Raw genomic sequence first — 57,671 nt, forward strand, 5'->3', positions numbered from 1 at the left:
CCATTACGCGAAAGACACGTTGGCTAGTCGCCTGATTGAATTCTTCTTCGCCCTGAAGCGCTTCCTCAAGTTCCAATAAGATTTTGCGAATTACCGGCGCTAATGAACGAGCACGTTCAGTTGGCGCCATACCGTCTGATGTGCGCACTAAAATGGGGTCATTGAACAATGTACGAAGACGCTTAAGGCCATTACTCATAGCAGGCTGAGTAATATTTAATTGGCTAGCGGCACGGGTCACATTCTTTTCTCTTAAAAGCACGTCTAAGTAAATCAAAAGATTCAAATCTATTTTGGATATATTCATTTTTCTAATTTATGTATTTTGGCTGTGAATGGTCGTAATAATAAATATAAATTTAGTAAATGCAAATAACTTTTTTAGACTGTTTGGCGTCGAGTATGAAAGTTTTCATTCATGTTTCAGCATGACAAAGCTTAAAAAATGAGAGAGGGACGCTATGTCTAACTACACAGATACAATTTCACAAGCAGCCAACACAATTAGTGCTAATGGCGACACATGGTCAACAATTAACCCAGAAAACGTAGCTAGAATGCGTTTGCAAAACCGTTTCCAAACAGGTTTAGAAATAGCCAAGTACAATGCAGCTATCATGCGTAATGACATGGAAGCTTACGACAAAGATCCCGCAAACTACACACAATCGCTAGGTTGCTGGCATGGATTCATTGGTCAACAAAAAATGATCTCTATCAAGAAACATTTTAATGAGACCAAAGGCAAATACTTATATCTTTCAGGTTGGATGATTGCAGCACTTCGCAGTGAGTTTGGTCCGCTTCCTGATCAGTCTATGCATGAAAAAACATCGGTACCGGCACTTATCGAAGAGCTTTACACTTTCTTGCGTCAAGCAGATGCTCGTGAATTAGGTGGTCTTTTCCGTCAGTTAGACGACGCACGTGAGCAAGGTGATGAAGTTAAAGCAAAGGCGATTCAAAACGAAATCGACAACTATCAAACACACATTGTGCCTATCATTGCTGATATCGATGCTGGTTTTGGTAATGCAGAAGCAACTTACTTGTTAGCGAAGAAAATGATTGAAGCAGGTGCATGTTGTATTCAACTTGAAAACCAAGTATCTGATGAAAAACAATGTGGTCACCAAGACGGTAAAGTTACTGTGCCGCATGCTGATTTCTTGGCGAAAATAAACGCTGTTCGCTATGCGTTTCTAGAGCTAGGTGTTGATGACGGCGTTATCGTAGCGCGCACGGATTCTTTGGGTGCTGGCTTAACTAAGCAAATTGCTGTAACTAACGAGCCTGGCGATTTAGGTGACCAATACAATGCGTTCCTAGATTGTGAAGAAATTTCTGCTGATCAACTTACAAACGGCGACGTTATTATCAACCGCGAAGGCAAGTTACTTCGTCCAAAACGTCTAGCAAGTAACTTGTTCCAGTTTAAGAAAGGTACGGGTGAAGCACGTTGTGTACTTGATTGTATTACTTCTCTTCAACACGGCGCAGACTTACTATGGATTGAAACTGAAAAACCGCATATCGGTCAGATAGGTGCGATGGTAAATGAAATTCGCAAAGTAGTGCCAAATGCTAAGTTAGTGTACAACAACTCACCATCATTCAACTGGACATTAAACTTCCGCCAACAAGCATACGATGCAATGGTAGAAGCAGGTGAAGACGTATCAAGTTACGAGCGTGAAAACTTAATGGATGCTAAATATGATGATTCTGAATTATCGGCTCGCGCTGACGAGAAGATCAGAACATTCCAAGCTGACGCTGCACGTGAAGCGGGTATCTTCCATCACTTGATTACTCTGCCAACATACCACACAGCGGCATTGTCGACAGACAACTTAGCGAAAGAGTACTTTGGTGACCAAGGCATGTTAGGTTACGTTCAAGGTGTTCAACGTAAAGAGATTCGCCAAGGCATTGCCTGTGTTAAGCATCAAAACATGGCAGGTTCTGACATGGGTGATGATCACAAAGAATACTTTGCTGGTGATGCTGCACTAAAAGCTGGCGGTAAAGACAATACTATGAATCAATTTGGTTAAAAGGTATTTACAAGCCAAACAAAAAGCCGCTAATTAGCGGCTTTTTTCTTGGTAGTTGTTTGAATAATTGCATCACGCAATTAAATTCAAATCTAGAAGTTATATAACAAAGACACTTGTGTTTGTGAGTCTAAGTTTTCTATGCCATCGGCAACTTCAGTATTGTAGTCAAACACCAAACTAAACTTCAGTTGTAAGCTTGATACCAAGGTACTCACAATGTCAGTTTGTGCTTTGAAAATGCTGTTCTCGCCTTTTTTAACCGCGATTTTGGCATTGACGACTTGTTGAAACTCTACATAGTCGCTTAGCTTTCTAATGTAGGTTGCTTGCGTTTGAACAATAAAGTTCTCAGCAGTATAGGCTTCTTCAACAACAACGCCGTTGTCGTCTACTACCGCTTTTACTTCATCTATTTTGTAACCCGGTCCAATATCTGCATATAGTGACGAGTTCTCGGTTTCATACCAATGACGACCCCAACAAATAGAAGCCGAAGATTGATGTTCGAAACCGTTGAATCTATCTTGTTCATACCAAACGTTACCATACACATAGTTTTTCTTTTCAGAATTTAGTGTGTAGTTAGTTTGAGAGTTAATGGTAAATTTCTGATCACTTGTAGTGAAACTTTCTACGCCAGTATCTTTGTCTGGAATAGTGCTTCGCTTAATCAGAAGATCCACGTCAAGCACGCTTAACCAACGATCCTTGTCATACTTAATATCAACACCTGAAAGTAAATCGGCACTATGTGTGTTACCTGATTTATATAAGAAACCAAGTTGTACGTTACCTGTAAATGCTGGTTTTTCTTCTTCTGGTGGTGGTGGTGGTGCATCTTCAGCGAACGCTGCGGCTGAAGACGCCGTTATCAACGCTAATAATACTGCCTTTAGCTTCATTCTAATCCTCTTTGTTCATATGTACTGACAATTGTGGAAATGGTATTTCTATGTCGTTTTCGTCTAATGCTATTTTAATGTTTTCTAGTAGTTCAAACCTTACTGGCCAATAGTCATCTGACTTAACCCAAGGGCGCACTACAAAGTTAACTGAGCTGTCTGCAAGTTCTGATACTGCTATCATAATCTCTTCATTCGGTAATACAAGAGGGTGCTTGGATGCAACGTCCATTAACACTTCTTTTGTTTTCTTTAGATCTGCGTCATAACCAACACCAATCACAAGGTCGATACGACGAATTGGCTTGGTTGAATAGTTGGTAATAGTGCCACTGGTAATGGCGCCATTAGGAATAATAACGGTTTTGTTGTCAGGCGTTCTGCACTTGGTTGAGAACACCAAAATTTCTTCAACAATGCCACTTACGCCAGCGACTTCAACAAAGTCTCCACTTTTGAACGGTTTGAATAAAATAATCAAAACGCCAGAGGCAAAATTTGATAGAGAACCTTGGAGTGCTAAACCAACAGCTAAACCGGCAGCACCAATAATGGCAACGAGTGACGAGGTGTTAAAGCCTAAGTGAGAGATAGCGGCAATCAGTGCTACTGTCACTAAAACGCCGTAGATAATACTTGAGACAAAGCTTGTTACCGCGGCATCAACGCTGCGGTGTGACATGACTTTTTCAACCGCCTTGGTAATTATTTTGGCGACAAATTTACCTACCACAAAGATAACGATTGCGATGACAAAATGAATCGCATAGTTGATCAGAAGTTCTTGATTGTTTTTCAACCAATTTAAAACCGCTTCCATAATGTTGCCTTTTTTGCTGAGAACGATAAAAGCGATTATAACGGAGAAATTAAAAAATTGTTAAGTAATTGTAACCGGTGATAAAAAAAAGGAGCCATTGGCTCCTTTTCTATCATAACTGCCGTTTACTTGATGAGTGCGTCAAGTTCACCAGTTAGGTATTTTTGATACATATTTTCTAACGAAATTGGTTTGATTTTGCTTGCTTGACCAGCCGCGTTAAAGGCTTCGTATCGCGCTCGGCAAATATCTGCCATTGCATCGACTGTCTTCGACAAGTATTTACGAGGGTCGAACTCCGCTTGATTTTCCGCCATAAAGCGACGGATAGCACCTGTTGAAGCAAGGCGTAAATCAGTATCGATGTTTACTTTACGAACACCATTTTTAATGCCTTCTTGAATTTGTTCTACCGGTACACCGTAAGTTTCAGGAATTGCACCACCAAATTCATTGATCACCGCTAACCAGTCTTGTGGTACTGACGATGAACCATGCATAACTAAATGCGTGTTAGGAATTCTTCTGTTAATTTCTTTAATGCGATCAATCGCTAAAATATCGCCTGTTGGTGGGCGAGTAAATTTGTATGCGCCGTGCGATGTACCACAGGCAATGGCTAAAGCATCTACTTGTGTTTTTTTAACAAAATCTGCTGCTTCTTCAGGATCTGTTAGCATTTGGTCATGCGTTAAAATAACGTCAGCGCCGATACCATCTTCTTCACCCGCTTCGCCTGTTTCTAAAGAACCTAAACAGCCAAGTTCACCTTCAACTGAAACACCACAAGCATGAGCCATTTCTACCGTGCGTCTAGTTACATCAACGTTGTACTCGTAGCTCGATGGTGTTTTACCATCTTCCATCAATGAACCATCCATCATCACAGATGAAAAGCCTAGTTGAATAGAGCGTTGGCATACCGCAGGTGAGGTACCGTGGTCTTGATGCATAGCAATCGGTAAATGAGGAAACTCTTCTACCGCAGCCAATATTAAATGCCTTAAAAAAGGTGCACCTGCGTATTTTCTCGCACCAGCAGATGCTTGCAAAATAACAGGACTGTCGGTGTCAGAAGCGGCAGTCATAATTGCACGTACTTGTTCGAGATTGTTTACATTGAATGCTGGAATGCCGTAGTCATTTTCTGCTGCATGATCCAACATTTGACGCATTGATACTAACGCCATTGAGATGCTCCTCTACTTTTTGAAAGTGGTATTGAAAGTTTTCAGAAATTTTACGGCGCGATCATAACAGCATGAAAAACTAAATGTTAGTTTTTATTGGCTATTTTGCACTATTTTTATTGCTTAATTGGTTGATTTATAAGGCTTGTAGTAAAGTTACAACAAATAAGCGGAATTTGGCTGAATTTGTTGGTTTATCGTGTAAGTTTTTAACGTGGTTTTTATGAAAATTTAGAGCAGATTCAAAAAAAGCGGCCTCGGCCGCTTTTTATAATCTTTATAAAGTAGACACTTTGTCGACTTTACTCAGCTGCACGTTGCTCGAGAATCGCAACCGCTGGTAGCTTTTTACCTTCAAGAAACTCTAGGAAAGCACCACCACCTGTTGAAATATAAGAGACCTTATCAGCAATGTTGTACTTGTCTACTGCTGCAAGTGTATCGCCGCCACCCGCTATAGAAAACGCGTTGCTGTTAGCGATTGCATGTGAAATCACTTCTGTACCTTTTGCAAATGCGTCCATTTCGAATACGCCAACTGGGCCATTCCAAACAATTGTGCCTGCATTAGCGATGATTTCTGCAACTTTGGCTGACGTTTGTGGGCCATAGTCGATAATGTCGTCGTCGCTAGTAACTTCTGAGAGTGCTTTAACTTGTGCGCTACTTTGATGATTCCATTGGTCAAACGGTTCTTGCGTTACGGTAACATCTTCAGCAAACACAACTTCCGTTTCGTTCCTTAAGCGTTGCGCTTCAGCAATGAGGTCCTTTTCATATAACGAGTTACCCACTTCATTGCCCGCAGAAGCAACAAAGGTATTTGAAATACCACCACCGACCACAAGCTGGTCAACGACTTTAGCTAATGAATCTAGCACCGTTAGTTTAGTTGAAACTTTTGAACCACCTACAATAGCCACTAAAGGACGAGCAGGATTGTCTAGGGCTTTGCCAAGTGCGTCGAGTTCACCTGACAACAATGGGCCAGCACATGCAACAGGAGCAAATTGTGCAACGCCGTATGTTGACGCTTGTGCTCTATGGGCTGTACCAAATGCGTCCATAACAAACACATCACAAAGTGCTGCAAGCTGTTTAGCTAACGCTTCGTCATTTTTCTTTTCGCCTTTGTTAAAACGAACATTTTCAAAAATAACGAGTTCACCACTATTAACTTCAACGCCGTCTAAATAATCAGTAACAAGGCGAACTGGATAGTTTAATGCCGCGGCTAGATAGTCAACCACAGGTTGCAAAGAATATTGTGCGTCATACTCGCCCTCAGTTGGGCGACCTAAATGCGACATTACCATCACTTTTGCACCCGCTTCTAAGGCTTGGGTAATAGTAGGTAAAGCAGCTTTTAATCGTGCATCTGACGTAATTGCGCCATCTTGAATCGGTACGTTAAGATCTTCACGGATCAAAACACGTTTTTCAGCTAATGCTAAATCAGTCATTTTGATGACAGACATTTTATTCTCCATTTTTACTTCGCGACATACATGGCGCGAGTGGTATCTAACATTCTATTGGCAAATCCCCATTCGTTGTCGCACCAAACTAGCAACTTTACGAGTCGCTTGTGGCTAACACGCGTTTGACTACCATCAACAATGGCAGAATGAGGGTCGTGGTTAAAATCTACGGATACAAGCGGCTCTTCAGTATAGGCTAAGATGCCATGAAGACCATTTAATTGAGCGGCTTGAATCGCTTCGTTGATATCATTGACGGTGACGTCTGAATTCACCGTGACACTTAAATCCATCGCAGTAACATTGATGGTGGGTACACGTACCGCTATTGCTTCAAAACGGCCAGCAAATTTCGGTAAGATTCGTTCAATGCCTGCGGCCAGTTTGGTATCAACGGGAATAATTGACTGACTCGCTGCTCTGGTTAAGCGCAGATCGCTAGTGTATGCGTCAATCACCTGTTGGTCATGCATCGACGAATGAATTGTGGTTATAGTGCCACTTTCTACGCCAAATTTTTCATCTATGGCTTTGATAACCGGTACGATACAGTTAGTTGTGCAACTACCATTTGACACAATTTTATCATTCGCTGTTAACAGCTGATGGTTAACACCATAGATAATGGTTTTATCAACCTGTGCATCTGCCGGCTGACTAAATAGCACCTTTTTCGCACCTTGTTGTATATGCGCTTTGGCTTGTTCGGCAGTATTTATAACACCTGTGCATTCCAACACAATATCGATATTCAGCGCTGCCCAATCAATATCGTTAATATCTTGATGGTGTAGTAGGGTGATTCTATGGTCGTCTATAAATAAGTCGTCATCTTGACAAAAGACGGCTTTTGAAAACTTTCCGTGAGTCGAGTCGTACTTGAGTAGATGCGCAATACCGCTTGCGTCAGCTACTTCATTAATCGCAACTAGCTCAAATTCATCACTGCGGTCACTTTCAAAAAGTGCGCGTGCGATGTTACGACCAATGCGACCAAACCCGTTGATTGCAATTTTTATTGCCATGTTCTCAAACGATTAGTGTAAAAGGGCGGGTAGGATAACACGCCCTTAACGTTTTCGCTAAGGGCGGTGTATAGATTAAAGGCTAGCTACGGTGTCAACAACGTTGTCCACTGTAAAACCAAAGTGTTCAAGTAACACGCCACCTGGTGCCGATTCACCAAAGGTCGTCATGCCTACGACTTTGCCTGCAAAACCAACATACTTGTACCAAAAATCAGTATGTGCCGCTTCAATGGCTACGCGTCGTGTTACCGCCGCAGGTAATACTGACTCTTTGTATGCTGCATCTTGCGCATCGAACACGTTAGTTGATGGCATTGAAACCACGCGAACATTGTCGCCAAGCTTTTCAGCCGCTGCCATAGCAAGAGATACTTCAGAGCCGGTCGCAATTAAGATAGTGTCAGGTTGACCAACGCTATCTTTAAGTACATAACCACCGCGAGCGATATCGCTAACTTGCTTAGCATCACGTGACATCGCCGGTAAGCCCTGACGAGAGAATACTAGCGCTGAAGGCGCTTTTTGATTTTCAATCGATAACTTCCATGCAACAGCAGATTCTGTCGCATCTGCCGGACGCCATGTTGTTAAGTTTGGCGTTGTTCTTAAGTTTGTTAATTGCTCAATCGGTTGATGGGTTGGTCCATCTTCACCTTGACCAATTGAATCGTGCGTATACACAAAGATGTTTTGAATACCCATTAGCGCTGACATGCGCACAGCATTACGGGCGTATTCCATAAACATTAAGAAGGTTGCACCGTAGTTGATAAAACCACCATGTAGCGAAATACCGTTCATTACACCACTCATACCAAACTCACGTACACCATAGAAAATATAGTTGCCGTCAGCTTCGTCTTGAATACCTCTTGAACCAGACCATAAGGTTAAGTTTGAACCCGCTAAGTCGGCACTACCACCAAGCAATTCTGGTAGATGTGGCGCAAAAGCTTCTATCGCATTTTGAGAAGCCTTACGAGATGCGATGTTTTCGCCTTTCTCTTGGCACTGAGCAATATAGTCATTCGCTAGTTTTTCAAAATCAGCTGGTAATTTACCTTCAATAACACGGCGTGAGAATTCAGCCGCTAGTTCAGGATGCGCTGCTTGGTAAGCAGCAAATTTTTCAGACCAAGATGATTGACTTGCTTCACCTTTGGCTTTTTGATCCCATTCACTGTATATGTCAGCAGGAATATCAAAAGGACCTTCTTGCCAGCCTAAGAATTCACGAGCTGCTGCGATTTCTTCTTCACCTAACGGCGCACCATGACAGTCGTGAGAACCCGATTTGTTTGGAGAACCAAAACCAATGATGGTTTTACAACAAATCATCGTTGGCTTGTCAGTAATAGACTGAGCTTCTTTAATTGCTGCAGCAATGGCCTCTGGATCGTGACCATCAACGCCGGCGATAACATGCCAACCATAAGAGGCAAAGCGACCTGGTACGTCTTCGGTAAACCAACCTTCAACTTCACCATCGATAGAAATACCGTTGTCATCCCAAAACGCAATCAGTTTACCAAGCTTCAATGTACCTGCTAATGAACACGCTTCATGTGAAATACCTTCCATTAAACAACCGTCGCCTAAGAAGCAGTATGTGTAATGGTCTACGATATTGTGGTTGTCGCGATTAAACTGTGCAGCAAGTGTTTTTTCAGCAATCGCCATACCTACGGCGTTAGAAATACCTGCGCCCAGCGGACCTGTAGTTGTTTCTACACCCGGCGTATAACCGTATTCTGGGTGACCAGGAGTTTTAGAATGTAGTTGACGGAAATTAGCCAACTCTTCAATAGGCAGGTCGTAACCTGTTAGATGCAACAATGAATAAATGAGCATTGAACCGTGACCGTTTGATAGAACAAATCTATCTCTGTCTGCCCATGCTGGGTCTTGTGGGTTATGTTTGAGGAAGTCGCGCCATAGTACTTCTGCGATGTCAGCCATCCCCATTGGGGCACCAGGGTGACCAGATTTTGCTTTTTGAACTGCGTCCATACTTAGTACGCGGATAGCATTGGCCAGTTGTTTACGCGTTGGCATAATTGCTCCAGTTATTTTTCATTGTTCTCAAAGGGTCGTTATTGTGACTCTTTTTCGTTCTATAAATCAAATGTTATTGGGTTATGTTTTATAACAATTGTTATCAATATGTATAGCAAATTGAATTTACTTGGTTTGACACAAAATGTTAGCGTTATCATATGGTATTTACTGCGCTATAACAAGATTGATTTATTAAAGACAAGAATCAAATATGATTGAGCAAGTATCTGTATCTACGAACTTTTTCATAATATATGTATTTCGGCACTTAGAGATAGATTCAGGCCAAAGGCAACAAAAATGAAATTTATTCATGCATACCCCAGTAAATAAGCTATACTGAGTACTTGAAAAGCAAATTTAATTGCGGTAACTTTGGTTAACCTTATTGGTACAAGAACAAAAATTACAAACCAAATTAAGCGGGAAAACACATGCACAAATCATCTAAGAAAGGCATCAAATTTACTACAGTGGTATTCGCTGTTGTGATTTTGGCGGTTTCAGCAATTTTAAGTAATCCATCGATTGCGGGTTAATTGCTAACGCACCCCTAAAAAACAAAGTTTACGTAAAAAAAGCCTCTGATTTAGAGGCTTTTTTTATTTCATATTAACTAATTTTTAACATTTGATGGCTAGTTTGAAACAGCCGCTTTTAGGATATTGAAAAAATAACTCACCGGAATGGCGGTTTCGCCACCTTTCGAAATAAACACTAATCCAGAAAACAAACTTTCTATCGACACAGCGAATGCTTCTACCGATAAATTTGCCCGTGATAGATTAACTTGTTGCTTAGCAATGCCTTGTTCAATGAGGTAAGCAATAACATCCCTTAATGCCGCTTGCTTTTTTTCCACCACATCTTGGCAAAGCGTTGTACCAGCGTGCAATAGATCCGAACGAATGATGTCATTGGGGATCTCTTCAAAGGCAGGTTGGCACCACGTAAGCAGCAGCTGCTCTAGTGTTAACCAAAAGTCATCGCATGGTTTTCTAAACTGTTTTGCTTGCGCAATACGGTTGTCCATATAGCGTGTCACTACGGCCTTAAAAAGCTGTTCTTTAGAGCCAAACTGCTTATGAATGGTGACGCGAGAAACACCGATATTACGGCTGATCAAAGCAATGTTGCTATGCGTATAACCATGTTGAAAGAACACGTCTTGGCTTGCGGATAGTATTTTTTCTGCGCTGTTTTGCAATGCGATTAACTATTAGTGGATGATTTCCTGTGAGAATAAGTGAATCGAAAATTAAAATCAATAACACCTTTACACTTTTAGTAAATGTGTTAACCTTTGCCGTGACTATTTGTAACTATAATAGAAGTAGTACGAACAAAATCAGTAATAAGTAAATGCTCGCAACGTTAGGCTTGTTATTGCTCAAAACTGTTCAGTTACCCTAGTCGTGATGTCGTTAATCTGTGTTCGCTGTTGGATTAGCTTATTTTGTTAGCGTTTTTTTATGGGATTTAACATGTTTCGCGTTTTCTTAATTTTAGCGCCGTTAATTGTGCTTGCCGGTTGTAAAGAGGAAGTCTCGCAAGTACAACAAACAACCAAAGCGGTGGTTGTGCAGACGGCTGAAGTTGGCGTTTATGCCGATGAGTCTGATTTTAATTTTCCAGCAGTTGTTTCAGCGGTCAATACCATCGACTTATCATTTGAAGTCACTGGCCGATTAAAGCAAGTCAATTTGCCGGAAGGCACGACTGTTAAGCAGGGGCAATTACTTGCTGCTATTGATGACGCGCCGTATTTACGTCGTGTAGAACAAGCAACAACACGACTGACCAAAGCTAAAAGAGATTTAAAGCGTATCGAAAGTCTATTCGATAAAGGCCTTGCATCACGTGCGCAACTCGACAATTCAACAACAGAGCGAGAGCTTGCTGAAATTGATTTAAAGCAATCTAAACAAGATCTCGCTTATACAAAACTTTACGCACCCTTTGACGCCCAAATAGCGCAGCGTATGGTAGACAATAAAAACTTTGTGCAGGCCGGACAAATTGTTGCCAAGCTGCAAGATGTATCAAAAATTTATTTTAAGATAAATGTGCCTGAACGACTCTTTACCGCCAACAGAGACGGTAAAATAAGCGCTGCTACAGCAACGATAATTAGCTCGCCTGACAAGCAATATGCTGTTGAGTATGTTGAACACTCCACACAACTTGAGCCTTATACGCAAACTTACCAAGCGGTATTTGCTATGGACCCGCCAAAAGATACAACACTAACGCCAGGTGCACGCGCTATGGTTAAAGTACATATCTCTAATTTATCTAACACGCTGGGCAAAGTGGTGCCACTTTCAGCACTTGTCGGTACACAAGAAGCGGGTTTTTATGTATGGCAATTTGTCGGCGACAACGAAGCATTAGTCAAAGTCCCAGTTACCGTGGTGAACATGTCGGGTAATTTTGTACTCGTGCAAAGTGCACTAAAAGACGGCGACAGTGTGGTGTCGGCTGGTGCCAGCAAAATGTATGAAGGTGTTATTGCGAAAGCGTATGTAATGGAGTAGCACGTGGATTTTGCTCGCTATAGTATAAAAACGCCAGTTAACATCTGGCTCATGGTCATTATTTGCCTTATCGGTGGATGGATTGGCTTACAAAATATTGGTCGTTTAGAAGATCCTGCTTTTACCATAAAACTGGCGCAGGTGATTACTCACCACCCTGGCGCAAGTGCTGCTAAGGTGGAAAAAGAAGTCACCGAACCGCTAGAAATTGCCTTGCAGCAAATGTCGCAGGTCTATCGACTCATTTCTAAATCAAAGCCGGGTTACTCTGAAATTACGGTTGAAATCAAGCATCACTACGACGGTAAAGATCTTCCTCAAATTTGGGATGAAATGCGTAAAAAACTGCGCGATGCAACCGCAACCTTACCAGCGGGGGCGTCTCAGCCCTACGTGTATGACGAATTTGGTGAAGTGTTTGGTCTTTATTACGCACTAACCGCACCCGATTTTACGCCAAGGCAGATGCGTGAAATTTCGCGCATTATTCGTCGTGAGCTTCTGACTACCGAAGGCGTAGCCAAAGTGCAAGTTAACGGAGTATTGGAAGAGCAGCTAGTTGCTTATATGGACCCATATCGCATCGCGGGCTTGGGCATTTCTTTTCCTGATGTTGTGCGATTATTGCAAGACAACTTAAGGCCATTTAACGGTGGTCGAATCAAGGTTGAAGACAAACAGATACGCCTTTTGGTTGAAGACGCCTCGAGCCAACTTGAAGAAATTAACAACCTTGCCATTGTCTTGCCTGGCAGCAATGCATCGGTGCGCGTCAAAGATTTAGCAGAGCTAAAAATAGAGCCCGTTGATATCCAAAGTAATTTGATTCGTTATCAAGGTAATCCTGCGATTACGTTGTCGGTGGCAGCGGTGAGTGATGTAAACATTGTTGCCGTGGGTAAACGCGTTAATGACAAGGTTGATGCGTTACTGCAATCTTTGCCTGCAGGTATCACCTTAGAGCCGATATACGATCAGGCGGCGGTTGTTGACGAGTCGGTTGCTGGTTTTATTAACAACTTGTTTTTGTCAGTTGTGGTTGTGGTCATTACGCTGTGTCTTTTCATGGGGTGGCGCTCTGGCATCGTTGTTGGTTCCATACTTCTTATCACGGTATTGGGCACTATATTGATCATGTGGCTATCCGATTTGCAGCTGCAGCGTATTTCACTAGGCGCCATGGTTATCGCCATGGGTATGCTGGTTGACAACGCTATCGTGGTGGCAGAAGGCATGATGATGCGAATGCAACAGGGCAGAAGTGCGATGGAGTCTGCTAGTTTCATCGTGAAACGAACACAATGGCCATTGCTTGGTGCCACGGTAATTGGTATTGCGGCTTTCTCAGGAATTGGCTTGTCAGATGACCAAACCGGTGAGTTCTTATTTTCACTGTTCGCGGTTGTATTAATTTCATTAATGCTCAGTTGGATACTAGCGGTATCGGTTACACCACTATTTGGTTCTTATTTTTATAAAGTGGGTGACAGTGAAGGCGCTGGCGAAGTGCATAAAGGTTTCTTGTATAGCGGTTATACCAAAAGCTTGCTGTTTGCCCTTAGAAATCGTTGGCTTACCATGTTGGCGTTGTTAGCACTTACTATTGGTGCCTACGCGAGTTTTGCTTACGTTAAACAAGGCTTCTTCCCACCGTCTAATGCGCCGCTATTTTTTGTTCATTATTGGGGGCCACAAGATAGAGATATTCGATCAACAGAGCAGCGCGTTATAGCCGCTGAGAAGGTGATAGCAGAATTTGAACAAGTGGATTCTATTTCAACTTTTATTGGTCGTGGCGCTGATAGATTTACCCTGACCTACAATCCCGAGTTGCCAAACGAAAGTTATGCGCTGTTTATTGTCCGTACCGCTGATGTTGAGCAAATTGATGCGTTAGCGCCTAAGGTTATGGCCGCGTTAAAACCGGTTGATCAAGATGCAAACTTTTATATGGAACGAATGCAGTTTGGCCCCGGTGGCGGCGCTAAATTGGTTGCACGCTTTTCAGGTCGAGATATCGAGGTATTAAGAGATTTAGGTGAACAAGCCAAAACAATCTATCGCGAGGATGGTTTGATCATCGATATTCGCGATGATTGGCGCGAAAAAGGTTTGGTACTTAATACCCATTTTGATGAATTTAATGCCGGTATCTCTGGCGTATCTCGCACAGATTTTACTGATGCTGTGCAGTTTGCAAGCACAGGGATGCCGCTCGGCCGATTGCGTGATGGTGACTATACTTATCCCATCGTAGCCAAGATGTCGGTTAATTCTAGTGACCCTGTGCAAAATATTCTAAACAGCCAAGTGTGGAGTTCGCAGCAGCGTAAATATATTCCCTTTAGACAGCTAACTACGGGCGTTGCACTAGAAAGCGAAGATGTGATTATTCATCGTAGAGATCGGGTTAGAACTATTTCTGTGATGGCAGATCCTGCTGTTTTTGAAACAGCTACTGAAGCGCGTGCACGGATACTTGAAAAGATAGAAAGTATTCCTTTACCCGACGGCTACAAATTAGAGTGGGGCGGCGAATATGAAAACTCTTCTGATGCGCAAAAAGCGCTAGGTAAGGGTTTACCTGCGGGCTTTCTTGTCATGCTGCTTTGTACCGTTGTGTTGTTTGGCCGTGTTAGACAGCCACTGATTGTTTGGTCTGTTGTTCCTATGGCTGTTGTTGGGGTTGTGGCCGGGCTACTTGGTACCGATATGCCATTTGGTTTTATGTCGTTACTTGGTTTCCTCAGTTTGTTTGGTATGTTAATTAAAAATGCGATTGTATTGCTTGAAGAAATTGACCTACAAATCGATGAAGGCAAAGAAAAGCAAAAAGCGATTGTTGAGGCAAGCGTTTCAAGGCTACGACCGGTCTCTTTGGCGGCAGTTACCACGATACTGGGGATGGCACCATTACTGGCTGATGCATTTTTCTCGTCAATGGCAATTACTATTATGGGCGGTTTAGCGTTTGCAACCGTATTAACGCTAATCGCAGTGCCGGTACTTTATAGTTTGATGTACCGAATTAAATTTAATAGGGCTTAATATGGCAACATCAACGGACTTTAATATGGACTTTAGCAAGCAGGTTGTCATTGATAGCAACTTGCTTGAATGGCAATCTAGCCCTGCATCAGGCGTTGAGCGAAAACTCCTAGCACGTGAACATGCAGAATCTGGACATGCTACTTCCATTGTCCGTTACATGCCCGGTGCTAGCTTTTCTCGCCACGAGCATCCGTTTGGAGAAGAAATTTTTGTACTAGACGGCGTCTTTTCCGATGAAACTGGCGACTATGGCGCAGGCACTTATATTAGAAATCCGCCGGGCACAGGTCATGCACCTTTTAGTGAGCATGGCTGTACTTTGTTTGTGAAACTTCATCAGTTCAATCCTCATGATACTCAAACGGTTAGAGTTGATACGCGCAATACGCCGTGGTTACCGGGTCAAGGTAACTTGCAGGTTATGCCTTTGCATGACTTTGAAACGGAACATACCGCATTAGTAAAGTGGCCAGTGGGCGAAGTATTTCAGCCACACCGTCATTTTGGTGGTGAAGAGATCTTGGTGTTATCCGGTTGCTTTAAAGATGAACACGGCAGTTATCCTGCAGGGTCTTGGATGAGAAGCCCGCACATGAGTCAGCATCATCCTTTTGTGGAAGAGGAAACTGTTATTTTGGTGAAAGTTGGCCATCTACCACTGACCATGTAAAAAAAAGGAGCCCAAGGCTCCTTTTTTAATTACGCTTGTTGTGATTCGGAAAATTTAATTTTCTCGAACATGGTTGCGATAACTTTGTTAATTTCTTCTTCGCGCTCTTGCGCCGAATCTAGCTGCTTAAGTTTTTTACTTAAGGTACTGCGCATTACTGACTGTTTAGTCTTACTGTCGATAAAATCGATAACTAAAGTCCCTTCAACATAATCATGCGTATGCACAGTTGATACTCCGGCATAACCAGGGCCATAGTATCGTCCATAATGACCGCTATAGGTGGTATCAACATCGATTTTGTCTTTGGTTACCAAAAAGTAAGCAATCATAATATCAGCCTTTTCAAGAGAGACTTTTTCAAGCCCTTGCGCTTGTGATTGCGTGTCGATGGCTGCATTAATTCGATTGCGGTCGATATCACTTAGCATACGATTTTTGTCATGACTGTCTGCCACAATGTGATAGCTGTCCACTTGGCTAAAATCATAACCAACTTGTTTGTCCACACTTGCGTTGTATGAGGAACAAGCTGACAAACATAGGGTAAGCAAAACAATGATTTGTTTGGTTAGTGTCATAATACACCTCTACATTTGTTGTTTGATTGAAAACGGCGATAGTGTATCGCTTGTATAATATTAATGATATTGATATAAAATCATACAAGATATGACTTTGGTACATATGGGTGAGTAATGGATCTTGAACAACAATTGTCGCGTGTCGATTTAAATCTGTTAGTGTCTCTTCAGGTTTTGCTGGCGGAGGAAAATGTTAGTCGAGCGGCTGACAGGTTGTTTTTGTCACAATCTGCAATGAGCAGAACCCTACAAAGGCTACGAGATTTGTTCGATGATCCACTGTTTGTTCGCCACGCCAAAGGCATAACGCCAACACCCAAAGCGCAGCAACTGGCTGAAAAGCTCAACGTCTTGCTACCTAATATTGCAGAAGTATTACATGCACAAGCGTTTGAACCACAACAGAGCGAAGCGGCCTTTAACATTGCGGTACCTGCGCTGTTAAGTGAGAGTATTTTGTTGCCATTAATAGAGCAGCTCGCCTCACAGGCGCCGCATATGTGCATCAATGAAATTCCAATTGATAATGCGCCATGGAAGCAATTAGCGGAAGGCAAACTCGATTTTGCTGTACATATCGATGTGCCCGATGACGACGATTTTGTGGCTACGCCAATTACCTCAATCGCGCCATTTATCTATGCTCATCAAAGTCACCCTTTGGCGGGGCAAGAAAAGGTGAGTTTAACAGATTGTTTAGCTTGGCCTTTTGTTGAAATGTTAGTCACTGGAAATCAAGGCGTTACCCAAAACCTTCCGTTGAAACAATTGTTTTCACAAACCAAACAACAGCCTAAAGTTATTGCGCGCAGTAAACAGCTCAACACACTACTGACCGCTGTAGCTAGCAGAAATGCACTCATTGTTGCGTCTAATTTATTGCAGTCTAAACATGTACCACTGCGACCTATTTATCAATTTGATTTACCACAAAAAGATCCTTTAACGCTGTATTTAGTCAGCCATAAACGCGTTAGTGGTAGTAGTGCCCATCAATGGTTGCAGCAGCAGATCATTAAACTGTAAATACTGGCGCTCCGAACAGGAGTCGAACCTGTGACCTACCGCTTAGGAGGCGGTCGCTCTATCCAGCTGAGCTACCGGAGCTAAGTTTGTTTGCAATTCAAGGTACAATTCTAGGTACATTTTCGCTAAACAATGTTCATGCATTTTTACTACGTAAAGTACGTAAACACAATTTTTTGAATGTTTTATAACTATTTTTTACTAGTCTAATCTATCTTTTATGTAGTTGATAAGTAAAGACTTATATGTTTTAGAGTTTTGACCTGTCACTTAATCTGAATTATAAATAGGGTTAATGGAACGTTTTAAAGGATTAAAAATGAAACAAACAGCCATATTTTTTCTCGCCTACTTTGTTTGTTCAGCTTCTACTTACGCCAAGTACCACTTTGCTTACGGTCTAGGCAGTACATTTATATTTATGCCTGAAATATCCTACTCTATCGATGAGAATTCAAATATATTCGCGCAATATCGATGGGGAATGACCAAGGGGTACGCAATTGGTTGGGAAAGAAAGTTTCATGACAATTTTTCTGCATCTCTTCTGTATGGAACGGTGGGGTCAGACGCTAAACCCTGCGAAGCGTCGGATTCTGGCATTCTAGTTGATACTGCAGTGTGCGCCGCAAATACATTTTTAACAAGAAACGCTGCAAATGGTTTTGGTACGAGCTTTAATTATTATTTTAGTGGCTATGACCATGGAGGGTTTATCTTAAAAGGTGAGCTTGGTTACGGTGAAAATACGGTGTTAAATGAATATGACGTTAAGACAGGTATTTACTTGTTTTATAAATTTTGATTAGTATCTTGAATTGATACGTTCAGACCAATCTCACGTTAAATTCAGTGCATGCTCCATAACAACTGCCTGGAGGCAAATAGCTAAAGGAGCATAAACTCAAGCAAAGCGAATTGCTCTATAACACAATGATTAGTTGAAGCGGCTAATACAATACGGGCGGATATCTAGCTCTGGCTGCTCGCCACTAACAATTTGTCCGATAAGCTTGCCGGTAATTGCCCCTAAAGTCAGTCCCAAATGTTGGTGACCTAAAGCAAAGTAAAGCTGCTTATGTTTTGTTGCTTTTCCGATAACAGGTAGTGAATCTGGCAGGGAAGGGCGACATCCCATCCAAAGCGCACTTTCATCGACACTGGCGGGTAGCAGGGGAGTCTCTTTTAGCACCGCTTTGGCGTGTTGATACAACATGGTTGCGCGTTGCCAATTGGCTGTCGCATGTTGGCCCGCAAATTCTACTGTACCTGCTAATCGTAAGCCCTGGCTCATTGGCGTCATAATGAATTTTCGCTCACCAGAGGCGATCGGGCGGCTAAGTTTTGCCTCTTGAAACAGTTCTAGATGGTACCCTCGTTCGGCTTCAAGTGGCAGTTTATAGCCGAGTTTATTCAATACGTTTTTACTGTCTATGCCTGTACTAACGACTACTTTATCAAAGGAACGGTTTCCTTGTGTTGTCCTCAGTTCGACTTTTTCTTGGTGTTCCTTTAGCGCAGTGACTTGCGCTTGCTCAAAGTGCACGCCAAGTGATTTAGCATACTGAAACAAAGACAACGACAGCTGATAAGGGTTGATAGTATGACCTACGTCAGTAAAAAATAGCGACTGAGTAATACTATCGGCAAGGTTTGGCTCTAGCGCTAACGTTTGTTCTTTTGTTAAGTGTTGTACTGCAATACCCGCATCTTGATATTTCTTAGCTTCTTTGGCAACCGTATCAAAAGGCGTGTCTTCATATACAACGAGTGAGCCATTGGCTGTTAAAAATTGTTTGGCATCTGCACGCGTAAGCAATGCATCATAAGCGGCAATAGCGCCTTCATTAAGTGCTTGCAGTGCTTTTGTATTTTTTTGTCGGTTGGGCTTTTTCATTTGCCAGCAAAAACGTAAAAACCAAGGTAATACCTTAAAGAAGTATGAAGGTTTAATTGCGATAGGGCCTAATGGGTCAACCAACATTTTGGGTAACTGAACCAACAAAGCAGGATCGGCGAGCGGGAATACTTGTTCCGTGGCAAAATGCCCAGCGTTTCCTTTTGAGCAGCCTTCGCCAACACCATCTTTGTCAATGAGTGTGACGTAAAATCCTTTTTCTTGCAGCGCTATTGCGCAGTTAATACCGATAATGCCTGCGCCAATAACAGCAATAGATTGGGGGGTGTCTGCCATGATTACCTCAACATAAATCCCTGTGGAAAAATATCATCTTGTGCCAACATAAAGGTATGCACACCGGTAACAAATGCTCGCCCACTGACACGTGGGATAACAGCGCTTTTACCATGAAAGTCTGTTGTTTGTTGTATGTTAACGGTCATCCGTCCATCGACAATACTTTCAATTTCTACCGCTTGGTTTTCTGGTAATTGCTCTTTTACGGCGAGCAAGGCTGCTCGGCCGCTAACGCCCGTGCCAGTCGGTGAGCGATCAACCTCACCATCGGCAAAAATACACACATGGCGAGAATGCGCGCTATGCTTTGTCGTTTTTGATGAGTAAAAAATAGTGCCATAGAAAAAACTTAAATCGTCTTCTACAGGATGTTGCAGTGGGTATTGCGCCATAACCGCATGTTTTATCGCTCGCCCAGCATCAATTAGTGCTTGTTGATTGTCCATAGCGCATGATAGCCCAAGTTTATCGGCGTCAACATACGCATAATAGGCGCCACCAAAAGCGATGTCGTATTCAACAGTGCCGAGCTCATTAACCTCTACCTGTTGGTTTAGTGCTTCTACAAATGACGGGACGTTATCAAAGCTTACCTGTAATTTGCCAGTTTCATCTTCACTTGCATAGGCGCGAATAAGACCTGCTGGTGAATCAATGCCTATGGCTTGCTGCGGTGCTGGCATTGCAATACTGCCTGACTCTATTGCAACTGACACAGCAGCGATAATGCCATGACCACACATTGAGCTGTACCCTTCATTGTGCATAAACAAAATACCGAAGTCTGCTTGCTCTGTGCAGGGCTCTGTTAGTAACGCGCCGTACATATCGGCGTGTCCTCTTGGCTCAAACATCAACAATTGTCTAAGGTGATCTAAATGGCTCAGTAGATACTGTCGTTTTTCTAGAATCGTGTCACCTTTAATGTCGGGGTAACCTGAGGTGATGATACGCAATGGCTCACCTTCGGTATGCGCGTCGATGGTACCTATTGAAAGGTAGTTTTTAAAGTTGTTGTTTTTCAATTGCATAGTGGTTTTCTAGACAAAAACTAAATTTGTACTTGAGTGTATCGTTAAATTGTATACAATATGCCAAAAGTTAAATGAAAATGCTAGCGCGTTTTACATAATATACAAACGAAAGCCAAACATTTGAAAGTATATTGGCAAGGTGTGCGTCCAGTAGTTACGCACAATACGACGATGATTTAATTATCAAGGTCACGCTTTCAACATAGATGGTAGATAGATTGATTAGCGAAGGTGTCTAGGATGTGCAACACCTCGCATTGAATTAAGCGAGTTTAACTTAGATGGGCTATCCCCTTGATACCTGGTCGCCACTGTTGCGGCCGGGTATTCTTTTCAAGGAAAGATAATAGGTATAGCAAAGTAGTGCTTTATATCATGCACCAGTTAATTTACATTCACTAAATTAACACTTTTACTAAAGTACAGTTAAACAAAAATAAGCAGGTAATTAATGATAAAAGGCACGTTCTTTTGTATCGACGCACACACATGCGGTAATCCAGTCAGGCTTGTCACCAGTGGTCACCCAAATTTAAAGGGCGCTACCATGAGTGAAAAACGCCAAGACTTTTTGGCTAACTATGACTGGATTCGTCGTGGCTTGATGTTCGAACCAAGAGGGCACGATATGATGTCGGGCTCTTTCTTGTATCCACCATGCAGCGAAAATGCCGATGCCTCAATATTATTTATTGAAACATCTGGCTGTTTACCTATGTGTGGTCATGGCACCATTGGCACAGTGACCGCCGCCTTAGAAGCGGGTTTGATCACGCCTAAAACACCTGGACAGTTAATACTTGATGTACCCGCGGGGCAAATTAAGGTTGAGTATCGCTTAAAAGGCGACAAGGTCGAAAGGGTAAAGATTTTTAATGTGCCTGCTTACTTAGCACACCGCGACGTAACCCTGGATATTCCCGGTTTAGGTACCCTTACCGTGGATGTTTCTTATGGCGGCAATTACTACTGTATTGTTGAGCCGCAAGAGCACTTTCCTGGCATAGACAAGTGGACAGCCAATGATATTTTGAAGTGGAGTCCAATTGTAAGAGAAGCAGCGAGCGCGGCGGTTTCTTGTATCCACCCTGAAGATCCTACCGTAAATGGCGTATCGCATGTCCTTTGGACAGGTAAAACTCAGTCTGACGGTTCGCACGCGGCTAACGCTGTGTTTTATGGCGACAAAGCTATTGATCGTTCGCCTTGTGGCACAGGAACGAGCGCACGTATGGCACAACTATATGCCAAAGGCCAGTTGTTGCCTGGTGAAGACTTTGTCCATGAAAGTTATATAGGTAGTCAATTTACCGGAAAAATTGAACAAGTCGTGACGCTAAATACAGCAGATGGCGACATAGAAGCTGTTAAGCCGAGTATTGAAGGCTGGGCTCATGTATTTGCAAAAAATTGCATCACTATCGATGACGATGACCCTTATGCCTTTGGGTTTATCGTAAAATAGAGGAAAAAAGAATGTCTTTAACCGGTCAAAATTTAATTGCTGGTCAGTACTCAGGCGACATTGAACAGGGCTTTACCGCGTTCAATGCCTTTACTGGAGAACCCATGTCGACAACATTTGCTGATGCGACAAGTAGCGAAGTTGAAACGGCAATTACTCGTGCTCATGAAGCATTTTGTAGCTATAGCCAACTTGATGCACCAATGCGTGCGCGCTTTTTAAGAACAATTGGCGAACAGATTCTTGCACTAGGCGATGAACTTGTTGAAATCGCAAGCACTGAAACGGGCTTGCCTCATATGCGAATCCAAGGCGAGCGTGGACGCACCGTTGGGCAATTAGGCTTGTTCGCAGATTTATTAGAGAGCGGCGAATACCAAGCGGTAATCGATCACGCTGATCCGGCAAGAGAACCTCTACCTAAACCAGATACGCGATTAGGTTATTTGCCGTTAGGAGTTGTTGGCGTTTTTGCTGCGAGTAATTTTCCATTGGCCTTTTCAACTGCAGGTGGCGATACCGCGTCTGCACTAGCTGCTGGCTGCCCAGTGGTTATGAAAGCACATGCCGCACATCCAGGTACCTCTGAGCTTGTCGCAAAAGCAATAACAACAGCGGCTCAGTTATGTGATATTGATGCTGGCGTGTTTTCACTCATTCAAGGTAAAAACTACGCAATTGCTTCTCAAATTGTTAAGCACCCGCTGATCAAAGCAGTTGGTTTTACTGGCTCAGAGCGTGTCGGCATGATTCTTCAACGCCAAATCTGGGAGCGCGAAGAGCCTATCCCGTTTTATGGTGAACTAGGCAGTGTTAACCCTCAGTTTTTAATGCCGAATAAGCTTGCAAGTGAAGGCAGCGAATTGGCACAAGGTTTAGTGGCGTCAATGATGATGGGGCAAGGTCAATTTTGTACCAGCCCAGGTATTTGGGTACTAGTTGCCGATGACAACTATGACGCATTTACATCTGTTGTTGCAGAAGAAATTAAAAAGCAACCTGCTGGCGTTATGTTAACGCCGCAGATGGCTGCTGGCTTTAAACAAAGTGTTGAAGCGCGCAAAGCAGTAGCAGGTGTTACTTTGTTAGCCGAAAGTGAAGCAGGAGAGGGACATCAAGTGCAGGCTTCTGTATTTGAAACCGACCTATCTACTTTTATCGCCAATGAAAGCCTGCAAGAAGAAGTATTTGGAACGTCGGCTTTGATCGTTAAGTGCAGCGATTTTAATGAAGTATTGCAGTTTTCAACGCTGATCAAAGGTAACCTGACGGCAAGTATTCACGCGCTAGATACAGACTTATCGCAAAGTAAAACGCTTGCGCTAAGCGTTGCGCATAAAGTAGGGCGTTTGATATACAACCAAATGCCAACAGGCGTTGAAGTGTGCGCATCGATGAATCATGGTGGGCCATTCCCAGCATCAACGGATTTAAGAACAACGTCTGTTGGCAGTGAAGCAATCAAGCGTTTCCAGCGCCCGATTTGTTATCAAAATATGCCAAATGAGTTATTACCTTCATTGTTACAAGGGTAAAATACACAACCGCCAATGCTAAAAAAGGCTATAACGAATAAGTTATAGCCTTTTTTGTATGCAAAATACTTTGAATTCTAAATTCTTTATTTATAATGGATTGAAACCTTAGGCTACAAGCGTGAATACGCGACGTTTACTATGATGAGCTTCGTATATTGTAAAATCGCATAATAAATACATAAGCGTAGCAAGGCAAAAAATAAACTAGGGAAACCGTATGAGTATCGAATACAAAACACGTACACAATTAGTGGTAGAAAGTTTACGTGAAAAAATCTTGAGTGGAGAAATCAAGGCGGGTCAACCGCTACGTCAAGCTGCACTCGCAGAAGAGTTAAATGTTAGTCGAATTCCAATTCGTGAAGCATTGCTGCAATTGGAAGCTGAAGGCCTAGTGGCATTTGAACCTCATAAAGGTGCAACCGCGACAGAACTTAACTTAGAGCAAGTGGATGAATTGTTTGATTTGCGCGCCATGCTTGAAGGTGAACTACTTCGGTTATCTATTCCTAACCTTTCAGACGACCAGCTTGACGAAGCAGCGTTATTGCTAACGCGCTTAGACAAAGCATTAGGCCAAGAAAACGCGGCTAATACCTGGAGTGAGTTAAACTCAGACTATCACAACTGTTTGTATTCTGCGGCTAACCGTCCACAAACACAGGACCTAGTTAATAGCTTAAACAAGAATGCCGACCGTTACATTCGCATGCATTTACTTTGGGCTGGCGGCATTTCAAAAGCTGAGTCTGAACACAACGAGCTATTAGCGCTTTGTAAGGCGCGTAAAGTCGAGCCTGCTGTTGCATTGTTAAAAGAACACATTCTTGGTTCACGAGACGAAATTAAAGCGTTTTTAGCGCAACGTGAACAAACGCAATAAACTGCTATTTTGCATATTAAGAACAGGCGCATAGCCTGTTCTTTTATTGACATTTTTTGACCGAATCTATAGTATTCCCGCCCTTAAATCGTCCTGTTAATTCAATCTGTACGTTCATATTGACTCAATGACATGCATTACCGCAAAAAAGGTAGTGTGTCGTTAAGCATGTGTTTGATGGCTGAGCAACAAGATGAAGAAATCGACTAAAACTTGAGTTTGTTCGATTTTCGCCAATTCTTTATATAAACAACGCTAACTAAATTCGGTATCGAAAAATGTTTGAACTAAAGGCCAGCCGTGTTGGTAATTTAAAAAATGACGTCCTATCAGGACTCACTGTTGCTCTAGCTCTTGTGCCAGAAGCTGTAGCATTTGCATTCGTTGCTGGTGTCGAACCTCTTGTCGGTTTATACGCAGCATTTATGGTGGGTCTTATCACCTCAGTTTTTGGTGGCCGTCCAGGTATGATTTCAGGTGCAACGGGTGCTATGGCGGTTGTCATGGTGTCGCTAGTAGCGCTGCATGGGGTTGAATATCTCTTTGCTACCGTGGTGCTCACCGGTATTCTGCAAATACTCGCCGGTATATTTGGGCTCGGTAAGTTTATTCGACTGGTACCTCACCCAGTAATGCTGGGCTTTGTAAACGGTTTAGCGATTGTTATCTTCCTTGCGCAACTTGGCCAATTTAAAGTGATGGACGACGGTGGCAACCTAGTGTGGATGCAAGGCAGTCAGCTATTTACTATGGCGGGATTAATTGCATTAACGATGGCAATCATCTTCTTCTTGCCTAAGTTAACACGTGCTGTACCTTCTTCGCTGGTAGCGATTGTTGTGGTTACCGTACTGGCAATCAGTATGGATTTAGATGCGCGCAACGTAGTGGATTATGTAAAAGATATGACAGGTAACCCAGAAGCAACTATTGCAGGTGGTTTGCCGACATTCTCAATTCCAGCTGTGCCGTTTAATCTTGAAACGCTTTACATTATTTTCCCATTCGCGCTTGTACTCGCCGCGATTGGTTTAATCGAATCATTATTAACCTTAACGCTAATCGACGAGCTAACCAATACACGTGGTCGTGGTAACAAAGAATGTGTTGCACAAGGTATGGCAAATACGGCGAGCGGATTCTTTGGCGCTATGGGTGGTTGTGCGATGATCGGACAATCAATGATTAATGTAAATTCTGGTGGCCGAGGCAGAGCGTCTGGTATTACAGCTGCACTAGCATTACTTGCCTTTATTCTATTCGCGTCACAATGGATCGAAATAATCCCATTAGCGGCGCTAGTTGGTGTTATGTTTATCGTTGTTATTGGTACCTTTGAATGGTCTAGTTTCCGCATTATGCGCAAAGTACCGAAAGCAGACGCATTCGTTATTGTGCTAGTGTCTGGTGTAACGGTTGCCACTGACCTAGCGGTAGCGGTTGTGGTTGGTGTTATTGTGTCAGCGCTAGTCTTTGCATGGGAGCATGCTAAGCACGTTATCGTTGAGCGCAGCAAAAATGATCAAGGTTCAACGGTTTATCAGGTTAATGGTCCATTGTTCTTTGGTAGTGTTACCCACTTTTTAGATCAGTTTGATATGGATAACGACAGTGACGATGTGATTGTTGATTTCAAAAACTCTCGCGTTGCTGATCACTCGGCGATTGAAGCCATTGATACATTAGCAGAGCGCTACACTGGCCGCGGCAAAACCCTGCACTTGGTGCACTTAAACCAAGAGTGTAAGCAGTTATTAGCGAAAGCGGGCGACCTAGTAGAAGTGAATGTGATAGAAGATCCAAACTATCATGTGGCAACAGACAAGCTTGCTTAATTAACTACATATAAACATTTCTTTAAAAAGGTGTGAAGCTTAAAGTTTCACACCTTTTTTAATGCGTGAAACAAGGCTGAACGCTTTATTTATTCGCGTGTTTAATATTATACTGGTGCCAATAATGTCCAACGATTGAACGCATGCAATTAGATTTTTTTGAAGTACCGAGCCCCTGTATCGGCATTTGTCAGTCAGATGACAAAGGCTATTGCAAAGGATGCATGCGTACCCGCGATGAACGCCAGTCATGGATAACGTTGGATAATGACGAAAAACAAAAGGTGATAAAACGTTGCGTGCAACGCAAGCGTAGAAAAGACGGCTTAGTTAAAACCAAAGCAGTTGAAGATGCGCCTGAAGTTAGCCAACCGTCATTGTTCGATCCCCCTGAAAAAAAATCGACACTCGATACCAATACAGACTTTGATTTTGACGATTTTGAACTGTAAATAGCAGTGTTGGGTGTTGACGAAAAAGTAGAATAATCAAACCAATTTATTGCAATGCTATGGAGAAGCCGTGCGCCTGTATAATGTTTTGTTTTGTGGCTTGTTGTTAAGCCAATCACTGTTTGTTGACGCCTCACAATCCTTTGCGCCTAGCTTGAGCAAACCGGCATTAGATCAGCAAATAAACACCATTTTAAAAGAATTTAATAGCCCAGGCATGAGCATTGGCGTAGTGCATCAAGGTCAGGTCATTCATCTCGAAGGTTATGGCGTGCTAGATATCGTGTCAAAGCGCCCAGTCACTGCATCTTCGCTGTTTAGGTTAGCCTCAACATCAAAAGCGTTTACTTCGATGAGCCTTGCTATGTTGGTGGATCAAGGCCTAATCAACTGGCACGACAAAGTGATTGACCATATTCCTGAGTTTCAACTCGCCGATCCTTGGGTTACTCGGCAGTTCCGTATCATTGACCTGCTAACCCATAATAGTGGTTTAATGTCTGGCGCAGGGGATGAAATGCTATGGCCAGAGCCAACTGGTTTTAGTCGTGAAGAGATTATTAGTAAATTAAAGTATTTGGAACCTAGCTATGGCTATCGCAGCCAGTTTGGGTATAGCAATGTGTTTTATATTGTCGCAGGGCAAGTGGTTGAAAAAGTCACGGGCGTAAACTGGGAGCAATATGTGCAGGACAATATACTCAAGCCACTTGATATGCGCTGTTTTGCTGGCGATATCGCACCAGAATTTCTGACCAATGTGGCAACTCCATATGGTGATGTCGACGGTAAATATTTCGCTATTCCAAGAAATGGTATTTTTGGTAAAACAACCGTTTCCGCTGCCGCAGGCGGCATGGTGTGCAGCGCCGAAGGCATGACCAAGTGGATCCAAGTGTTACTGAACAAAGGCAGAATTGACGATAAGCGTCGCCTTGTGAGCGAAAAGCAGTTTAATCAGTTAACACGCTCGCATACCATTTTATCTATTTCAGACGATCAGCAGGCTCTGGACAATACCCATTTTCGCACCTATGGCTTAGGCTGGCGCAAAGCTGATGTACAAGGCTTCGAGGTTATCTCACATACCGGCACATTGTCTGGTATGCAGGCTTATCTAGCCTTTGTACCCGAATTGGAATTAGGCGTTATTGTGCTGAACAATGGCTCGAACGGCAATGCCCGCAAAGCAACAATGCAGACCATATTGAAAGCGTTTATGCCGGCGCAGCAAGGGCAAGATTGGGTTAAGACTTATAAAGATATTCAGCAACGCGATTTAGCGCGTTATTTAGCTAATAGAAAACCACCCGTTGGCACGGGTGAAGTCACGCTTAGTTTATCTGATTATGCAGGGCAGTATCACGACAATATTATGGGTGATGTCTCGATTGTGTTGAAAGATGGCAAGCTTCATATCGACGTCAACAAAATGGTAAATATGAAGGGCACCTTAAAACCGTTGCAGCACAATACTTTTGTTACGCAGTGGCAAAACACCAATGCGGCTAGCAAAATGCTCGTGCGATTTACGTTAGGGGTTGATGGTAGTGTTAGTCAGTTTCAGTTTGCGCCGTTTACGTTAAAAAAGCGTAAGAATTATGCGTATAAGGATATGGTGTTTAAGAAGCAGGTATCTGATAGTGGGGTTGGGCAGTAGTATGAGTTTAAGTATTAAGGCTTTAATTTTTTTAATGACTGCAAATTTTAATATGCATGAGGGCAACTCGGTTATAAATGAGTTAATGATTGATGATATAAATTTTGTAATCCCAAGCACTTATAAGTTAAACGTAGCAGAGACAGCAACTAATAATAATGTTTTGTTTGTAAAAACTGCATTATTAGGAGTTGTAAGTGTCATAACGTCTCAAATAAAAATTAAACCTATAGATGAGTGTTCGATCTATTGCTCTACAAATACAATACCTAAAATTTTCAAACTCGAGGATGAAAGTACCTTTAATAGCTATCAATTTATTAAATGGAAAGTACTAAATAGTAGTAATATTGATAATAAAAATATCAAAGTAGGTGTAATAAGATTAAAAAAATTTGTGATAATTATCATAGATGACGAAGTAGTATGGGATGATTGGGTTTCCTTAGTTAAGAAAAGCAACTAGAAGTTAAAGCCTCTACCATTAACTAAGGCACCTAGCGTTTACTAAGACACCCCCTTCTACATTTTGTAATATTGATAGTAAGGAATTAAACTGCTATCTTGCTGTTTTAATTAGTAATTTAGTGTGGGTTTATGATTAGATTTTTGCAGTCTTATTGGACTTATACGAAATTCCCGCTAATAAGCTGTTATATTTCCAAGAGCCATTATGCTAAATCGAGCCGCAATAATAATTAAATACAAACAGCCTGCCGTTGATTGGATCAATGATGCTGACCCTTACGACACCCCCGGAATCTCAATAGAATCTGTTAATTCAGAGTCGCATGTTTACCTCATAGATCACGATGATGCTGAAGTACTAGATGATTGGATAAAACTGAACTACGAGGCTTTATTCTTTGACGAATTAATGGGGTGGTATACCGATGAATCTCTGTGGCCTAAAAAGCGAACATTAAGCCTTTTTAAAAAGTGGTTTCACATTGAATGTCATACGATTATTTTGGATACAGTAGGCACACCTATTGTGAGCGAGGAAATATAACAAGTGATGGAAAGGGATAAAACGAGCTTGTCATTTTTAGTTGCAAACGACGCAATAAAACTGCCAAACTGTTTTTCTCATTAATCAAGCGTTAGAAGCTCTCTCGAAAATTGGCGTTGTGACGCTATAGTGTTATAATGTTGTGGTGTTATAATTCCACACTGTTACTGAGAAATATTATGAGTAATCTATCTAAGCGTTCAACTGTTTATTTTGAACCTGCTATCCACCAAGCCTTAAAAATGCGTGCTGCATCTTCTGATGTATCTGTTTCTGAATTAATTGACGAAGCAGTACGACTACTGATGCGCGAAGATCAAGAAGATTTAGCTGCCATTTCAGAACGCTCAAAAGAGCCAGAGATCACTTATGAAGATTTCCTGAATGAGCTGAGAAATGATGGCAAAATATAAAATCACATTTAAAAAGTCCGTCCGCAAAGATTTTAAGCACATTCCTAAAAAAGATGTATCGAAAATACTGCATAAAATAGAGAGTCTAGCCGAAGACCCAAGATCCGAAGGATGTACCAAGTTATCTGGATCAGAAAACTATAGGGCTAGGCAAGGGTTATACAGAATCATCTATGAAATACGTGATGACGTTTTGATAGTTAATGTGGTCAAAGTTGCACACAGATCTACGGTGTATAAGAGCATCTAACAAGCGCATTAAAAAATAACTATGACACTCACCGTAACGTTGATTGGGGCGTTAATGGTCACAAGGTTGTCCGTCACTTCGGACTAAATTTCGAGAATTGAAATGAATAGTACTCAAAAGCAAGACGAACAAATCGCAGGCATGATCTTTTCTAAGATTTACCCGCTTTACGTGGCAAAAGTAGAAAAGAAAGGAAGAACTTCCGCAGAGTTGAACGAGGTTATTCGCTGGCTTTCTGGATATAGCGAATCTGAACTTCAAGCCCATATTACAGGTTCTAGTACGTTTAAAGAGTTCTTCTCTAGCGCTACAATTAATCCCAACTCGAAGCTAATAACTGGAAAAGTGTGTGGCTACAAGGTTGAGGATATTGAAAACCCTCTTACACAGCAGGCTAGGTGAATCGACCAGACTATTCTAGACGTTTTCTTGGTTCTTATGGACTGCCCATACTTCTCTAGACAAATTTAGCCTATTCTTTTTGCATAGGAGGAATAGTTATGAGCGGACAAAGATATACCCCAGAATTTAAAGAAGAAGCAGTTAAATTGATCACTAAACGTGGTTGTTCGGTAACCGATGTGTCAAATCGTTTAGGTGTGTCCCAGCACAGTATTTATAAATGGATTAAAGCGCAACAGCCTTCGCGTGTTCATAATGAAGGATTAGAGCTTATCGAAGCGAAAAAAGAAATCCTTAGGCTTAAAGGGCGGCTCAATAAAATAGAAGAAGAACGGGATATTTTAAAAAAGGCCGCAAGATACTTTGCAAGCCTGCACGAGTAAAGTATCGATTTATTCTAAAGCATCGCTATGAATTCAAGATTATGACAATGTGTCGTGTATTGAAAATCGCTAGAGCGGGCTATTATGCATGGTTGCATGCACCAGAATCCCAGAGAACGAAAGAAGATAAAAGATTGTTGCAACTTATTCGTTCTTCCTATGACGCAAGTTATGGTATTTATGGTTATCGACGCATCACGTTGGATTTAAGAGAACTAGGTGAATCTTGCAGTAAAAACCGAGTTCATCGGATTATGAAAGCCAATGATATTGCTGCTGTTAGAGGTTATAAACGCCATAAAAGTTACGGCTATGGCCGACCATCTATTGTCATGCCAAACCACTTAAATAGGGAATTTACAGTTGTTGCGCCTGACAAAGCCTGGGTTACGGACATCACTTATATCCGTACCTGGCAAGGTTGGCTCTATTTGGCGATTGTACTCGACTTGTATTCACGAAAAGTGGTCGGTTGGTCAATGAAACCAACATTGGCTAAAGATATTGTTCTAGACGCACTGTTAATGGCGATCTGGCGTCGTAGACCACCAGAATCTGTGATCATACACTCAGATCAAGGCTCACAGTACAGCAGTGGAGATTGGCAAAAATTTTGTCAACGGAATAATTTAATACCCAGCATGAGTCGCCGCGGCAATTGCTGGGATAATGCAGTAGCTGAATCATTTTTCAGCAGTTTAAAGAAGGAAAGAATTAAAAAAAGGATATACAAAACGCGGGAATTGGCCCGTGCGGATGTGTTTGATTATATCGAAATGTTCTACAATCGAATAAGGCGTCATACTCACCTTGGCGGTATGAGCCCAGAGGTGTTTGAGGCAGCCTCAAAATGAGGCTATTTATTGTCAAGAAAACTCTGGGCAGTCCATTAAAATAGGTATTATCATAATCAGCTGGAGACTGATTGTTTAAATATCCATGTTTTCTTTTACTGTTATAAAACATTTCGATGTAATCGAAAAAGTTTAACTAAGACACCCACCGTAACTGGAAAAATCCAAAAGCTAACCTAGGCTTAAGTTGAGCAAGTAAATTCCAAGGAGGGAATGATGCCAACACCAAGAAGCAAACAAATCTGTTTGCAAGCCACCCCGTATTATCATTGTGTTAGTCGTTGCGTAAGACGCGCATTTTTATGTGGTAAAGATAAAGTAACCAATACTTGTTATGAGCACAGACGAGAATGGATAGAGTGCCGTTTGTTGTTTCTAGCCAAAGTCTTTTGTATTGATATCTGTGCTTATGCGGTGATGAGTAATCATGTGCATGTGGTATTGCATATCGACCATGACAAAGTAAAAAGTCTAACCGATAGTGAGGTTATTAATCGCTGGCACAAGGTATGTAAAGGTACCTTGCTAACCCAGCAATTTGCTAAAGGCGATGATATTCATCAAAGCCTGCTGCCAACGCTAACATCCACTATAGAAATCTACAGACAACGTCCATTTGATATTAGCTGGTTTATGCGCCTATTAAATGAACCTATTGCAAGACAAGCCAATGCAGAAGATAACTGCACAGGAAGGTTTTGGGAAGGTCGCTTTACTAGCCAGGCGTTACTTGATGAAGCGGCACTAGCAGCTTGTATGGCCTATGTAGATTTAAACCCAGTTAGAGCTGGTATGGCTAAAACACCTGAGAAATCAGCGCACACCAGTATAAAACTTCGCGTTAAAGCCGCGATTAAAGGAGAACAACCTAAAGCACTCATGCCTTTTGTGGGTAATCCCAGAAAAGACATGCCAAATGGTCTGCCGTTTAAACTAGATGAATATATACAGCTCGTTGATTTAACCGGCAGAGTAATACGCGATGACAAAGCAGGACATATAGAAAACACCTTACCGACTATCATCAACAGGTTAAACATATCTACCGATAGCTGGCTTCGCCTCACCACGGAGTTTGAAAAACAATTTAAAGGCGCAGTTGGTCAACAAGCATCACTTGAGCAGTTTAGTGAACTTCAACAAAGACGACGACAGAATATAACCAGTAGCCAGCAACTCTTTGGCTAGCGACATAAAAGATAAACAAACAACCACCATAAAAACACCATTAGCCTGAGCTAAGGCATTGTTATAGTTAAAATAAGCCTATACACGTCAAATTCATCATGATGTAATTAAGAATCATCAAAATCACCTTAAAAGTTTCTAATTTTCTTGTGGAGCCAAACCAATATATGTGGCAATCTTTGAATCATTAAAACTATGGGTGGCTAAGTTAGTTTTTCTGCCTTGGTACTAAACCTATCCACGCAGAGAATGCACGACTCGTATCAAAATCTTTAGCATCACTGACGGTTGCAACGACAGCAGTGGCCGTGATTTCACCGACACCAGGAATCGACATTAAACGTTTAGCTGCATTCATTTGATTTGCAAGCTGATAAAGCTTTCTATCATGCTTAAGGATTTGTTGATTTAATCCTTTTATTTCTTGCCAAAGTTCATCAAGTAACTCTCTAGCAAGAAACGGTAAGTTATTCTCAGCATCTTCTAATATACCTGTAATCGCATGCTGCGCAGGGTATCGCCCTTTGGGCATCACGATACCAAATTCGGCGAGTAATCCGCGTAAACGGTTTATCAATGCTGTCCTATCTTTTATTGCCCCTTGGCGAATGCGGTGTAAACAAAGTACAGCTTGCTGCTCTTCACTTTTAATGGTGACAAAACGTGTTTTAGGACGAGTAACAGCTTCACATATTGCTTCGGCATCATTAGCATCGTTCTTCTCGTTTTGGCGATAAGGAATAACAAATTTAGATGCCATGATGCGTACATCATGCCCGAGCTTAGTAAATTCTCTTGCCCAATAATGTGCGCCAGAGCATGCTTCCATACCAATGATACAGGGATTTAGTTTTGCTATTTCGGCTAACAGTTTGTTTCGTTTGACTGTTTTGCGTAATTTACACTTGTCATGGGTATCAACACCATGGATACTGAATACCGATTTGGCTAAATCAATGCCAATTGCTTTAATTAGTGACATATGGACTCTCCTCTATTGAAGCTTTCTATCAACTTCACTATGGCACATTGATGCCGAGTGGGGAGTCCATATCATTCGTTAGGTGTAAACATGTCCTGTGACTGCACAGAGTATTCTGACATCGAATTTTTACGGAAAAAGATAAGCCAAAGAATAAAAGAGACGAAAACTCTAAAGAAGCGCCTTTCTCTTCTTTTAAAAAGCCCGGATGGGGAACATAGTCTTTTCCAATGCAACACATGTAAGCAGCTATGGCAAATGGCAAGGGCTTGGGTTAGTGGAAACGAACCATACCTATTTAGAGTTCCTGCGACTTCTGTACAAGATTGGTTGCAAGCACGTTATCAAGATCCAGATGAGCTGTTGGATTATGTGGTGTCTATCGAGGAATTTGATAGATTACCGAGCGGAAATAAACCTTGCAAAGTGGCAGGATGTGAGCGCGATGTAGTGAAAGGGCTATTTTTGTGTCACCGACATCATGTAGCAAGCCTGCAGAAAATTGGTAAGTGTCCAGAGTATCCCATTGGCAGAAATTTCGGCCCTTATGAGGTAAGTAAGTATGAGCTCTGAATCACACCTAACAAGGCAAGCTGCCGCTGCTGGCGGCTTTAGGTGTTCCTAAATTATGGTATCAATAATACTAGATTTGTTCGCTCCCAAAGCTAAAGCAATGATGAACGTTGAGCTAAATGGTAGTTTTGACTCTTTTATCGAATACTTAAGTAAGGAGCACAAAATCTTAAATCAAAGCGCTGATAGACGTAAATTTAGAGTTAAAGGTAGTTTCTTTTCAGATTTGAGAGCGACAAAGGTAATAGTTGGATCGAAAGCAAATCCAAAGCACTATGGAAAAGTAGGTTTTGATCTCGAAGTAATTTATCTAGACTCCAATCAAGTTCAATTATTGGCGGAGGAACGTGTGATTTTGGGGTACTTAGAATTGAAGGCTGTAGTTATCGCATTATCTAAGATGTTAGAAGATTTAACCTCTAGTTCTAATACAAAGGCCACCTAACACATATGAACCTTCCACCCGTCAATAGGCAATAAGGTTTTTTATTAGCTACCGCAAGGTAGCTAATTTGTTTAGCAATCAGCAAAATCTATTACTTCGCTCTGTCAGTTAACCGTTAAATCATTTACGGCAAACACATATTGAGGCTCTCTTAGTGTGATCTCATCACTGCCAACCTTGTCATTCCCTTCGTTAAGCTGGGGCACTAGACAGTTATCGGTTAACCTTAGTTGGCACTATTCAAGCGAATGATTCAGTGGCTAATAGCCCTGTTCAGTTAGTGTCAGGCTCAGCTAAGGTGTAAACGATTTTGCTCATTGTTTATTAGTGCGCACCAATAGGGTGTCTAATCAAGCCGACAAGGCTTATACAACGACAACACTTACCTGCAATGGGATGACAATTTCATACTTAATCGCAAATAATGCAAGGTTGTTCATGCTCATCCAGTTAGGTGTTCAGCTCACCCCATTGTGCGACTTAAACCGTTAAGAATCGTTCATCATCAAACACCGTTTTATGTTTCAGCATGTAGTAAACGCAGCGACCAATTTTATGAGCGAGTACTGATAAGGCTTTTGCTTTGCTCATGCGCTTTTGCAGTTTGTTCAAGTAGCGACGGGCTTTGTCATTTCCACGTAAATACAACACGGCTGCTTCACTGAATGCCCACTTTAAATGGCCGTTGCCTATTTTATTGCCTGACGTGCCGTAGGTTTTACCTGCCGATTCGGCTTTGCATTTGACTAAGCGGCAATAGGACGCAAAATTTTGTACAGATTCGAATCTGTCGATGTCGCCAATTTCATACAAAATTGTCATCGCGAGAATAATGCCTATACCTGGGATAGTTCTAAGTTGTGCGTAATAGTCTGGTCGATGCTGTTTGGCTTTTCGCTCAATAAAGTATTCAAGGTACTTTAGCTCTTTGGCGTAGCTATCGAGTATTGCTAAATCAAAATTCACATTACGTTGCACCACTTCATCGTCAAAGCGGTGACGAAAGGCTTCGCGCGCTGACGGATTTTTCATATGCAACTCTAGTGCTGGGTAGTTGTATTGGCTATTGGTATTAACGATATGCGCTTTAAGTTGTGCGCCATGCCTGACGAGCTTGGTTCTTCTGCGTAGTAAATCGCGCGTGGAGCGCATGGTTTGTGGGTAGGTATAGGCTAATGGGAAATTACCACCACGAAGTAAGCTGGCAATTTTATAGGAGTCTATTTTGTCATTTTTGGCTTTGCCGCCGTGAATGGCCTTCATATAAAGTGCATGACCGAGAACAAAATTAATGCCTTGTTGTTCGCACCAATCACTCACCCAGTACCAGCAATGCATGCATTCAACACCGATAACGATATTGCCAAAGTACGGTGAAAGCAGTTGATTTAATGCTGCTTGTTCAGCCTTAATTTTTTGGTGAACGACTTTTTCGCCGTCTCTATTCAAAATGCAGACATAAAGAATTCTGGCGTGTAAGTCGATTCCACAATAAAAATCGTGTAATTTAGTATAGAATTTCATTGAGCTTTCTCCTTTTGGTTTGGTCGCCTTGAAGTTTAGCCAATGGTTAAACTTCGGGGAGAAGGTTCAATAAGTATCAAGCCAATTAAAATTGGACAAAAAATAACTAAGACACCTAACGCAACTTGAAAAGTCAAAAAGCTAATTTAGGCTGAAGTTGAGCAAGAAAATTCCAAGGAGGGAATGATGCCAACGTCCCCTCCAATACTGCCACCCAAAAATCTAAATATTAAACTGCACATACAGTGTATTGTAATTACTGCCGCCTTTGATGCGTCCATATTGTGAGGATTGTTCAAAGATCGCTGATCTGTGGTGAATACTCCAACCCACCCAAACATCGTTTAGTGCATTAACGTTGAATAAATCACCTAAACTCACATCTAATGAAAAATCGAGATAGTTGATAAACTTACTTGGGCGATAACCTTTCTCTTCCATTTCCGTTAATTCGATATAGGTCATGTCTGACACATAAGAAAAGCCTTCGGCAACGCCAAAGCGCCACGCTGTTGGCCACGTAAAGGTGTAATAGGCTTTAATACCAACATCATATTCTTGGATATGTTGGTCAATTTGAACGGAGTTAGTATCTGATGGTAAGTCGCTGTTTTTCCAGTGCCAACCAATACCCGTTTGCAGATATATGTCGATTGGCAAACTAAACAGTTCGTCTGTTAGCGGGTAACCATAGAACAATGAAGTCATTTGGTTGTTATAAGGATCTTTTTCCCAATCAAAGCGAATGATATCACCAATATTTGATGGTGTGGCAAAGCCGTGAGCTATACGCAAATACCCTTTATTGCGCAGCTTTTCTTTACGTTGCTTGGTGATGTCGTTGAAAAACGCAAAGCCTAAATAAGCTTCGCCATGGACACTCTTGTCGACTAGCTGTTGGTCGTTAAAGCGCGCATCTTTGGCAGCACTATCTATTGAGGTAACAGCAAATGAACCAATCAAATAGAAGTTAGAGGCAACGTGATAGCGCGTTTCTATTTTGCCGGTAAACTCTACGCCACCGTCGATACGTTGCTGAGTAATGTCTTCTAATGCAAAGTATCGGCTGTTGAAATCTTCACTTTTAAAGCGTGCGCCAACACTGGGCATAAACTCCCAGCTGCCCGTTTGAAAATACCATTGGTTATTTACGTTGGCGTAAAGGTTGCCGTCTTTATCGGTGAGTAACTCGGCATCTAAATGGCTGTTGTAGCTAAATTTACGGCGCAGTTGCACACCGAAATCCCAACCATCACCATGGACTTGGTTCTGATAAGAGGCGGGAATATCGAAAAAGCGTAATCGCGAAAATAAGTTAACCTGCCAGTCTTGGTTTTCGTAAAGGTGATAACCACCTTCTATGCCTCTTAGGTAAAAGTCTTCACCTTGAAAAAATAGCATTGGGACGAAGCTTGTTACTTTATCTTCAGGTGTTGCAAACGGAATGCTCGCTTGTCTGACGGCAGCGCCTAATCCCCAGTTTTGTTCCGAAAACACTTTTTCGTCTTCAGCTAATGCTGAATGTGACAATAGGGCGCAGCTAATGCTTGCTAACACAACTCGCTTCATATTTTTATTCCATTTTCAGTTGGTTAGTTATAACTGTAGCGAGTTTTGGCTAAAATGTTAATCTTTGGTAAATGTTTATTGGTAGGGAAGTGCGTTTAGTTTGAACTGCCATGTTCGCCGCCAGTGCTAGCAAATTGGTTGCATTGTGCCATTTGTTTACCATCAGGGTAAAAACACACAGGCAAGGTACCGTTTTCTCTGCCACGCCAGCGCTGGCCAATGTACGAGATTTGGCCATTATCGTAATACCATTTCACCTCTCCGTGAATGGCACCTTTGTCTTTTTCAGCAAAGTACTTGATAGAACCATCGGCGCGGTAAATCTTTACATACGTGTCCGTTGATTCTATCTGTTGTTCATCTGAAGGTGGCGCTAATAGGGCAAAACTTAGCAGTAAAGCGTTAAACATAAAGCGCCATCATAAAGAAGTGACAAATTGCTGCGGCTAATACAAATAAATGCCAAAGTGCATGCATATACGGCACGCTTTTCATGGCATAGAAAATAACGCCAATCGCGTAGGTTAAACCACCTGCAACTAATAACACCAAGCCACCTGTAGGTAGCTGTTGATACAGCGGCTTAATAATCGCAAGCGCAGCAAACCCCATAATTAAGTAGGTCGCTAGCGATATCTTTTGATACTTACCGGCAAATTTTATTTTAAACACAATACCAATAATGGCGCAGCTCCAGATGATGGATAGCATGGTATAGCCAACAACTCCTGGCACTGTGATCAGCATCAGTGGTGTATACGATCCTGCGATCAACAAATAAATGGCGCAATGATCGATGCGTTTTAAAATAAATTTCGCTTTTTCGTTTAATACAGCATGGTAGAGCGTAGAAGCCATAAACAGAATGACTAACGAAGCGCCATAAATTGCGAAACTAGTAACATGCGTCGCTGTTTGATTATAGGCAGCATACGTAACAAGAAAGGTGAGTCCTATCACACTTAATATTGCGCCGAGTCCATGGCTAATCGCGTTTGCGAGCTCTTCGCCCAGCGAATATTGGGAAATAGCGTTAGTCATATATAGTTTTAGTGTACAAGTGTACGCTGAATTTTATCAGCATTGTTCGAATAATAGAAGTAGTAAACCAGATTTATTGCCGTTGGTCATGTGTTAATTTTGTATGTTTTTTGTACAGAAATGCTAATTTAAAGTTGCACTATTGACGAGGATCTATAGAATGGATCCTAATAACAATAAAAAAGAAGCGGTAATTCAAGGTATTATGGGTGAAGGTCGATATATACTAATCGTCGACGATGATCTGATCAGACGCGAACAACTTGAAATGGTGCTTGCCTTTTCCGGCGAACCATTCAAGGTGTGCACCCGTGATTTACTGCAAGAAAATGTCCGCTCCCTCAATGAAATCCTTTCGATCGTCCTCTGTGGCGAGATCACCGACGACTATCTAGATATTGTTAAACAAAACCCGGCATGCCCATTTATGCTATTTGACGTAGACGATGAATCGTTAATGGATCCTTGTCGCAACGTGGTAGGGCATTTATCGTCACCGTTAGAACAAAAGCAACTGGTTAATTATATTTACCGTTGTCATCAGTATCACAATAAACTGCCGAGCAAAAAGAGCCGTGGTTTAAAGTCACGTAAGCTATTTAAAACGTTAGTTGGGGTAAGCCAACCTATTCAACAAGTACGTTTTCTTATTGAGCAGGTTGCCAGTACAAAAGCTAACGTGTTGATATTAGGTGAATCTGGTACAGGTAAAGAAGTAGTCGCGCGAAGTATTCATGAACTTTCACCTCGGGCGAAGAAGCCATTTGTGCCAGTTAACTGTGGTGCGATCCCGTCGGATCTTTTAGAAAGTGAATTGTTTGGCCATGAAAAAGGTGCGTTTACCGGCGCTATCACAACGCGTAAAGGGCGTTTTGAATTAGCCGAAGGTGGTACCGTATTTTTGGATGAAATTGGCGATATGCCGCATCCAATGCAAGTTAAGTTACTTCGTATACTGCAAGAGCGCACGTTTGAACGGATTGGCAGTGATAAAAGTATAAAAGCGGATGTCCGCATTATTGCGGCAACTCATCAAAATTTAGAAGACATGCTGCAAAAGAAAACGTTTAGGGAAGATTTGTATTATCGCCTTAACGTATTTTCAATCAGCATGCCGCCGCTAAGAGAAAGACGAGAAGATATTCCGCTGTTAATTGAAGAATTAACCGAAAAATTCAAACAAGAGCATGGCGCTGGTGTAAGGTTTAATGACCAGGCTGTGTCGTCGTTACAACAAGATAACTGGCGCGGTAATGTACGTGAATTGGCAAATTTGATCGAACGCATGATCATCATGTATGGCAATCAAGTGATTAATGTTCACCAACTACCAGACACCTACCAGCACATTGGTGGCGAAGAATACATTCCTAAGTATCCGGATGCCATTGTAGAGCCCGAAGTGTTTAATGAAATACTTTCGCGCTTTGATTATCTTAAAGATGAAATTCCTCAGCAACGAGGTCCTGCGGTACAAATTGCAGACGTTGATGAGCTGCCTGAAGAAGGGCTCAACCTTAAATCCTACCTAGCCGATCTTGAAGTTTCTATGCTTACACAGGCATTAGAGCGCAATGATTGGGTTATCGCACGCGCCGCAGAAATGCTCGATATGGGTCGTACAACACTGATTGAAAAAATGAGAAAGTACGATTTGAAAAAAGAGTATAGAGAAAAAACTAGTTAAACTTTTTTCCACTTCCTTGTGCATTTTTTTGTTTTTATCCGGTCAAACAGGTAACATTGTCGCCATTATGCGTCATAGCACCCACCATCACGTGCTGTGAACACTGGCTTTACTCTGTTTTAATTCGTGGAATAACAAAAATTCAAGGGATGCATAGTGAGTTTGAGCATTTACAGACTAGTTGCTTTATTTCTTCTACTTTTATTATCAGGCTGTGCAACAGGCCCTGATGACGATCCAAAAGATCCGCTAGAACCATTAAACCGTCCACTTTGGACGTTTACTTATGATTATGCTGACAAGTATGTCGCGCGTCCTGTATCGCTGACATACGGCGAATACATGCCCATTTTTATGCGCACGGGCTTGTATAACATGGTGCAAAATTTAAATGAGCCTTCAACGTTTGTGAACCATTTATTGGTTTTAAACTTTGAAGAAGCTGCCAAAACATCGGGACGTTTTGTGCTTAACTCCACCATAGGTGTACTTGGCTTTTACGATCCTGCCGCCGATTTTGATTGGGCAAGAAACGAAAAAGAATTTGGTGAAGTGCTAGGTCGATACGGCGTACCAGACGGCCCATTTTTGGTAATACCAGGCTACAAAGCAACGTCGGTGCGTGAAGAGGTTGGCGATTTTATCGATGAATACTATTGGCCTTATACCTTGTTTGGTTTTTGGCCGAGTTTAGCGTTTTGGGGCATCAATGCGATGGAAAATCGTATCGCGTTGGTTGAACAAGAACCCCTGCTGGAAGATGCGTTTGACCAATATGAATTTGTTAAAAACGCGTATTTCCAGAACATGAAATACAAGGTGTGGGATGGTAACCCACCTGTTGAAGAATTACCTGAAGACGACGAAGATTTTGAAAACTTCCTAGATGAAATGGACGATTTTGAGTCGTATGACGATACAGAAGAACCAAGTAGCGAAACAAGCGATAACTAAACTTGTTTTGCTGTTGAACTGTATATAGATAAGTTTAAGCAATATTTAAGAGGCGTTTACGCGTGTACTTTTCTACAAATAACATGGAGGCATTGGCCTCATTTTCCCTACGCGAAAAACAACAAATCATCACGCTGGCTGGTGAAAAGCTGACCGCGCCGCAAAAGTTTGTCATCAATATACTTAAGCTTATTTTATTGATCCCACCATTTATGTATTTAGCCAACCTAGCGTGGGGGCCATTCTTAGTCGCCGTGGCAGGTGCTGCGTTGTTTTATGTTGTTGTGTTAAGGCCGATTTATCTCAGTTATTGCGTTGAGCATTTAGATGCGGCAATTAAGCAGTTTAAGCGCATGCAGCAAACGGAAGAAGACTAAAGCTAGCCCCTTAAAAGTAGTAACGCAAACTCGCGTAAGCACTTAGTGGGTATGCGCCAAATTCAGAGCGTGTCACGATTTGTTGCTGGTCTTGAATCAGCGCATCGCCATGGGTTAAGTAAACGCCAAAGTCTGAATATAAGTTGTCGCTCCAACTCGTTTCCATACTTAACGTAACAAACGTTGATTGATCGGATAGGTTGATAAAGGCGCTTGCAGCAAGCGTATTTAGCGCTGACAACTGCCTTGATAGCGACGGAATAATATAGTGCTCCCCAAACAAGAAAACGCCGCCTCTTAAATAGGGCGCTGTCTCTGCTAACTGGGTGTAGTCTTCGGCGTTGTTACTCCCTGCGCCATTGTAGTGGTATTCAGCCATTACTATCGTATATTCGTCCAAGGCATAGTCAAAACCTATTGAGCTTCTTAAGTAGTTGTCAGTAAACTCTGGGGCGGTATCTGTAATTGTATTCGGAAGCGGATCGCCATTTGCAATAAGGTAAGCGGCTTCAAACCAAAAGCCAAAGTCGCCAATTGCACGTTCAATACCACCACCAAGCAACAAAGCAGAATCTAATGCGATAGCGATAGCTTCTACATCGTTAACATCAAGTGTCATTTTAGTGCGAACGAAGGCGGCGATATTCTCTTTTTCGGCATCTTGACCAATAATTACGCCAGTATCTAAAGTGGAAAAGTCGCCAAGTGCAAACTGAGCTCTTACTGCATCTATACCAATACGGTATTCCTGATTTAAGGTTTGAATCGCAAAGGGCACAAAGATATCTGTCGGATTAATAAAGCGGGCGCTACCGAACGAGATCACCTGCCTGCCCAGGGTTAAATCTCCCCATGTATCTGAATATTGATAATTGAAGCGATCTAGATTTTGTAGTGTCACAAAATCGCCGTCTTCATCACCTATATATTGATCAAGATCTTTATATCGATAACGATTACTTGCCAACGCAAAGGTAGAGCCGAGCAATTCATTGCCGCTCAGTATATTTGCCTCGGTGAAATAAATTGGTTGAATTTCATAATGCACTTCAGCATTGTGATTTCCGCCCAGGTAGCTAAACATAACCCGTGCGGCGTTTTGTGATTGATTGCCAAGCGCAAAGTCGTCAGCGCCATAAATCTCGATATCTTGTTGATACAGCAAGTAGCTTTTTAAGTACCCGGTAACATCGAAATCGTCTGCCAAAACAGGCAATGGCAAGCATAACAGGGCTGTAAGACTAAGGCTTCGTAACATCTTCAACTACTTTGCCATCGACCAGGCGGATAATACGTTTGGCGCTATCCATAATTTTGGGGTCGTGGGTTGCAAAAACAAAGGTCATGTTGTTTTCTTCATTAAGGGTTTTCATTAAATGGATTAAGTCCATTCCCGTATGAGAATCGAGGTTAGCGGTGGGTTCGTCTGCCAAAATAATACTCGGTTTAGATACCATAGCGCGAGCAATAGCGACCCGTTGTTGTTGCCCGCCAGAAAGCTGAGCAGGCCTTCTATCGGCTTTTCCGGTTAAACCAACTTGTGCCAACATATCGTCTACACGCTGTTTGCGTTCTTTAGCACTTACCCCTTGAAGTAACATGATGTATTCCGCGTTTTCTTCGGCGCTAAGCACGGGAATTAAGTTGTATGCTTGGAAAATAAAGCCAATATGATCGCGTCTAAAATCAGATAACTCTGCGCCGGTCATTGAACTGATGTTTTTACCATCTAGCATCACTGCGCCGCTTGAGGGATTGTCTAGTCCACCAATCATCTGCAACAGGGTTGTTTTACCCGAGCCTGATGGGCCAATTATCGCCGTAAATTCACCTTCTTCTATGGTGATATTCACGTTTTGCATAGCCTGCACAAGCGTATCACCTTTACCAAAGTGTCTACATAAATCGATAGTTTCAATAACTTTGCTCATGTGTTTCCTTTTTAGGTTTTTCGCATTGCGATTGAAGGTTGTAATTTGGATGCGTGTATTGCCGGATACAAGCAAGCTACTATAGTGACGGTGAGAATGCCTAACGCCAGCTCAACAAATGTGAGATGCGACATAATGAGCTTTATTGGTTCATTTAAGGTCACGCCAGATATCTCCATCGACTCACCCAAGGTAATGCCATGAATACTACCCCAGTAGGATAAGGCATAACCCAGTATTAACCCAGCAGCAATGCTGAGCAGCCCAATGTAAAAGCCTTCTTTAATGATTTGCCAAAACAGTTGCGACTTACGCGTACCAATAGCCAACAAAATACCAAATTCATAGTGTCGCTCGTAAATAGACATAAACATGGTATTAATCAGCCCCAATGCAATCAAAATGTACATGATGATGGATACAATCAAGGTGGAGAATCCTGACATATCGACCATGCTACTGATTTGAGGAAACAGTGCTTTCCAACCTAAAAACTCAATGTCTTTGTCATCAAACTGATGCCAAAACGGATCGTCTTGTTGATCGACGATTGCCTTGTCATTTAGCTGCAGTGCTATTTCATGGACACCGTCGATATTCACTAGTTGCTTTGCTTTATCTATATTGATAAAAAGCAATCCGCTATCCATTAGCCTGTCGTTAAATGAAAAAACACCGCTTAATCGAAATAGCTCTTGCGACAATTCACCGCCATTGGCCTGTGAGATAGTGACAACGATTCTATCGCCTAGAGACACTTGCAGAATATCTGCTAGTTCCTTACCCATGATCAGCTCTTGCGGCTTGCCACTTAGATATTCACCTTCAACTATTGCCTGCGCAATTTTAGATACTTGTGCTTCTTTTTCGCCGTCAATGCCATAAACAGCGCCTGCTGATACATTTTCTGACGATGACACCATGCCAGAGGCAATGACGCGAGGCGAAACGTATTGTACTTTCGGCGATGCCGCTAAGGTGCTTTCTATACGTTCGACATCGGTCATATATTTGTCGACATCATTGTTCTTTCGATACTGCGCGTGATGCAGTTGCGCTTCACCTAAAAAGGTACTGGTGGTGATTGAAACCATAGATTTCATATAGCCTCGCACCATAGCATCGGTAAACATTAGCGCTGCTAGACAAGAGGCTATTAACAATATGGTGAGTATGGTTCGGCGAGTGTTTCGAAAAATGCTTCGCAATGCCAACTGAGAGAGTAGTGAATATCTAGCCATAAGCGCTCCTAAGTTGCCTGCATTGCTTCAACGGGCACAGTGCGCGCTGCTCTGATGGCTGGAATAAGGCTAACAAAGCACGTTGAACCAAGTACCACGAGCGTTGGCACGCCAATCACGAAAAGGCTGAATTCGCCAAGTAAGCTATCAAACAATACCCCACCCATATCGATTGGATCTGGCAAGGTAATACCATAGGTTTGCAAATAAAAGATAAGCCCAGCAGAAAAGATGAAGCCGATCAGGCAACTAAACAACGCCAATAAGAACGACTCAAGTAATATCAATCTAAACAGCGTCATTGGGCGTGTACCTATCGATTTAAGCACGCCAAATTCTCTCGTGCGCTCCATAGTACTCATCAATACAGTGTTTAACACGCCAATAGAAACCAGCAGCATAATGATGGCTTGGCTGGCATAGTTGCCTTGTTTATCCGCTTCCATACTTTTGTAAAACGATTCTTCAACTTCTTGCCATGGAGAAACGGTGAGTTGCTCTGGTAGTTGCAGATCACGTGCAAAGGCACGGGCATATTTTTGATGTGCCAGCAAAATAGCAATTTCATGTACTTGATTTGACGTCGATAGAAATTGGCTCATGGCCTCCATCGACAAATAAACATTGTTGCGTTCAAACGAATCTGACGTGCCAACAATAGCGTCAACAATAAAGATATCATTAGCGATAGAACCATCAATACCTTGTGAAATCAGTATTAACTCATCGCCCAAACCTAACCCTAAATTATGCGCTAAGGTAACACCTATCATAGCAGGGTAGTAGCCGTCTTGATTCGCGCCATAGGTTAGGTATTTCCCTTGTTTTACTTTGTGTTTTAACAAAGTTGTGTTTGCTTCAAGCTTTGGATCTATGCCAACCACTTGTGCTGGAAAGGTTTTGTTTTTTCCATAGGCGAGAGAAGGGCCATACAAACGCGGCGAGGCGCTAATTACATTGGGGTTTTGCTGCAGTGAGGAAAGAATGGTCTCTGGGTCGTCTATTGTTTTATAAAGCGAGGGACGTTTTAAATAGTTGCCCTTATGAATTTGAACATGACCGGTATGATCTTGAGTAAAAATATCGATCATATTGTTATAACTACCTTCAGATATAGACAACATCGAAGCAAGTAAAAAATAGCCACCGCTCATACTCAGCAAGGTGAGTATGCTGCGACGCTTGTTACGTAGAATATTTCGAAAAGCTAGCCTGACGATCATTTAAAATCTTTTCTTTAAGTTTCTCATGGTAAACGTTGATTCATCGATATCAACGTTAAACTTGGCATTACTATATTCAATCACGGTTTTGTGCCCCGTTTTATTAAGAGGCGTCATGGTCATTACCGCCGGAATTACTTTGCCGCCGAAATCAGTAACCTTTGAAAAGGTCATGGTGCGCACTTTTTCCCCTTTCTCATTGAAATAGTTTTGCTCGAGAGGCAATAAGTCTGAGCTCTGCACTATGATGGTAATTTTGGCCCACACAGTCACCGTTTGTTCTTTTGGTAGCAGTGATAAATGCAGTTGTTCTCCTTCTTCTTTTACTGTCACCGAATAGTCGTCTACAAGCGAGGAATCTTTAACTAAATCATCATTGGTAAAATCTGATCCCATCCATGAACCCATCATCATTGATGGAGGCACTTTGATTACTTTGTTGATCTTTGGAAAGTAATTCCACATTTCCGTGTCTTTCTTTAGGGTAGAAACGCCTCTGTCTTTTTTCGGGCTAAGCACGCGGAAAAAGGTTTCTTCCATGCCCTTTGTCCAGCTTTCCATTTCCATAGTGCGTTGCCAATTCGGGGTGACAATAGTCATTTTCATGGTAGCGATAGAAGAGTCTGAACGATAAAGCTCATCGATTTTCTTCAATATAGCGGTGCCATCTTCACTGGCAAAGGTGAAACAGGAAAAGCAACTGATTATTAGCAGGGGAAGCAATCTTTGCATGGCTATCTCGCTGATATTTATAAATTATTAGAAGAATCTTTATAGATAATGTAGCGCCTAACCTAGAGTTTATCCAATAATTTGTTGCTTAAACAAACCCGCCTCATTTTTGTCTGCTGCGTTATGCATACGTATGCATAAGCGGTGTTAACACACTGTAACAGTCATTGTCTGTGTACTGGATAAAATGTTGTTAATACAAAGATTTAAACCATCGATATCTTGTTGAATAGTTAACTGGAATATATCGGTTTTCACTTAAAAGGAATGTGTTATGAAAACATTAATAGCGCTAGCAGCAGTATTAACATTGTCGGCATGCTCAGCATTGCAACACAGTGAGCGACCTGAAACGCAAGTTGTTCCTGTGGGGAAGTACAACTTAAAACAAGGTGACTCACTAACCTATGTCAGATCAAGAATAGGGATGTACGACGACAATATCTGGTGCATTTACGATAAGAATGTCGATACACGCGTAAGCTTCAAGCAATATGACTTAGGCAGGTACTGCCCGAAAAAAATTATTGTTGAGAGCTAATCACTCATTAGCTTTATCTTAAGTAGGTGATAGTTGCCTAGTATTAACTGGCGCTATCACGACTTGTTCCATTAAGTCATTCTTAACAGCTCAATTAAACGCTCAAACCGCTGCTTCTAATTGCCCCCTTATAGATAAATACTTGCATCTTTAACACAGAGTAAATAGGATATGACTGTGTACTGTTTTTATATACAGTGATATGAGAAAGATTATTCATGTGGATATGGATTGTTTTTATGCTGCTGTCGAAATGCGAGACAATCCTGAATTAGCAGACAAACCAATAGCTGTGGGCGGTAATGGCCCCAGAAGCGTGCTGAGTACCTGTAATTATCTGGCGCGTTCATTTGGCGTGCGTAGCGCCATGCCAGCGATTAAAGCAAAACAACTATGCCCCGATCTGGTCATAGTGCCTGGTCGTATGGATGTGTATAAGCAAGAGTCACGCAAAATTCATCAAGTCTTCAGGCAATATACAGACATCATCGAACCACTTTCTTTAGACGAAGCCTTCTTAGATGTAACCGATGTCACATTTTGTGGTGGCAGTGCCACACTGATGGCGCAAGAAATACGAGAAAAAATATATCAAACCACCGGTTTAACTGCATCAGCGGGTATCGCCCCAAGTAAGTTCATCGCTAAAATTGCCAGCGATGAGAATAAACCTAACGGTCAATTTGTGGTAACCCCTAACGACGTTGAAGGATTTGTTGCAAACCTGTCTTTAAGAAAAATACCTGGCGTTGGTCCTAAAACCGCAGAAAAGTTAGGGCATTATGGTTTTGTTTCTTGTGCTGATGTAAGAAAGTCTTCCCCTAAGGTACTGCAAGACATTGTTGGCAAATTTGCACTAAGCCTATATCAAAAAAGTCATGGCATAGATGATCGACCGGTAAATACCGACCGTATAAGGAAGTCGATTGGAGTAGAAAGAACCTTAGCGCAGGATATAATCGCCCATAGTGACATGGTCGCTATGATTGATGACTTGTATGAAAAACTCTTGTTGCGCTGGCAACGGGCTGACAAACCGTCGATCAAGTCGATAGGGGTTAAAGTAAAGTTTAATGACTTCACCTTAACCAGTGCCGATCATCAAGCAGAAGCATTTGATGCAAAGGCATTTTTACCCTTGCTTGAAAAAGCAGTGGCAAGGGGCGAGCAAAAGAGCGTTCGCTTAATTGGCTTACATTTAGGGTTAAATACGCAAGAGGGGCAAGTCAATCAGTTAGCATTGCAGTTTGACGAATAATTCAACGCACCCTACTCTAGAAAGATGATAATAATAAGTGGAGAACAACATGCTTAAACGCATTTCGCAATTACTTGTCGCTGGTCTTTTACTGTCCAGTGCGGCTTCCGCTCAAGATATGAGTGAAGTCAAAATAGAAGCATCAAAAGTCGCTGGCAATGTTTATATGCTTAAGGGTAGGGGAGGCAACATTGGCGTGCTTTCAACCAACGAAGGCTTAGTGCTAGTCGATGATCAATTCCAAGCGCTAGCAGAAAAAATTGAAGCGGCCATGAAGCAAATTAATGACAAGCCACTGAAGTATGTCATTAATACTCACTTTCACGGCGACCATACGGGTTCAAATGCCTACTTTGCCGAAAAGGCGCCTATTTTTGCACATGAAAATGTGCGAGCTCGCTTAGCGGCAGATGAACGAGTCAGTGCCAAAGCGCTACCTGTAGTGACCTACGAAGGTGGCGTGACCATTTATTTAGATAACGAAGAAATTCAATTAACGCATTTGCCATCGGGACATACAGATGGTGATACCGTGGTGTACTTCAAAAAAGCGAATGTGTTGCACACAGGTGATTTGTTTTTTGAACTAGGCTTTCCTTTTATCGACATAAATCGTGGCGGTAACGTTAGAGGCTATCTTAAAAATGTAAAATACATGATAGACAACACACCTGATAATGTTGTGATTATTCCAGGCCACGGCAAAATAACCGATAAAGATGGCTTAAAAGCGTTCGCGCAAATGATCGAAGACTGTATTGTTCGCGTTGAAGCAGCGCTTAAAGCAGGTAAGAGCGAAGCCGACATTTTAGCGATGGGCGTAGAAGAAAAATACAAGAGCAAATCTTGGGCATTTATCAATGAAGAGCGTTGGTTAAAAACCTTAGTTGCTGGCTTGCAATAAAAGCCATTAGTTTCCGTTCTAATATCCAATAAAGAGCATTGTTATGCTCTTTATTTTTGCCAATTTTATAAGACAAAAGGATGTAACATGACATCGAAGACTTATGTACCACCTAAAGTTTGGACACATGACGCTGAAAGTGGCGGAAAGTTTGCCAATATTAATCGCCCGGTATCTGGCGCTACGCACGACAAAGCTCTGCCAAAGGGCGAGCATCCATTGCAATTGCATTCGCTAGCAACACCTAATGGCGTTAAAGTGACCATCATGTTGGAAGAACTGCTTGAAGCAGGCTTTGATGCAGAATATGACGCTTATACCATCAACATTGGTGAAGGTGAGCAATTTAGTAGTGGCTTTGTTGGCATTAACCCAAATTCAAAAATCCCTGCCTTGATCGATTACGGTCAAACACCTGCACTACCTGTGTTTGAATCGGGTGCGATTTTGTTATATCTCGCTGAAAAATATGGCGCCTTTGTACCGCAAGATGTTCAGCAACGAGCAAATTGCTATAGCTGGTTAATGTGGCAAATGGGCAGCGCACCCTTTTTAGGTGGCGGCTTTGGCCATTTTTATGCTTATGCACCCGAACCGTTTGAGTATCCAATCAATCGATACACCATGGAAGTTAAACGCCAATTGGATGTGCTGGATAAACATTTGGCAGAAAACACCTATATGGTTGCAGATGAATATACCGTTGCCGATATGGCGATATGGCCATGGTACGGTGCATTAGTGCTTGGGCGTTTGTATGATGCCGCAGAATTTTTAGATGTAGCGTCGTATAAAAACGTTATTGCATGGGCAGAGCGCATTGATGCAAGACCGGCTGTGCAACGCGGTAGAATTGTTAATCGCGCGTGGGGCGAACCCCATGAACAGTTGATTGAACGCCACAGCAAGGAAGACTTTGCAGCGTTTGAAAAGGCGCAGCAAAACAAGGCCTAGAAAAACAATGCCGCTGCGCCAATCTTGCTATGAATTAATCAGCGATTTGTGGCATGGGCAACACGATAAGCGTATTACTGTCGCCATGGTAGCTTACAATGAGCTGCCATTGCGGCAACAATTCAGTTTGACTAAAGCCAAACGGCAACGATTCTTTCACTAGCAAGGCTTGATTACTGTCGTATCGAGCAAAATGAAAACCATCGTCCGGATTGAATCGGTAGAAATAGTTATTACCATTGCCATCATATGCCACTTTTACCGTGATATCGTTTTCATTCGCGCTGAGGCGGCCACTTGTGCCAAACACCTGATCAAGATGAGCTAACCACTCTGCATTGGCGCCAGAAAAATAGAGCTGACTACCATCGCTATTAAAAGCAAACTCAAACAATCCTGCCAGTTGATCATCTTGATACGTTTGAGTTTTTCTAATCTTCAGCGGGAAGGTTGAATATTCATTGATGTTTATCGAGAATTTATGAAGCGTATTGGTGGCACTATTAAAGGCAACAAATGCCGGCTCATTAGGGACTTTTCTTAGCTGCGAAGTGACAAAAGGTTGTGTTGAAATGAACCCTAAAGCTTCCAATGCATCGTCAGCAAATTCTAACGCTCGAGACAATACATACTGCTTATCACCCCAAGTTAAAAACAAACTAGGGTCATATGATATTAAATTTTCCGGCAGCGTAAATTTGGTATAGCTTAGTGGTTCAAAAGTAAGCTTGAAATAGACTTGTTGCTCGCTAACATCGCCGCCTTCGTCGGTAATCGATTCAAGGGCGTTAATCAATGCAAACTCACCGTTGGGCGCTTCTACATAACTGATAATAGATAGTGGATTTTCCTCAAACGTCAATGACTTCACCACCTCAGTTGTGATCAGGTGATAACCTGACAGCACATTGTCGCCAAAGGTGTAAGCAATGGGCGCAAAAGGGTCAATAAGCAAGGGCGCATCAGCTTTAACATCGGCAATGAGTTGGGTTTCTACCGTTGAAGCTTGTTTTTCAAAGCTAACAGGAATGCTAAACGTTTCATCGTTTTCAGTATCTTGGATTACAACGCTACCGAAATGACTGCCTTCAGCTAATACGCTGTCGTCTACTTTTACTTGTATGGTGTTATTGGCAGGATCGGCAAATAGCTGCAACCAATTGTTCTCTGAGCTAACCGACCAATTGGGCATTTCGCCACTGTTGGTGTGAAGCGCAATGTTTTGCGCAATATGAGTTAAATTTCCTGAACTAAAAAAGCTGAGCTTTGCTGGCGAGAAAATGAGAGAATTTTCTTGATAGGCAAAAGTTATATCAATTGTCTTGGCTGTTTCCGTGCGCGCTTCGGTTAGTTCTAGCTGTATTTCTTTTAACCCTTCTGGCGGCAGATTATCTGTATTAAGATTTAAACTAATATCGGTAAAGCCTTCTTCTTCACTTTCTGTTTGTTCTATTGTTAGCCAGTCGACCGGAGAGGTTAACGTCCAGTCGGTATTGTCGCTGTAAACCGAAAAATCGATTTGCTCTGGTGGCTCTTCACCTTCAATGTGTTCGATGTAGGCTGAAGATAAAGTTGATTGTAATTGCCATATGTTTAACGTGACTTTGATGTCTTGCGAGATCAATTGGCCTTGCTCTGCATTGCCGGTACTTAGGCGCAGCGTGGTTTCGTATGTACCAGGGGCGATTTGGTCTTCATTAGCAAGGCTGACAGTTATGCGGGCGCTGGTATCTGTAACGCGGTCTGTATAGAACGATAGCCAGGCAACAGGTACACTGTCTGGCGCAAAACCTAGCACTAACCCTTCGCCTTCAAATTGGGCACGAATGCGTTGCTCTTCTTCAGAGCTGGTTAGCACCTCATGTTCAAAAACAATTTCGTCTACATCAACAATTAATGAATAAGGGTCGTTATCGTTATTATCGCTACAGCCCCACAAACACGCTACTAGTATGCTGGTGAGCCATAGTTGGTTTATCCTTTTCATATTACAAGCGAATTCCTTATTATTGTTATCATTATTTGTACGCTTTTTGAGCAGTTATATCAACTAGTATTACACGAATGAAACTTTCTATTGGTTTAATCGCTTTTTTTCCGCTTTCAATGGGTGATTTTTTAACAAATGTCAGTAAAATAAGGCGGACTTTTAACCACTATGTATAGCAATTGAATAAAAGTGTATTGCATCGTGCGATAGCCTTGCTGGCACGAAGAGAACATGGCGAAAAAGAATTATCGCGCAAACTCCAACAAAAAGGGTTTGAAGCAGATGATATTCGCGAAGTAATGACATTTTTATTAGACAACGATTATCAATCAGATATTCGTTATGCAGACAGCGTTTTTAGAAGCCGCATTAGCAAAGGCTATGGTTGGCTATACATTAAACAAGAGCTTGCTCAAAAAGGCATTGCAACGGCAATTGTTAGTGGATTAAATACAGAACAAATAGATTGGTATGATCAAGCGCAACTAGCGTATAATAAGCGTTTTGGGGATAGCCCCGTGCTTGATCAAAAAGACAAAGCCAAACGTGTTCGCTTTTTACAGGGGCGAGGTTTTGACTTTGATCAAATTATGGCAGTGATTAAATAAACATTAATTGGAAAATTTCATGATCAGAAGTAGTGCTGAAATTCGTCAGGCTTTTTTAGACTTCTTTGCTACAAAGCAACATCAACGTGTAGCCTCTAGCTCGCTTGTACCGGGTAATGACGCCACCTTGCTATTTACAAATGCGGGTATGGTGCAATTTAAAGATGCCTTTTTAGGTGCAGAAAAGCGTAGCTATACACGAGCAACCTCGTCGCAGCGTTGTGTGCGTGCAGGTGGTAAGCACAATGATCTTGAAAACGTAGGCTACACAGCCCGCCATCACACCTTTTTTGAAATGCTAGGTAATTTCAGTTTTGGTGACTATTTCAAAGAAGACGCCATTGCTTATGCGTGGGAATTCTTAACAGACGTACTTAAGTTGCCGAAAGATCGTTTACTTGTCACCGTTTATGAATCGGATGATGAAGCGTTCGACCTTTGGGCAAACAAAATGGGTGTGCCTGAAGATAAAATTATTCGTATTGGCGATAAGTCGCCGAGCAAAAAGTATGAGTCTGACAACTTTTGGTCAATGGGTGACACAGGACCTTGTGGTCCGTGTACTGAAATTTTTTATGACCATGGCGAAGGTATTTTTGGTGGTCCTCCAGGTTCTCCTGATGAAGACGGCGATCGTTTTATCGAAATTTGGAATTTGGTATTCATGCAATTTAACCGTCAAGCCGACGGCACCATGGATCCATTACCGAAACCAGCGGTAGATACCGGTATGGGGCTTGAGCGTATTGCTGCAATTATGCAAGACGTGCACAGCAACTACGAAATCGATATATTCCAAAACTTAATTGCAGATGCGGCGGCATTATTGGACTGTAATGACATTGAACACAAGTCATTGCGCGTTATTGCCGATCACATCCGTTCATGTAGTTTCTTAATTGCTGATGGTGTCATGCCGTCGAACGAAGGTCGAGGATATGTACTTAGACGTATCATCCGCCGTGCTGTTCGTCATGGACATAAGCTTGAAGCAAAATCACATTTCTTCCACAAGTTGGTGGCATCGCTTGCCAAGCAAATGGGTGAAGCCTATCCAGAATTGGTTCAACAACAAGCGGTTATCGAAAAGATTTTACGTGTTGAAGAAGAACAGTTTGGTCGTACGTTAGATCGCGGTATGGCATTGTTAGAAGATATTTTATCTAACATGGATAGCGATACTATTGCCGGTGATGACGTATTTAAACTATACGACACTTATGGCTTCCCAGCAGATTTAACGGCAGATATTGCCCGTGAAAGACAGTTAAAGATTGATCAAAACGGTTTTGATGTTGCCATGGGCTTGCAGCGTGAAAGAGCGCAACAAGCCAGTAACTTTGGCACTGATTACAATGAACAATTGAAATCTGATCATACAACCAACTTTAAAGGCTACACCAACGACAGCTATTCAGCGACTGTAGTGGAACTATTTAATAGTGAAGACAGCGTCAACGAATTGAAAGCGGGCGAAACAGGTATTGTTGTTCTTGATTCGACGCCATTTTATGCCGAGTCAGGTGGTCAAGTTGGTGACAGCGGTATGTTGACCTTCCCAGAAGGTCAATTTGAAGTACAAGATACCGTGAAGCTTGGTAATGCATTTGCACATAAAGGTATTGCACATGCAGACATTGGCTTAAACCGTCGCGTAAAAGCTGAAATTGACACAGCTCGCCGTGATGCGATTGTTAAAAACCATTCTGCAACTCACTTATTGCACGCTACCTTGCGTGAAGTATTGGGTGACCATGTTACGCAAAAAGGTTCATTAGTTGATGCCGATAAATTGCGTTTTGACTTTTCTCATTTTGAAGCGGTAACCGCGGATGAGTTACGCCTAATTGAACACAAAGTTAATGCTCTTATTCGTCATAACCAACAGCGTGAAACTGCGCTTATGCAGATTGACGAAGCGAAAGAAAAAGGCGCAATGGCTTTATTCGGTGAAAAGTATGACGATGAAGTGCGCGTAGTTACGCTTGGTGAAGCGTCAATTGAGCTTTGTGGTGGTGTTCACGTTGAACGCACAGGCGATATCGGTTTATTCAAGATCACCAGTGAATCAGGTATTGCAGCAGGTGTTCGTCGTATTGAAGCGGTAACAGCAGATGCCGCATTAGATTTTGTTGACGAGCAGGCTCACAAATTGGGTACTGTTGCTGCCTTAGTTAAATCTGATGTCCCTGGCGTGACGATTAAAGTTGAACAAATGCTAACTCGTGCAAAAGGCTTAGAAAAAGAAATTGCTGAATTAAAGCAGCAGTTAGCAGCCGCTGCTGGCGCTGACCTTGTTTCACAAGCACAAGACATTAATGGTGTTAAAGTGTTAGTGGCAAACCTAGATGGCGTTGAATCAAAAGCACTAAGAGGCATGGTTGACGATCTCAAAGTGAAGATTGGCTCAGGCATTATTTTGTTAGGTGTTGCTTCTGGTAGCAAAGTTAGCCTGATAGCAGGTGTTACAAAAGACCTAACTGGCCAAGTTAAAGCAGGTGAATTGGTTAATTTTGTCGCGCAGCAAGTTGGCGGTAAAGGTGGCGGTCGTCCTGACATGGCACAAGCCGGCGGTAGCGACGCAGCAGCCTTACCTGGCGCGCTTGATAGTGCCACAGCATTTATCAGCGAAAAGCTAGGTTAATGATTTATAAAGTATAATTTTAAAAGGGGGATTTTCCCCCTTTTTTATTTGTCCAAAAAACGTTCATCTGACCTCCTTGTAATAAAAGTGTCATAAAACTGTCTTATAATCGCCGGCAATTAAATTAAGCTTGTATATAGGTTGGTTCCGGTGACAATAAGTTCATCAACACTCAACGCCAGAAAAGTCAAAAATAGCCTCGCTAAATGGCTGATTTCACTTGGCGGAATTAGTGTTCTTTTTACATTAGTACTGATATTCCTATACCTTCTTTACGTGATTCAGCCTATTTTCGAATCGGCTAGCGTAGAAAAGTATGCGCAACATTCCATCGTTAACACTCAAAACGTTAAACATGTTGGTAGCGATGAATTGAAGGAAGTGTTGTTTACAGTGGACGATCAAGGTCTGCTTCAGTTTTACCGTATTGGTAACAAAACAGAAGAGTCTGTTGCGGCGATAAGCCCATTGTCGTCAGAACAACTTCCAATTAATGCGCCAATCGCAGATATTACCGATTTAGGCTACGGTCGATTTCTAATCATCGACAATGTGGGTCAGGTAAACCTAGTGCAAGTGAAATTCACTGCAAGTTACACCGACGACTCGCGCGAAATTAATCCTTCTATTTTTTATCCATTGGGCGAAGATCCTTTGCCGGTTGATGAAATGGAACAAGCGATTACAAAACTTGCCTTTGCGATGGATGATGAGCGTGCAACCTTTATTGCGGTAACTGAAGATAGCAGGCTAATCAAAACAACGCTTGTTGCTGAAGATGACTTTAGTTACGACAGCGAATTTGAAGCAGAGTATCAAGAAATTCCTTACCAAAAAGGTGAAATTGACGATTTAGCGATTGTGCCAGATATGTCGATTGCCTTTGTACGCAGTGGTCATGAAATCACGGTTTATGAAACCAACGACGAATATGATGTACCTGAGCGTTCGCATTTCATTTTAACAGCCGACGCACAAACCAATGTTACCTCAATGGCGTTACTGTCTGGTGGTAGCTCACTATTAGTAGGCGATAACACGGGTAAAGTTTCGCAGTGGTTTGAAATTTCGACTGAACGTGGCAGAGAATTCACATTAGTTAGACACTTTGATGCGTCTAATCAGCCGATTACTAAAATCGTGACTGAACCATATAGAAAGAGTTTTTATACCTTTAATCAGTCAGGTGATATGGGTGTGTTCTACACCACCAGTGAAGCAACACTATGGCAAGGTAAGCTATTTGAGCAGCAACCTGTTGCTGCCGTTGTGACACCACGCGCAGATGGCGTTATTACCGCAGAAGTTAATAATGGCAATACCACTATCACGATTACCTCGGTGCACAATGAGCATCCTGAAGTAACATGGAGCGGTTTGTGGCAACAAGTGTGGTATGAAGGTTACCCTGAACCAGATTATATTTGGCAGTCAACGTCGGGTTCTGACGACTTTGAAGCGAAGTTTTCACTTGTTCCTATTAGTTTTGGTACGTTAAAAGCAGCCGCTTATGCAATGTT

The 57,671-nt window shown here is 42.1% G+C and carries 52 protein-coding genes, 1 tRNA gene and 2 pseudogenes (2 of these 55 cut by a window edge); 31 read left to right on the forward strand and 24 right to left on the reverse strand.

All coding sequences use genetic code 11. The features are described 5' to 3' along the window. Nucleotides 1–307, reverse strand: the beginning of a protein-coding gene (locus tag QUD85_RS04050) for a LysR family transcriptional regulator (protein ID WP_093327691.1). It extends 632 nt beyond the left edge of the window; 307 of the gene's 939 nt are visible here — the first part of the coding sequence; the start codon lies at nucleotides 305–307; its stop codon lies beyond the left edge, outside the window. A 154-nt stretch (nucleotides 308–461) separates the two neighbouring features. Between QUD85_RS04050 and QUD85_RS04055 the strand changes: the two genes are divergently transcribed. Next, complete coding sequence (locus QUD85_RS04055) at nucleotides 462–2,057, forward strand: isocitrate lyase (protein WP_093327689.1); 1,596 nt, start codon at nucleotides 462–464, stop codon at nucleotides 2,055–2,057. A 92-nt stretch (nucleotides 2,058–2,149) separates the two neighbouring features. On the opposite strand, the gene QUD85_RS04060 is transcribed toward QUD85_RS04055, so the two are convergent. The 7 genes from QUD85_RS04060 to QUD85_RS04090 all read right to left on the reverse strand — a co-directional run bounded on the left by QUD85_RS04060 (nucleotide 2,150) and on the right by QUD85_RS04090 (nucleotide 10,746). Further along, nucleotides 2,150–2,962 (reverse strand): DUF481 domain-containing protein, encoded by an 813-nt coding sequence (locus tag QUD85_RS04060; protein ID WP_286219631.1) that lies wholly within the window; start codon nucleotides 2,960–2,962, stop codon nucleotides 2,150–2,152. A 1-nt stretch (nucleotide 2,963) separates the two neighbouring features. Beyond that, nucleotides 2,964–3,782, reverse strand: a complete 819-nt coding sequence (locus QUD85_RS04065) for a mechanosensitive ion channel family protein (RefSeq protein ID WP_093327685.1) — start codon at nucleotides 3,780–3,782, stop codon at nucleotides 2,964–2,966. 125 nt (nucleotides 3,783–3,907) lie between these two features. Continuing rightward, entirely contained in the window at nucleotides 3,908–4,972 is a 1,065-nt protein-coding gene (gene fba, locus QUD85_RS04070; RefSeq protein ID WP_093327684.1) for a class II fructose-bisphosphate aldolase, read from the reverse strand. Between the two features lie 302 nt (nucleotides 4,973–5,274). Further along, nucleotides 5,275–6,450: a phosphoglycerate kinase gene (locus QUD85_RS04075; protein WP_093327682.1), complete on the reverse strand. Its 1,176-nt coding sequence runs from the start codon at nucleotides 6,448–6,450 to the stop codon at nucleotides 5,275–5,277. A gap of 14 nt (nucleotides 6,451–6,464) precedes the next feature. Next, nucleotides 6,465–7,478 (reverse strand): erythrose-4-phosphate dehydrogenase, encoded by a 1,014-nt coding sequence (epd, locus tag QUD85_RS04080; RefSeq protein ID WP_093327681.1) that lies wholly within the window; start codon nucleotides 7,476–7,478, stop codon nucleotides 6,465–6,467. A 75-nt stretch (nucleotides 7,479–7,553) separates the two neighbouring features. Next, entirely contained in the window at nucleotides 7,554–9,536 is a 1,983-nt protein-coding gene (gene tkt, locus QUD85_RS04085) for a transketolase (RefSeq protein WP_093327679.1), read from the reverse strand. A 640-nt stretch (nucleotides 9,537–10,176) separates the two neighbouring features. Further along, nucleotides 10,177–10,746 (reverse strand): TetR/AcrR family transcriptional regulator, encoded by a 570-nt coding sequence (locus QUD85_RS04090; RefSeq protein ID WP_177168836.1) that lies wholly within the window; start codon nucleotides 10,744–10,746, stop codon nucleotides 10,177–10,179. A 277-nt stretch (nucleotides 10,747–11,023) separates the two neighbouring features. On the opposite strand from QUD85_RS04090, the gene QUD85_RS04095 reads away from it, so the two are divergent. The 3 genes from QUD85_RS04095 to QUD85_RS04105 are packed head-to-tail and all read left to right on the forward strand — an operon-like array spanning nucleotide 11,024 to nucleotide 15,797. Further along, nucleotides 11,024–12,076 carry an efflux RND transporter periplasmic adaptor subunit gene (locus tag QUD85_RS04095; protein WP_177168835.1) on the forward strand — a complete coding sequence of 351 codons (1,053 nt, stop codon included), beginning with the start codon at nucleotides 11,024–11,026 and terminating at the stop codon, nucleotides 12,074–12,076. A gap of 3 nt (nucleotides 12,077–12,079) precedes the next feature. Then, nucleotides 12,080–15,124, forward strand: coding sequence for an efflux RND transporter permease subunit (locus QUD85_RS04100; RefSeq protein WP_093327675.1), 3,045 nt, complete (start codon nucleotides 12,080–12,082; stop codon nucleotides 15,122–15,124). Between the two features lies 1 nt (nucleotide 15,125). Then, nucleotides 15,126–15,797, forward strand: a complete 672-nt coding sequence (locus QUD85_RS04105) for a cupin domain-containing protein (RefSeq protein WP_093327673.1) — start codon at nucleotides 15,126–15,128, stop codon at nucleotides 15,795–15,797. A 29-nt stretch (nucleotides 15,798–15,826) separates the two neighbouring features. On the opposite strand, the gene QUD85_RS04110 is transcribed toward QUD85_RS04105, so the two are convergent. Continuing rightward, nucleotides 15,827–16,378 (reverse strand): DUF4136 domain-containing protein, encoded by a 552-nt coding sequence (locus tag QUD85_RS04110; protein WP_093327671.1) that lies wholly within the window; start codon nucleotides 16,376–16,378, stop codon nucleotides 15,827–15,829. Between the two features lie 117 nt (nucleotides 16,379–16,495). Between QUD85_RS04110 and QUD85_RS04115 the strand changes: the two genes are divergently transcribed. Beyond that, a complete protein-coding gene (locus QUD85_RS04115; protein ID WP_093327670.1) occupies nucleotides 16,496–17,407 on the forward strand; it encodes a LysR family transcriptional regulator in 912 nt (303 codons plus the stop codon). A 4-nt stretch (nucleotides 17,408–17,411) separates the two neighbouring features. Here QUD85_RS04115 and QUD85_RS04120 read toward each other — a convergent pair. Beyond that, nucleotides 17,412–17,488: transfer RNA gene (locus tag QUD85_RS04120), tRNA-Arg, on the reverse strand. Between the two features lie 238 nt (nucleotides 17,489–17,726). On the opposite strand from QUD85_RS04120, the gene QUD85_RS04125 reads away from it, so the two are divergent. Continuing rightward, nucleotides 17,727–18,212 (forward strand): hypothetical protein, encoded by a 486-nt coding sequence (locus QUD85_RS04125; protein ID WP_143047915.1) that lies wholly within the window; start codon nucleotides 17,727–17,729, stop codon nucleotides 18,210–18,212. A gap of 132 nt (nucleotides 18,213–18,344) precedes the next feature. Here the strand turns inward: QUD85_RS04125 and QUD85_RS04130 are convergent, their stop codons facing one another. Together QUD85_RS04130 and QUD85_RS04135 are read right to left on the reverse strand one after the other, a co-directional pair. After that, entirely contained in the window at nucleotides 18,345–19,601 is a 1,257-nt protein-coding gene (locus tag QUD85_RS04130; protein WP_093327666.1) for an NAD(P)/FAD-dependent oxidoreductase, read from the reverse strand. Between the two features lie 2 nt (nucleotides 19,602–19,603). Then, nucleotides 19,604–20,635 carry a proline racemase family protein gene (locus QUD85_RS04135; RefSeq protein WP_093327665.1) on the reverse strand — a complete coding sequence of 344 codons (1,032 nt, stop codon included), beginning with the start codon at nucleotides 20,633–20,635 and terminating at the stop codon, nucleotides 19,604–19,606. Nucleotides 20,636–21,089: 454 nt separating this feature from the next. On the opposite strand from QUD85_RS04135, the gene QUD85_RS04140 reads away from it, so the two are divergent. From QUD85_RS04140 to QUD85_RS04195, 12 genes are all read left to right on the forward strand, one after another. Continuing rightward, a complete protein-coding gene (locus QUD85_RS04140) occupies nucleotides 21,090–22,103 on the forward strand; it encodes a 4-hydroxyproline epimerase (protein WP_093327663.1) in 1,014 nt (337 codons plus the stop codon). A gap of 11 nt (nucleotides 22,104–22,114) precedes the next feature. After that, on the forward strand, nucleotides 22,115–23,638 hold the full coding sequence (locus QUD85_RS04145; protein WP_093327661.1) for an aldehyde dehydrogenase (NADP(+)): 1,524 nt from the start codon (nucleotides 22,115–22,117) through the stop codon (nucleotides 23,636–23,638). Nucleotides 23,639–23,858: 220 nt separating this feature from the next. Beyond that, complete coding sequence (locus QUD85_RS04150) at nucleotides 23,859–24,524, forward strand: GntR family transcriptional regulator (protein WP_093327660.1); 666 nt, start codon at nucleotides 23,859–23,861, stop codon at nucleotides 24,522–24,524. A 278-nt stretch (nucleotides 24,525–24,802) separates the two neighbouring features. Then, nucleotides 24,803–26,359, forward strand: a complete 1,557-nt coding sequence (locus QUD85_RS04155) for a SulP family inorganic anion transporter (RefSeq protein ID WP_093327658.1) — start codon at nucleotides 24,803–24,805, stop codon at nucleotides 26,357–26,359. A 143-nt stretch (nucleotides 26,360–26,502) separates the two neighbouring features. Beyond that, the gene (locus tag QUD85_RS04160; protein WP_093327657.1) at nucleotides 26,503–26,811 is read left to right on the forward strand and encodes a DUF1289 domain-containing protein; all 309 of its coding nucleotides are present in this window, start codon (nucleotides 26,503–26,505) and stop codon (nucleotides 26,809–26,811) included. 70 nt (nucleotides 26,812–26,881) lie between these two features. Beyond that, nucleotides 26,882–28,471: a serine hydrolase gene (locus QUD85_RS04165; RefSeq protein ID WP_093327655.1), complete on the forward strand. Its 1,590-nt coding sequence runs from the start codon at nucleotides 26,882–26,884 to the stop codon at nucleotides 28,469–28,471. A 1-nt stretch (nucleotide 28,472) separates the two neighbouring features. Next, nucleotides 28,473–28,937: a hypothetical protein gene (locus QUD85_RS04170; RefSeq protein ID WP_093327654.1), complete on the forward strand. Its 465-nt coding sequence runs from the start codon at nucleotides 28,473–28,475 to the stop codon at nucleotides 28,935–28,937. 207 nt (nucleotides 28,938–29,144) lie between these two features. Then, nucleotides 29,145–29,483 (forward strand): hypothetical protein, encoded by a 339-nt coding sequence (locus QUD85_RS04175; protein WP_093327652.1) that lies wholly within the window; start codon nucleotides 29,145–29,147, stop codon nucleotides 29,481–29,483. A 179-nt stretch (nucleotides 29,484–29,662) separates the two neighbouring features. Beyond that, nucleotides 29,663–29,896: a ribbon-helix-helix domain-containing protein gene (locus tag QUD85_RS04180; protein WP_093327651.1), complete on the forward strand. Its 234-nt coding sequence runs from the start codon at nucleotides 29,663–29,665 to the stop codon at nucleotides 29,894–29,896. Further along, entirely contained in the window at nucleotides 29,883–30,146 is a 264-nt protein-coding gene (locus QUD85_RS04185) for a type II toxin-antitoxin system RelE family toxin (protein WP_093327649.1), read from the forward strand. The genes QUD85_RS04180 and QUD85_RS04185 overlap by 14 nt, the downstream gene beginning before the upstream one ends. Nucleotides 30,147–30,248: 102 nt before the next feature. After that, nucleotides 30,249–30,548: a DUF2200 family protein gene (locus tag QUD85_RS04190; RefSeq protein ID WP_093327648.1), complete on the forward strand. Its 300-nt coding sequence runs from the start codon at nucleotides 30,249–30,251 to the stop codon at nucleotides 30,546–30,548. A 98-nt stretch (nucleotides 30,549–30,646) separates the two neighbouring features. Continuing rightward, a protein-coding gene (locus tag QUD85_RS04195) for an IS3 family transposase (protein ID WP_218139571.1) occupies nucleotides 30,647–31,785 on the forward strand; the annotation gives its coding sequence in 2 pieces (ribosomal slippage) (nucleotides 30,647–30,905 and nucleotides 30,905–31,785; 1,140 coding nt in all). Between the two features lie 55 nt (nucleotides 31,786–31,840). On the opposite strand, the pseudogene QUD85_RS15275 reads toward QUD85_RS04195, so the two are convergent. Next, nucleotides 31,841–31,903, reverse strand: a pseudogene (locus QUD85_RS15275) (hypothetical protein); the annotation flags it as partial. Between the two features lie 98 nt (nucleotides 31,904–32,001). Here QUD85_RS15275 and QUD85_RS04200 point away from each other — a divergent pair. After that, nucleotides 32,002–32,973: a transposase gene (locus QUD85_RS04200; protein WP_093327643.1), complete on the forward strand. Its 972-nt coding sequence runs from the start codon at nucleotides 32,002–32,004 to the stop codon at nucleotides 32,971–32,973. A 217-nt stretch (nucleotides 32,974–33,190) separates the two neighbouring features. Here the strand turns inward: QUD85_RS04200 and QUD85_RS04205 are convergent. Next, nucleotides 33,191–33,955 (reverse strand): annotated as a pseudogene (locus tag QUD85_RS04205) (IS110 family RNA-guided transposase); the annotation flags it as partial. A gap of 258 nt (nucleotides 33,956–34,213) precedes the next feature. Between QUD85_RS04205 and QUD85_RS04210 the strand changes: the two are divergent. Beyond that, nucleotides 34,214–34,528, forward strand: a complete 315-nt coding sequence (locus tag QUD85_RS04210) for a hypothetical protein (protein WP_143047913.1) — start codon at nucleotides 34,214–34,216, stop codon at nucleotides 34,526–34,528. Between the two features lie 55 nt (nucleotides 34,529–34,583). Beyond that, entirely contained in the window at nucleotides 34,584–34,973 is a 390-nt protein-coding gene (locus QUD85_RS04215; RefSeq protein WP_093327640.1) for a hypothetical protein, read from the forward strand. Nucleotides 34,974–35,453: 480 nt separating this feature from the next. On the opposite strand, the gene QUD85_RS04220 is transcribed toward QUD85_RS04215, so the two are convergent. The 4 genes from QUD85_RS04220 to trhA form a co-directional block, all read right to left on the reverse strand. Then, complete coding sequence (locus QUD85_RS04220) at nucleotides 35,454–36,497, reverse strand: IS110 family RNA-guided transposase (protein WP_286219531.1); 1,044 nt, start codon at nucleotides 36,495–36,497, stop codon at nucleotides 35,454–35,456. A 222-nt stretch (nucleotides 36,498–36,719) separates the two neighbouring features. Beyond that, entirely contained in the window at nucleotides 36,720–38,066 is a 1,347-nt protein-coding gene (locus QUD85_RS04225) for a MipA/OmpV family protein (protein ID WP_093327189.1), read from the reverse strand. A gap of 95 nt (nucleotides 38,067–38,161) precedes the next feature. Then, nucleotides 38,162–38,476 carry a toxin-antitoxin system YwqK family antitoxin gene (locus tag QUD85_RS04230; protein WP_093327191.1) on the reverse strand — a complete coding sequence of 105 codons (315 nt, stop codon included), beginning with the start codon at nucleotides 38,474–38,476 and terminating at the stop codon, nucleotides 38,162–38,164. Continuing rightward, nucleotides 38,469–39,107, reverse strand: a complete 639-nt coding sequence (gene trhA, locus QUD85_RS04235) for a PAQR family membrane homeostasis protein TrhA (protein ID WP_093327193.1) — start codon at nucleotides 39,105–39,107, stop codon at nucleotides 38,469–38,471. Before trhA ends, QUD85_RS04230 begins: the two co-directional genes overlap by 8 nt. Before the next feature lie 160 nt (nucleotides 39,108–39,267). On the opposite strand from trhA, the gene QUD85_RS04240 reads away from it, so the two are divergent. The 3 genes from QUD85_RS04240 to QUD85_RS04250 all read left to right on the forward strand — a co-directional run bounded on the left by QUD85_RS04240 (nucleotide 39,268) and on the right by QUD85_RS04250 (nucleotide 42,125). Further along, nucleotides 39,268–40,794, forward strand: a complete 1,527-nt coding sequence (locus QUD85_RS04240) for a sigma-54 dependent transcriptional regulator (protein WP_281241737.1) — start codon at nucleotides 39,268–39,270, stop codon at nucleotides 40,792–40,794. 156 nt (nucleotides 40,795–40,950) lie between these two features. Then, on the forward strand, nucleotides 40,951–41,748 hold the full coding sequence (locus QUD85_RS04245) for an MlaA family lipoprotein (RefSeq protein WP_093327195.1): 798 nt from the start codon (nucleotides 40,951–40,953) through the stop codon (nucleotides 41,746–41,748). A 62-nt stretch (nucleotides 41,749–41,810) separates the two neighbouring features. Continuing rightward, nucleotides 41,811–42,125 (forward strand): DUF6170 family protein, encoded by a 315-nt coding sequence (locus tag QUD85_RS04250; protein ID WP_143047903.1) that lies wholly within the window; start codon nucleotides 41,811–41,813, stop codon nucleotides 42,123–42,125. 10 nt (nucleotides 42,126–42,135) lie between these two features. Here the strand turns inward: QUD85_RS04250 and QUD85_RS04255 are convergent, their stop codons facing one another. Genes QUD85_RS04255 through QUD85_RS04275 form a run of 5 tightly spaced genes read right to left on the reverse strand, consistent with a single transcriptional unit; the run spans nucleotide 42,136 to nucleotide 47,252 of the window. After that, nucleotides 42,136–43,383 carry a hypothetical protein gene (locus QUD85_RS04255; RefSeq protein ID WP_093327198.1) on the reverse strand — a complete coding sequence of 416 codons (1,248 nt, stop codon included), beginning with the start codon at nucleotides 43,381–43,383 and terminating at the stop codon, nucleotides 42,136–42,138. Beyond that, nucleotides 43,367–44,056 carry an ABC transporter ATP-binding protein gene (locus QUD85_RS04260; protein ID WP_093327200.1) on the reverse strand — a complete coding sequence of 230 codons (690 nt, stop codon included), beginning with the start codon at nucleotides 44,054–44,056 and terminating at the stop codon, nucleotides 43,367–43,369. Before QUD85_RS04260 ends, QUD85_RS04255 begins: the two co-directional genes overlap by 17 nt. Nucleotides 44,057–44,067: 11 nt before the next feature. Further along, nucleotides 44,068–45,297, reverse strand: a complete 1,230-nt coding sequence (locus QUD85_RS04265; protein WP_093327202.1) for an ABC transporter permease — start codon at nucleotides 45,295–45,297, stop codon at nucleotides 44,068–44,070. An 8-nt stretch (nucleotides 45,298–45,305) separates the two neighbouring features. Continuing rightward, nucleotides 45,306–46,520 carry an ABC transporter permease gene (locus tag QUD85_RS04270; protein WP_093327204.1) on the reverse strand — a complete coding sequence of 405 codons (1,215 nt, stop codon included), beginning with the start codon at nucleotides 46,518–46,520 and terminating at the stop codon, nucleotides 45,306–45,308. Further along, entirely contained in the window at nucleotides 46,521–47,252 is a 732-nt protein-coding gene (locus QUD85_RS04275) for an outer membrane lipoprotein-sorting protein (protein ID WP_093327206.1), read from the reverse strand. A gap of 274 nt (nucleotides 47,253–47,526) precedes the next feature. On the opposite strand from QUD85_RS04275, the gene QUD85_RS04280 reads away from it, so the two are divergent. From QUD85_RS04280 to yghU, 4 genes are all read left to right on the forward strand, one after another. Beyond that, nucleotides 47,527–47,793 carry a YdgH/BhsA/McbA family protein gene (locus QUD85_RS04280; RefSeq protein ID WP_093327208.1) on the forward strand — a complete coding sequence of 89 codons (267 nt, stop codon included), beginning with the start codon at nucleotides 47,527–47,529 and terminating at the stop codon, nucleotides 47,791–47,793. Between the two features lie 202 nt (nucleotides 47,794–47,995). Further along, complete coding sequence (dinB, locus tag QUD85_RS04285) at nucleotides 47,996–49,051, forward strand: DNA polymerase IV (RefSeq protein WP_093327210.1); 1,056 nt, start codon at nucleotides 47,996–47,998, stop codon at nucleotides 49,049–49,051. A 49-nt stretch (nucleotides 49,052–49,100) separates the two neighbouring features. After that, the gene (locus QUD85_RS04290; protein WP_093327212.1) at nucleotides 49,101–49,955 is read left to right on the forward strand and encodes an MBL fold metallo-hydrolase; all 855 of its coding nucleotides are present in this window, start codon (nucleotides 49,101–49,103) and stop codon (nucleotides 49,953–49,955) included. An 87-nt stretch (nucleotides 49,956–50,042) separates the two neighbouring features. Further along, complete coding sequence (gene yghU, locus QUD85_RS04295; RefSeq protein ID WP_093327215.1) at nucleotides 50,043–50,909, forward strand: glutathione-dependent disulfide-bond oxidoreductase; 867 nt, start codon at nucleotides 50,043–50,045, stop codon at nucleotides 50,907–50,909. A 34-nt stretch (nucleotides 50,910–50,943) separates the two neighbouring features. Here yghU and QUD85_RS04300 read toward each other — a convergent pair whose 3' ends face one another. Beyond that, the gene (locus tag QUD85_RS04300) at nucleotides 50,944–52,896 is read right to left on the reverse strand and encodes a hypothetical protein (RefSeq protein ID WP_093327217.1); all 1,953 of its coding nucleotides are present in this window, start codon (nucleotides 52,894–52,896) and stop codon (nucleotides 50,944–50,946) included. Nucleotides 52,897–53,078: 182 nt separating this feature from the next. Here QUD85_RS04300 and QUD85_RS04305 point away from each other — a divergent pair, with 182 nt between their 5' ends. The 3 genes from QUD85_RS04305 to QUD85_RS04315 all read left to right on the forward strand — a co-directional run. Beyond that, nucleotides 53,079–53,507, forward strand: a complete 429-nt coding sequence (locus tag QUD85_RS04305; protein WP_093327218.1) for a regulatory protein RecX — start codon at nucleotides 53,079–53,081, stop codon at nucleotides 53,505–53,507. Between the two features lie 19 nt (nucleotides 53,508–53,526). Then, a complete protein-coding gene (gene alaS / locus QUD85_RS04310; RefSeq protein WP_093327219.1) occupies nucleotides 53,527–56,151 on the forward strand; it encodes an alanine--tRNA ligase in 2,625 nt (874 codons plus the stop codon). 150 nt (nucleotides 56,152–56,301) lie between these two features. After that, nucleotides 56,302–57,671: the 5' portion of an ABC transporter permease subunit gene (locus QUD85_RS04315; protein ID WP_245732038.1), read on the forward strand. It continues 874 nt past the right edge of the window; the window shows 1,370 of its 2,244 coding nt (coding positions 1–1,370); its start codon is at nucleotides 56,302–56,304; the stop codon falls past the right edge of the window.

Source organism: Thalassotalea agarivorans, from assembly GCF_030295955.1.
Taxonomy (GTDB): Bacteria; Pseudomonadota; Gammaproteobacteria; order Enterobacterales; family Alteromonadaceae; genus Thalassotalea_D; species Thalassotalea_D agarivorans.

Coding starts and splice junctions, on each gene's coding strand:
- epd (WP_093327681.1), bottom strand. CDS start 7,478: ATGGCAATAAAAATTGCAATCAACGGGTTTGGTCGCATTGGTCGTAAC.
- trhA (WP_093327193.1), bottom strand. CDS start 39,107: ATGACTAACGCTATTTCCCAATATTCGCTGGGCGAAGAGCTCGCAAAC.
- QUD85_RS04230 (WP_093327191.1), bottom strand. CDS start 38,476: ATGTTTAACGCTTTACTGCTAAGTTTTGCCCTATTAGCGCCACCTTCA.
- QUD85_RS04155 (WP_093327658.1), top strand. CDS start 24,803: ATGTTTGAACTAAAGGCCAGCCGTGTTGGTAATTTAAAAAATGACGTC.
- QUD85_RS04095 (WP_177168835.1), top strand. CDS start 11,024: ATGTTTCGCGTTTTCTTAATTTTAGCGCCGTTAATTGTGCTTGCCGGT.
- QUD85_RS04125 (WP_143047915.1), top strand. CDS start 17,727: ATGAAACAAACAGCCATATTTTTTCTCGCCTACTTTGTTTGTTCAGCT.
- QUD85_RS04105 (WP_093327673.1), top strand. CDS start 15,126: ATGGCAACATCAACGGACTTTAATATGGACTTTAGCAAGCAGGTTGTC.
- QUD85_RS04265 (WP_093327202.1), bottom strand. CDS start 45,297: ATGGCTAGATATTCACTACTCTCTCAGTTGGCATTGCGAAGCATTTTT.
- QUD85_RS04175 (WP_093327652.1), top strand. CDS start 29,145: ATGCTAAATCGAGCCGCAATAATAATTAAATACAAACAGCCTGCCGTT.
- alaS (WP_093327219.1), top strand. CDS start 53,527: ATGATCAGAAGTAGTGCTGAAATTCGTCAGGCTTTTTTAGACTTCTTT.
- fba (WP_093327684.1), bottom strand. CDS start 4,972: ATGGCGTTAGTATCAATGCGTCAAATGTTGGATCATGCAGCAGAAAAT.
- QUD85_RS04110 (WP_093327671.1), bottom strand. CDS start 16,378: ATGACACTAACCAAACAAATCATTGTTTTGCTTACCCTATGTTTGTCA.
- QUD85_RS04290 (WP_093327212.1), top strand. CDS start 49,101: ATGCTTAAACGCATTTCGCAATTACTTGTCGCTGGTCTTTTACTGTCC.
- QUD85_RS04135 (WP_093327665.1), bottom strand. CDS start 20,635: ATGCAATTGAAAAACAACAACTTTAAAAACTACCTTTCAATAGGTACC.
- QUD85_RS04160 (WP_093327657.1), top strand. CDS start 26,503: ATGCAATTAGATTTTTTTGAAGTACCGAGCCCCTGTATCGGCATTTGT.
- QUD85_RS04255 (WP_093327198.1), bottom strand. CDS start 43,383: ATGTTACGAAGCCTTAGTCTTACAGCCCTGTTATGCTTGCCATTGCCT.
- QUD85_RS04170 (WP_093327654.1), top strand. CDS start 28,473: ATGAGTTTAAGTATTAAGGCTTTAATTTTTTTAATGACTGCAAATTTT.
- dinB (WP_093327210.1), top strand. CDS start 47,996: ATGAGAAAGATTATTCATGTGGATATGGATTGTTTTTATGCTGCTGTC.
- QUD85_RS04140 (WP_093327663.1), top strand. CDS start 21,090: ATGATAAAAGGCACGTTCTTTTGTATCGACGCACACACATGCGGTAAT.
- QUD85_RS04115 (WP_093327670.1), top strand. CDS start 16,496: ATGGATCTTGAACAACAATTGTCGCGTGTCGATTTAAATCTGTTAGTG.
- QUD85_RS04270 (WP_093327204.1), bottom strand. CDS start 46,520: ATGATCGTCAGGCTAGCTTTTCGAAATATTCTACGTAACAAGCGTCGC.
- QUD85_RS04075 (WP_093327682.1), bottom strand. CDS start 6,450: ATGTCTGTCATCAAAATGACTGATTTAGCATTAGCTGAAAAACGTGTT.
- QUD85_RS04215 (WP_093327640.1), top strand. CDS start 34,584: ATGGTATCAATAATACTAGATTTGTTCGCTCCCAAAGCTAAAGCAATG.
- QUD85_RS04260 (WP_093327200.1), bottom strand. CDS start 44,056: ATGAGCAAAGTTATTGAAACTATCGATTTATGTAGACACTTTGGTAAA.
- QUD85_RS04185 (WP_093327649.1), top strand. CDS start 29,883: ATGGCAAAATATAAAATCACATTTAAAAAGTCCGTCCGCAAAGATTTT.
- QUD85_RS04130 (WP_093327666.1), bottom strand. CDS start 19,601: ATGGCAGACACCCCCCAATCTATTGCTGTTATTGGCGCAGGCATTATC.
- QUD85_RS04275 (WP_093327206.1), bottom strand. CDS start 47,252: ATGCAAAGATTGCTTCCCCTGCTAATAATCAGTTGCTTTTCCTGTTTC.
- QUD85_RS04220 (WP_286219531.1), bottom strand. CDS start 36,497: ATGAAATTCTATACTAAATTACACGATTTTTATTGTGGAATCGACTTA.
- QUD85_RS04225 (WP_093327189.1), bottom strand. CDS start 38,066: ATGAAGCGAGTTGTGTTAGCAAGCATTAGCTGCGCCCTATTGTCACAT.
- QUD85_RS04180 (WP_093327651.1), top strand. CDS start 29,663: ATGAGTAATCTATCTAAGCGTTCAACTGTTTATTTTGAACCTGCTATC.
- QUD85_RS04210 (WP_143047913.1), top strand. CDS start 34,214: ATGGCAAGGGCTTGGGTTAGTGGAAACGAACCATACCTATTTAGAGTT.
- QUD85_RS04300 (WP_093327217.1), bottom strand. CDS start 52,896: ATGAAAAGGATAAACCAACTATGGCTCACCAGCATACTAGTAGCGTGT.
- QUD85_RS04190 (WP_093327648.1), top strand. CDS start 30,249: ATGAATAGTACTCAAAAGCAAGACGAACAAATCGCAGGCATGATCTTT.
- QUD85_RS04280 (WP_093327208.1), top strand. CDS start 47,527: ATGAAAACATTAATAGCGCTAGCAGCAGTATTAACATTGTCGGCATGC.
- QUD85_RS04145 (WP_093327661.1), top strand. CDS start 22,115: ATGTCTTTAACCGGTCAAAATTTAATTGCTGGTCAGTACTCAGGCGAC.
- QUD85_RS04060 (WP_286219631.1), bottom strand. CDS start 2,962: ATGAAGCTAAAGGCAGTATTATTAGCGTTGATAACGGCGTCTTCAGCC.
- QUD85_RS04055 (WP_093327689.1), top strand. CDS start 462: ATGTCTAACTACACAGATACAATTTCACAAGCAGCCAACACAATTAGT.
- QUD85_RS04065 (WP_093327685.1), bottom strand. CDS start 3,782: ATGGAAGCGGTTTTAAATTGGTTGAAAAACAATCAAGAACTTCTGATC.
- yghU (WP_093327215.1), top strand. CDS start 50,043: ATGACATCGAAGACTTATGTACCACCTAAAGTTTGGACACATGACGCT.
- QUD85_RS04200 (WP_093327643.1), top strand. CDS start 32,002: ATGCCAACACCAAGAAGCAAACAAATCTGTTTGCAAGCCACCCCGTAT.
- QUD85_RS04240 (WP_281241737.1), top strand. CDS start 39,268: ATGGATCCTAATAACAATAAAAAAGAAGCGGTAATTCAAGGTATTATG.
- QUD85_RS04150 (WP_093327660.1), top strand. CDS start 23,859: ATGAGTATCGAATACAAAACACGTACACAATTAGTGGTAGAAAGTTTA.
- tkt (WP_093327679.1), bottom strand. CDS start 9,536: ATGCCAACGCGTAAACAACTGGCCAATGCTATCCGCGTACTAAGTATG.